This is a genomic window from Bradyrhizobium sp. 147 (assembly GCF_023073935.1).
Taxonomy (GTDB): domain Bacteria; phylum Pseudomonadota; class Alphaproteobacteria; order Rhizobiales; family Xanthobacteraceae; genus Bradyrhizobium.
The window spans coordinates 57,485-114,019 of sequence record NZ_JADPKL010000078.1; the positions used below are offsets into that span (position 1 = coordinate 57,485).

Genomic DNA, 56,535 nt, shown 5'->3' on the forward strand with positions numbered 1-56,535 from the left:
GACAAGGCCCATTGCAGGGCAGAGGACGCTTTTTGCGTCCTTTGGGCGGCTCGCCCCGCAACGCTTCCTTCATCAAGCAGGCCTAGATTCCCCGATTGTGGGGCGGCTTGAGCTATGGCGCGCCCACGGCGTGCCAGATCCCCGAGTTGCGTTTCATGATCGTTGCTACCTCGCTGATTCCTGGATTGGACGATATCGTCAAACGCGGCGATCCCCGACGTCGCGGCGAGATCGCGCGGGCCATCTCCGCATTATTTTTCCGGGATGCCGAAAAACTCCGTCCCGAGCTGATCGATCTGTTCGACAATCTCCTGATCGATCTCGTCCCGCATGCCGAACTCGCTTCGCGCGCCGATCTCGCCGAGCGCTTCTCGCGCCTCGGCAACGCGCCGCCGCATCTGGTGAACCAGCTCGCGCGCGAAAACGAGATCACGGTGGCCGGCCCCGTGCTGCGCCGCTCGCCCGTGCTCGATGAGGCAGCCCTGGTCGAGATCGCGCGGCTGAAGGGCCAGGGCCATCTGCTGGCGATAACGGAGCGCCCCACCTTGCCGGCGGTCGTCACCGACGTGCTGGTGGAGCGGGGTGATCGCGACGTGGTGCGTCGCGCAGCCGGCAATGCAGGTGCTGTCTTCTCGCCCGGCAGCTATTCCGAGCTGATCAAGCGTGCCGCGCAGGACGGCGTGCTGACGCTCAAGATCGGTCAGCGCAACGATCTCTCCGGCGAGCACCTGAAGGAGCTTCTCAACGGCACGCTCGACGTCATCCGCCGCCGCCTCTCCAGCGTGGTCAATCCCGCGCGCCAGGTCGAGATCAAGCGCGCGATGGAGGCCATCGAGGAGGCGGCGCGGCCGCCGGGGCCGCGCCGTGACTTCTCGGCGGCACAGCGAACGGTGACGGCCCTGCATCGCGAGGGCCATCTCGGTGAGAGCGCGCTGCTCGGTTTCGCCAAGGCGCTCAAATATGAGGAATCGATCGCCTCGCTCTCGGCGATGACCGGCGTCCGCCTCGCGATTCTCGACCGCCTGATCGCGGGCGATCGCTACGATCCGATTCTGATCCTGGGGCGCGTGCTCAATCTCGGCTGGCCCACGGTACGCGCGCTCATCCTGCTGTGGTACGGGCCGCATCGCACCCCGGCCGATGCCGACATCGAGGCCGCGCGCATGAACTTCACGCGCCTGATGCCGACGACCGCCGAGCGCGTCGTGAATTTCTGGCGCAACCGGCGGACGATTTGAAGTTCTCTCTCTTGTCATTCCGGGGCGGGCGAGGCCCGAACCCGGAAGCTCGAGCTTCCGGGTTCGATGCTGCGCATCGCCCCGGAATGACGACTAGACCCGCTTGAACCGCAGATAGGCCGCCTTGCGTCCTTCGCGCGCGGCCTTCCGGCCGTAGCGCGTCATTGTGTAGCCCACCCATGGCTGCCGAAAATCGTCGGCGCGTTCGGCAAGCCAAACGAAATCCGAAGAGCGGGCAAGATGCGACAGCGTCCAGGCGCAGTAATCGTCGACGTCGCAGACGAAACGGAATTCGCCGCCAGGCTTCAGCACGCGCGCCATTGCGGCAATGGTCCTGTCCTGGACGAAGCGCCGCTTCCAGTGCCGCCGTTTCGGCCAGGGATCGGGATGGATCAGGTCGATCCGCGACAGCGAGGCTTGCGGAAGCCAGGCCAAGAGCTCGGCGGCATCGCCGGCGAACAGGCGGATGTTGCTGATGTTGGCGGCGTCGATCTGCGCGAGGATTTTGGCCATGCCGTTGACATAGGGCTCGCAGCCGATGAAGCCGGTGGCGGGAAAGCTTTGCGCCTCGGCCGCCAGATGCTCGCCGCCGCCGAAACCGATCTCGAGCCGCACCTCGCTTGCCGCGGGGTCGAAGATCTCGCCGGCATTCGCCGGTGCCTCGCTCGCGATGTCGAGCGCAAGATGCGGCAGCAGCTGATCGATCAGCCCGGCCTGGTGCTGCCTGAGCTTGTGACCCTTGCGGCGTCCGAAGAAGGCGCGCTCGCTGTCATCGCGCGCGGAATCTGATTTGCGCTCGCTCATCGCAGCGTCTGGTACAGGCGATGGAGCAGCCGCGCGCGCGGCGCGAGCGAGGAGACGTAGAGCTGCTCATAATGCGTGTGTGCGCCCTTGCCGTCGACGCCGAGCCCGTCGAGCGTCGCGGTGTGCGCGGCGGTAAAGTTACCGTCCGAGCCGCCGCCGGTGTGGGTGTCGATCAGCTCGAAGCCGATCTCGGCGGCAAGCGTCTTCGCATGCTCGTAGAGCGCCGCGCCGGCATTGCTCTTCTCGTAAGGCGGGCGATTAAGCTCGCCGGCGACCGCAACGGTGACGCCGTCGGTCTTCGACGTGAGCGCGAGGATCTTGCCGACGAACTCGTCCGCATCCTTGAGGCTCAACACACGCAGATCGACTTCGGCATAGGCCTCTTCCGGCGTCACGTTGGGGCGCGTGCCGCCGCGCACCACGCCGACATTGACGGTGACGCCACGCTTGACGTCGTTCATCCCTTCCAGCGCCAGGATCACGTTGGCGAGCTCGCGGACGGCGCTGCGGCCGTCCTCCGGTCGGGAGCCCGCATGCGCGGGCACGCCTTTGATGAAGACGCGGAAGCGTCCGACGCCCTTGCGTCCGGTGACGATCCTGCCGCCGTCGCGCGCCGGCTCCGTCACCAGCACGTATTTGGCCTTGCGACCTTCCTGCTCGATCAGCGCACGTGAGGTCGGGCTGCCGATCTCCTCGTCGGAGGTGAACATGTGGGTGATGCCGAGCGGCGAACGGTCGCCGGCGGCGCAGAGCGCGCGAAAGGCATGGTAGGCGATGTAGGCGCCGCCTTTCATGTCGTAGATGCCGGGGCCGAACGCGCTGTCGCCTTCGATCTTGAACGGCAGGCGCTCGATGAAGCCCATGGGATGAACGGTATCGAGGTGGCTCAGCACCAGGATGCCCGGTCGGTCCTGGCCCCAGGTCGAGCGCGCCACAAGATGATCGCCGCAGCCATTGACCCCAGCGACGCGCTCGAGCGTGGCGGGCAGCTCGCGGTATTGCTCCGCGACCACGGAGATCAGCTTGTTGACCTGCTCGGGCGCTTCCGTCGGCGTCTCGATCTCAACCCAGCGGCGGATGCCATCGAGAATGGTTTGGGAATCGAACCAATTGGAGCTGGCCATGAACGCATCTATGCCCTTGAACTGCATCATCGGAGTGGACGCGCATCGAGGGCGCGGTCGCAAATGACGACATAGGCCAGATTTGGCGCAGTCTCAAATCGCCAATTGCGATGGGCGCGTCAGCGCTTGTCGGGGCCTTCGCGCGCGGCGATCTGCTCGACGAGATCGACGATGGAGCGGCGCATCTTGGAATCGGTGATTCGGGTGAACGCCTTGGTCAAGGCGAGTCCCTCTGATGTCGCAAGGAAATCTGAGACGTAAGAGGGCGAGGCGCCTTCGCTGAAGCCATCCGGGCCCGGCACACCGCTCGGCCCGCCCTCGAACAGGAACGACACAGGTACCTGGAGAATCTCGGCGATCTGCTGAATGCGGCTCGCGCCGACCCGGTTGGTGCCCTTCTCGTATTTCTGGATCTGCTGAAAGGTCAGGCCCAAAGCTTCACCGAGCTTTTCCTGGCTCATGCCCAACATGATGCGGCGCATACGCACGCGACTGCCGACATATTTGTCAACAGGGTTGGGCGCTTTCGACATTTCCTCAGCCCTCCAAACATCACCCTCGGCGCAATCATCAGGCCTGCCTCGGGTGCCAGCACCGTCAAATCGAACCCTCTTATTGGGAAACATTGCGGAGAAATTTAGCAATGTACCGCTGTCTTTCGCAGCCGGTGCAGAATGAGGAGCCCGCCTGCAGTCTGTCAACCGTGGGACTACGGTTGTCAAGGATTCCAGCCACGTCCGCTGCGAGGCGATCAGGGGTGCCGTTTGGCGACACGCCGGCGGACCGCCACAATCACCGCGAGCGCGACGAGCATGGCTGCGGGCACGTCGCCGACGCGCGCATAGACAGTCGATGGGATCGCGGCGGGCAGGTTTGCATCCAAAATGCCCTCGATTCCGAGACCGAGGCTGGCGATGGTGCGTCCCATCGGATCGATCACTGCGGAGATGCCGGTGTTGGCGGAGCGGACCAGCGGCAGGCCGAGTTCGATCGCGCGCATCCGCGCCTGCTCGAGATGCTGATAGGGGCCGGTCGAGATGCCGAACCAGCCGTCATTGGTGAGGTTAACGATCCAGCCCGGACGTTCGCTGCGTGCAGCCACCTCACCGGGAAAAATGGCTTCATAACAGATCAGCGGCAGCGCGGGCGGCGCGCTGGCGACCGGCAGCGCATGCCGCACGGTGCCGGCAATGAAGCCACCGCGCACGCGCGTCAGCTGCTCGAAACCGAGCTTCTCCATCAGCTCCTGATAAGGAAGAAATTCGCCGAACGGCACCAAATGCAGCTTATCGTACACTGCGAGCACGCTGCCATCGTGGTCGATCACGTAGATCGAATTATAGGCGCGCGTGATCGGTGTGCCCCGCGGCAGGTCCGGCGCGCGGACCGACCCCGTGATCAGCACAGTGCCCTTCGGCAGCAGATCGGCGATTTGCGCCATCGCGTCGGCTTCGCGGGTCAGGAAGAACGGAAAGGCGGATTCCGGCCAGATCAGGATGGTGGCATCGCGAACGCCGGTCGATTGCGGACCAGAGGCGCGGTCGGACAGCGCCAAATATCTCTTCATCACCTCCGCTTTGGCGGCGTAGTTGAATTTCGCGTCCTGCTGCAGGTTCGGCTGCATCAGGCGCAGCTTGGCGCCAGCAACCATCGTGGTCGGAGGCAGCGACAGGCGGATCGCGCCGAAAATGCTCATGACGATCAGAAGCGCGATTGCGGCGGCCGGTGCGCGCCATTGCAGGCGGCCATCGGGCGCGCGATCGATCAGCGTCGCAGGGCTCGCGAAGATCGCGACGGTCAGGAACGTCATGCCCCACAGGCCGATCAGCGATGCCGTCTGCGCCAGCGGCAGCGGCTCGGACAGCGCGTAGCCGAACGCGTTCCAGGGAAACCCGGTCAGCGCGTGGCCGCGCAGCCATTCGCTAATGGTGAGACTTGCTGCGAGCGCCAGCACGCGCGTGGCGTTCTTGGTCCAGAGCAGGCGCGCCAGCGCAAAGCCCATTGCCGTGAAGATCGAGAGATAGGCCGGCAGGCCCAGCACGGCGAACGGTGTGAGCCAGGCGAACACGTCGGCGTCGACGAAGAATGCGTAGCCGATCCAGTAGAGACCGGGGACGAAATAGCCGAGCCCGAACCAGTAGCCAGTCAGCGCCGCGGCAGGAACGCCGCCATATCGTCCGGCGCCGGCGCCGTCGATCAGCCAGACCAGCACCGGGAAGGTGAGGAACAGCACCGGAAACAGGTTGAACGGCGCCAGCGCCAGCACCGACAGCGCCCCGGCCGCCATGGCGATGACGGCGCGCTTCCATCCCCAGGTGAGGATGACGGCAAGCGCAATCTGCCGGAGTCGTTGCAATGGGCTCACTGCGGACCGGTCCCGTCGCTTGGCGGCGGGGTAGGCGTGTCACTGGCCGGTGGTTGGCCGCTCTCCGGCGCAGCCTCGCGGCGTCGGCTCTCGCGCTGGGTGCGGGGCGCGGGACGTTCCTTCCGCGTCGAGATGCGCAGCCGCTTGACGCGGCGCGGATCGGCATCGAGCACCTCGACCTCGTACGTGCCGGGGCCCGAGATCACTTCGCCGCGCACCGGCAGGCGCCCGACGAAGCTGACGAGATAGCCGCCCAGCGTCTCCACTTCCTCGCCGGCCTCGCCGGTGACGAAATCCTCGCCGATCACCGCGCGGACGTCGTCGAGGCTGGCACGGGCATCGGCGATGAAGGCGTTGTCGGGCAGGCGCACGATCGAGGGCGGCTCGTCGCTGTCGTGCTCGTCGTCGATCTCGCCGACGATCTGCTCGACGATGTCCTCGAGCGAGACCAGCCCGTCGCTGCCGCCATATTCGTCGACCACCAGCGCGAGGTGGATGCGCGTGGCCTGCATCTGCGCGAGCAGGTCGATCGCCCGCATCGAGGGCGGCACGTACAGCAGCTTGCGGATGATGCGCGCATCGTGAAGCGGCAGCGCGAGATCGACGGCGCGCAAATCGAGCCCGGCCGGCAGCGGTTTCTTGCGCTTGGTCTTGGTGGCCTCCGACACGCGCGCACGGGCGGTCATGAAGGCGAGCAGGTCGCGGATGTGGACGATGCCGACGGGATCGTCCAGCGTCTCGTTGTAGACGACGAGACGCGAATGGCCGGCGCTCTCGAAGCGGTCCATCAATTCGCCAAGCGGGATGTCGCGCTTCACCGCGACGATGTCGGCCCGATGGACCATGACGTCGGCGATGCGGCGCTCGTGCAGGCCGAGGATGTTGCGCAGCATGGTGCGCTCGACCGCGGAGAAGCCGGTGTCGTCGGGGGTGGCCGCGTTGAGCACGACCTGGAGATCGTCGCGCACCGATCCCGCCTTCCAGCCGAACAGCGTCCGGATGGCGCGCAGCAGCCAGCCTTCCGCGGTCGGCCGCATCACCTCACCTTGGGTCACGACGGCGGGTAAATTGCGCGTGTTGCGCGGGTTGTCCTGGATTGGATCGGAATCCGGCATCTCAGTTCGTCCCCGGGCGGTCAGCATAGGGGTCGGGGATGCCGAGATGCGCCAGGATCTGCGTCTCCAGCGCTTCCATCTCCTCCGCGTCGTCGTCGTTCTCGTGATCGTAGCCGATCAGATGCAGGAAACCGTGGACGGCGAGATGGCTCAAATGATGACCGAACGGCTTGTGTTCCTCGTCCGCCTCGCGCCGCATGGTCTCGTAGGCGATCGCGATGTCGCCGAGCATGCGCGGCGCATCGCCCGGCTTCCATTCGCCTTCGGGCTGGAGCGCGGGGAATGACAGCACATTAGTTGGCTTGTCGATGCCGCGCCAGTTGCCGTTGAGGGTGCGGATGCCGGCGTCATCGGTCAGCATCACAGCCACTTCCGCGTCGGCGAGGTCTTCGTCGACGCTCTCGGCGGCTGCCGCAAGCGCGCGCTGGATCACGGTCTCGGAATCGGGCTCGCTCTGCCAGCAATCGGCGACGACGAGGACCTCGGTGATGGGAAGGTTGGGATGGGACATTGTGCTGTCTGGGACGAAAAGGCGCCGTCCGCGCCCGCTTGGTCCGGCTGTTGTCTCGTCAGGATTGACCGCTGGCCGGCCGCTGCGGCGACCCTTCGTAGGCGGCGACGATCCGCGCCACGAGCTCGTGGCGGATCACGTCCTCGGCTTTGAAATGCACTTGCGCAATCCCCTCGACCCCGTTCAGGAGCCGGGTTGCTTCCGCCAGTCCCGAGGTCTGGCCGTTCGGCAGGTCGATCTGAGAGGGATCACCCGTCACGATCATGCGGCTGTTCTCGCCAAGGCGGGTCAGGAACATCTTCATCTGCATCGACGTGGTGTTCTGCGCCTCGTCCAGGATGATGGCGGCGTTGGTGAGCGTGCGGCCGCGCATGAAGGCGAGCGGCGCGATCTCGATCTCGCCGGTCTGGAGCGCCCGCTCGACGATGCGCGCATCCATGAGATCGTAGAGCGCGTCGTAGATCGGGCGCAGATAGGGATCGACCTTCTCGCGAAGATCGCCTGGCAAAAAGCCGAGCCGCTCGCCGGCTTCCACCGCCGGGCGTGACAGGATGATCTTGTCGACCTCCTTGCGCTCGAACAGCTGCGCGGCATGCGCGACCGCGAGCCAGGTCTTGCCGGTGCCGGCGGGACCGATGCCAAACACCAGCTCGTGGCGCTTCAGCGCGCGGATGTAGGAATCCTGCGCGGCGGTGCGCGCGCGCACCGGGCGCTTGCGCAAATTGATGCTGTCGAAGGTCGATTTGGCCGATTTGGCGTCGAACTCGAACAGCGAGCCCTGGGCGATCACGGCCCGGATCGCGCCCTCGACCTCGCCCTGGTCGAGATCCTGTCCCTTCACGGCTTGCGCGTAGAGCGCCTCCAGCACGCGGCGTGCGGCATCGCAGCCGTCGCGCGTGCCGCCGATGGTGATGTGGTTGCCCTTGGAGTCCACGACCACGCCGAGGCGCCGCTCGATCTGCGCGAGATGCTGGCCGTAGGGGCCGACCAGCGCGGAAGCGGCACGGTTGTCATCGAAACCGATGACGACCTGGGTCTCGGGCGGAACTTGCATGTCGCGGTCAAATTTGCGGCTGGGAGCGAACGAAGGCGAATCCGATGCGCTTTTTGGCAAGGGTTCAGGCTCCAGTGGCTTGCGATGAAGCGGGCTCGCGCGCGTTGCGCGGCGTCGCGAGGTCGCCGAGAAAGCTGTAGCGTTCGAGGCTGTCGATCCGGACCGGCAGGATCTGCCCGATGATTTCGGCCGAGGCCATCACATGCGCGGGCTGGAGGTAAGCGGTGCGGCCGACGATCTGGCCTTCCTTGCGGGCCGGACGCTCGAACAGCACGTCCACCGTTGAGCCAATCGCAGCCTTGTTGAAGGCCGATTGCTGGCTGTCGATCAGTTCCTGGAGCCGCTCCAATCGCTGGTCCATCTCGGCGGGGGACACCGTCTCCTGCATATCCGCGGCCGGCGTTCCCGGCCGGGCGGAGTATTTAAACGAATAAGCCGCAGCGTAGCCGATTTGCGTGACGAGCGCGAGAGTGGCGAGAAAATCTTGCTCGCTCTCGCCGGGGAAGCCGACGATAAAATCTGATGAAAAAGCAATGTCTTGGCGTGCGGTGCGGAAACGGTCGATGACCCGCCGGTAATCATCGGCGGTATGTTTGCGGTTCATGGCGGCCAGAATCCGGTCCGAGCCCGACTGCACCGGCAGGTGCACGAACGGCATCAGCGGGCCGAGATCGCGATGGGCCGCAATCAAACTGTCATCGACGTCGCGGGGATGGCTGGTCGAATAGCGCAGCCGCGCGATGCCCGGGATTTGCGCCAGATGCTCGAGCAATCGGCCGAGCGGCCAGGTTTTTCCGTCCGGCCCCTCGCCGTGATAGGCGTTGACGTTCTGCCCGATCAGCGTCAGCTCGCGCACGCCGTTGTCGGCGAGCCGCTTCACGTCCTCCACGATCTTCGCCACCCGACGGGAGACCTCGGCACCGCGCGTATACGGCACGACGCAGAACGTGCAGAACTTGTCGCAGCCTTCCTGCACCGTGACGAAGGCGGAGATGCCGCGCGCGCGAATCGCGTCGGACTTCGGCTGGGCCAAGAAGCCGAACTTGTCCTGAGCGGGAAATTCGGTCTCGATCGCGCGACCTTCGTCGCCCGCGCGCTTCAACAGCTCGGGCAGATGATGATAGCTCTGTGGTCCGACCACGACGTCGACGACGGGCGCGCGGCGCACGATTTCTTCGCCCTCGGCCTGCGCCACGCAGCCCGCGACCGCAATCTGCATCGCGCGGCCGCCCCGCGCCGCCTCGTCCTTGGCCACGCGCAGCCGGCCGAGTTCGGAATAGACCTTTTCCGAGGCCTTCTCGCGGATATGGCAGGTGTTGAGGATGACGAGGTCGGCGTCATCAGCGCTGGCCGTCTCCACGAATCCTTCGGGGGCCAGCGTGTCCACCATGCGCTGGGCATCGTAGACGTTCATCTGGCAGCCATATGATTTGATGTGCAGCTTGCGCGGCGGCGTCATGGAACCCGGAATTGAGGTGGAGGACGGCCCTCAGATATAGGTTGGAGCGGCGAAAATCCAGCGAATGGCGCCCCCTTGGGCCGTCATTCCGGCGCGACGCAGTCGCAAAGTCCGGAATCCAGAGGTTTTGGCGCGATTCCGGGTTCACGCGCCTCGCGCCGACCCGGATGGCGGTCAGAGACCGAAAATCAGCCTGCCAGGGCCTTCGCCTCGGCCGGCCGGATCAGCTCCGGCAGCCGATGCATGTCGGCAAAGAGCAGGTCGGCGCCGGCTTGGCGCAGCGTTTCGGCATAGCCCTCGCGGCAATGGCTGCCACCATAAAAGCCGAACACAGTCATTCCGGCCGCCCGGGCGCCGGCAATCCCGGCCAGGCTGTCCTCGATCACGACACAGCGCCCCGGCGGCACGCCCATCTGCTTTGCCGCGAACAGGAACAGATCGGGCGCCGGTTTGCCGTTCTTCACCTGCGAGGCCGAGAAGATGTTCGGCGCGAGGCGTTCGTAGAGGCCCGTGCTCCCCAGGCTCACGCGCATGCGCTGGTGCGAGCCGCTCGAGGCGACGCAGACGCGTTGAGCGACGATATCGAGCACATCATGGATGCCGCGGATCGCTTCGAGGTCGGCCTCGAAGGAGCGGAATAGCTCGTCCTGCAGATCGCCGTGATAGGCCTCGGGCAGCTTGCGACCGAGCTCGGTCTCAATCTCGAGATTGGCCTGCCGCGTCGAGCGGCCAAGGAAGCGCTCGAACACCTGCTCGGACGTGATCGGATAGCCGTGCCTGGTCAGCACATCCGCATGCGCACGACAGGAGATCACCTCGCTGTCCACGAGCACGCCGTCGCAGTCGAAGATGATGAGCTCGATGGGCACTAAACTAAGACGTCGGCTTGTCGTCGTCGAGCGGGACGCAATAGAGCTCGAGCCGGTGATCGACCAGCTTGTAGCCGAGCTTGCGGGCGATCTCGGCCTGGAGCTTCTCGATCTCCTCCGAGGTGAACTCGATCACCTTGCCGTCGCGCAGGTTGATCAGGTGGTCGTGATGGCTGTCGCGCATCGTCTCATAGCGCGCGCGGCCTTCGCGGAAATCGTGGCGTTCTATGATGCCCGCATCCTCGAACAGCTTCACCGTTCGGTAGACCGTTGAGATCGAGATCTTGTCGTCGACGGCGACGCAGCGCCGGTACAGTTCCTCGACGTCAGGATGATCGACCGATTCCGCGAGCACGCGGGCGATGACGCGGCGCTGCTCGGTCATGCGCATGCCGGTGGCGGCGCACCGTGCCTCGATGCCGGACGCCTTGGATGCGGAAGAAGTTTTCAGTGCGGTCATGATTGTCTGCCTGACGGGGCGCTTTCTGCCATCAATGTTACGCCAAGTCACGTCGCATCAGAAGGGCGTTCAGCTGTTCCCCGGTCGGCTGCTTATAGTAGCGTTCGCGGCGTCCGACCACCGTGAATCCGGCCCGATCGTAGAGTCGACGCGCCGCTTGGTTATTTTCCTCGACTTCGAGAAATATTGTGCGCACGCCGCGTCCCGCGAGATGGCCGAGATGGGTCATCAGCAGCGTGCGGGAGAGACCGCGGCCGCGATGGGCCTGATCGAGCGCGATCGAGAGGATTTCCGCTTCGTCCGCGCCGATCCGCGACACCGCAAAGCCGATCGTCTTGCGGCCGAGGCGCAAGCGATGCACCAGCGTGTTGCGCTCGCTGATCATGCTCTCAAACTCGCCTTCGCCCCAGCCGCGTGCGAAACAGGCGCCGTGAAGCTGCGCCAGCCGTGCGGCATCGCGCGCGGACGCGGGCTCAACGGCGGCGGTGCCGCCGCGCCACCATTGCGAAAACCATCTCATCATGAGGTTGCGGCTTTTGCTGCGAGCTGTGGCTGCGCGGCCGGCTTGGCATCGGGTGCGCGCAGATAGAACGGCCGCGCTGGGGTCGCGTCGGGATTGGCCGCGGCGCCAAGCCAGGCGACCCAGGCGATATCAGGCGCAGCCTGTGCGTCGACCGCGACGGGTTGCGGTGCATCCTTCGGCCAGCGCTCGGCGAGAATGTTTGCGGCATTGCCGACCAGATGCGGCGCGCCGAATTGCGAGGCCGCGATCGCCTCATCGATGCCGGCGACCCTCGGTCGCACCAGCTGGCTGCCGTCGCCGGCGACGATCTGGAAATAGACGTGGGCGTGCCGCGCGTCGATCGCGGAGATCACGGGCGCCGATCTGTTCTGGCCGACGACGGCGGCGGCATAGGCCGACAAGGTGGTCAGGCCGATGGCCGGCCGCTTCGCCGCCAGCGCAAAGCCGCGCGCCGCCGAAATACCGACGCGCAGGCCGGTGAAGCTGCCGGGACCGACCGTGACCGCGATGCGGTCGAGCGCGGTGAAGCTGAGCTCTGCCGATTTCATCACCCGCGCGATCAGCGGCATCAGCGCTTCGGCATGCCCGCGCTTCATCGGCACCGATTCCTGCGCGCGAAGCTCGGCCGTTTCGGTGTCGAGCACCGCGGCCGCGCAGGCGTCGAGCGCAGTATCGATGGCGAGGATCAGCATAACGCGATCATAGCATTGGCAATTGGATGATGCCTAAAGTTCTGGCGGCCATGGCCGGGCTTGACCTGGCCATCCACGACTTTGCGGCCCCAAAAACGTGGATGCCCGGGACAAGCCCGGGCATGACGGAGCGAAATCGGTGCGCAGACCGTGCAACTCACATCGGCCGGACTTCGACGACGTCGGGCACGAAATGCTTCAAGAGGTTCTGGATACCGTGCTGGAGCGTTGCGGTCGACGACGGGCAGCCCGAGCAGGCGCCCTTCATGTTGAGATAGACGATGCCGTCCTTAAAGCCGCGGAAGGTGATGTCGCCGCCGTCATTGGCGACCGCCGGCCGCACCCGGGTCTCGATCAGGTCCTTGATCATATCGACCGTCTCGGCATCGGCCTCGTCGAAGAACTCGTCCTCGTCCTCGATCTCGGCATCGCTTTGCGCTGTGCCGTCGGCGAGCAGCGGCGCGCCGGACATATAGTGCTCCATGATGGCGCCGAGGATCGCGGGCTTGAGCTGCTGCCACTCACCGCTCGCCTTGGTCACCGTGATGAAGTCCGATCCGTAGAACACGCCGGTGATGCCGGGCACGTCGAACAGCTTTTCGGCGAGGGGCGAGCGGCTTGCGGCTTCGCGGCTCGAAAATTCCATTGGGCTGCCGTCGACCACGACGCGGCCGGGAATGAACTTCAGCGTGGCGGGATTGGGGGTGGCTTCGGTTTGAATGAACATGGTTCTCTCCAGACGTCGCCGGTTCAAGGCCGGCGCGTGCTCTCTTCCCTAGCAGATGGCGATGGCGAACGCACGATCAAGGGGAGAAGAGACATTAGTCAATGAAAATCAGAGGCTTGGGCCATTTACCCTGCCCTGGAGGGGGAGGCACCGCGCTACGATAGCGAATCCACGCTCTGGTCACTCAGCGCGCCGGAGATGATCGTCACCGGAACGGGAAACGTTCCAAGCGCATGCGCAAGCAGCGAGACCAATGGCCCCGGTCCCTCCGCACCAGGACTTGCGGCCAGCACCAGCATGGCGATGTCGGGGTCCTCGTCGATCACTGCGAGCAGCTGTTCCATCGCGGCGCCTTCCCGGATCACCCGTTCCGGCGTGATCGCGGCGATCCCGTTGGCGCGGCCGGCGGCGCGGTCGAGCGCGGCTTCCGCCGCTTCATGCGCCTCGGCGCGCATGATGTCGGCGACACCCAGCCATTCCTGGCTCTGCTGGTCGGGCTCGATGATGCGAAGCATCACCACGCCGCCGCCGCCGCGGATCGCCCAGCGGCTGGCGTAATAAACCGCCCGATCCCATTCGGCGGTGTCATCGACGATGACGAGGCATTTGGGCTTGTGACCCGGCTCGAAGCAAAGTCGCTTGCTGGTCATGCATGTCCCGCGTGCACGGCTGGCATGCTGGTCATGCATGTCCCGCGTGTGCACGGCTGGCATGCTGCCACACTCCCGCAATGTTTGGGAGAGGGGAGTGGCCGGCGCTATGACGCCGGCCAGACGCGTTGATCAGCGCCGGCGGATGAAGCCGACGATGTCTTTCGAAAGCTTCATCGTTTCGTCGGCGATGGCGCGGGCCCGGTCCGAGCCTTCGTTCAGGATTGCGTCGATATGGCCGGGGTCGGCCACGAGGCGCTTCATCTCGCCCGCGATCGGCGCGAGCTTGGTGACGCACAGCTCGGCCAGCGCGTTCTTGAAGCTGGAGAATTGGCCGCCGCCGAAATCGCGCAGCACGTCGGCCTTGGAGCGGCCGGAGAGCGCGGCGAAGATGCCGACGAGATTGTCGGCTTCGGGGCGTGCCTCCAGGCCCTTCTCCTCGGTCGGCAGCGGCTCCGGATCGGTCTTCGCCTTGCGGATCTTCTGCGCGATGGTGTCGGCATCGTCGGTCAAATTGATGCGCGAATTGTCCGACGCATCGGACTTCGACATCTTCTTGGTGCCGTCGCGCAGGCTCATCACGCGCGTTGCCGGACCCGTGATCAGGGGTTCCGGCAGCGGGAAAAACAGGCCGTCATTGCCGCCCTGGCTGCGGATCGAGTCGCCGAAATCGTTGTTGAACTTCTGCGCGATGTCGCGCGACAGCTCGAGATGCTGCTTCTGGTCCTCGCCGACGGGCACGTGGGTGGCGCGGTAGAGCAGGATGTCGGCCGCCATCAGCACGGGATAATCGAACAGCCCGACCGAGGCGTTCTCGCGGTCCTTGCCGGCCTTCTCCTTGAACTGGGTCATGCGGCCGAGCCAGCCCATGCGCGCGACGCAATTGAAGATCCAGGCGAGCTCGGCGTGTCCCGAGACCTGGCTCTGGTTGAACACGATGTGCTTCTTGGGATCGATGCCGGCAGCGATGAACGCCGCGGTGACCTCGCGGGTGTTGCGCGTGAGCTCGGCCGGCCCGCCCCAGACGTCGACCCCTTGCGTGATCGCGTGCATGTCGACGACGCAATAGATGCAGTTGTGGGTCTCCTGCATCTTCACGAAGTTGACGATCGCGCCGAGGTAATTGCCGAGATGCAGATTGCCCGTCGGCTGGACGCCCGAAAAGACCCGTTCAACGAATGGCATGGTTAGTTTTCCTGGCAAGCCTTCCTGAAGCTATTCGGCCGTCGTTTCCAACAGCGGCGCAGCCCCGTCAAGGGCAATTCGAGGGGCTCGCGATTTAGGTCGGTCGTTTCAACGCGTTCACCGCCTCGCGCCAGGAGGCTGCGCCGAGAATTTGCAGGAGCAGGCCGTAGACGACGATCCCGGCCGCGATCTGCACACCCAGCGCGACGAATTTGATGAAGCCATAGGTCTCGGCAGGTACGAGACCCATGGTCAGCCAGAGCAGGGCGCCCATCGCCGAGGCGGCCAGCACGATCCGCGGCAATCGCGTGCGGGCGCTCGCGTCGACCGAGAAGCCGAACTCGCTCGTGCCTTTCCGGAGCAGCGAGAGCGCGCTGCTCCAGGCACCGGCCGCGATACTCGCCGCGATCCCACTCGCGCCGAAGATATGACCGAGCAGGAGCGCGAGCACGACCGTCACCACTACGCCTTTGGCGGTTGCGCGCAGCGGCGTCATCGTGTCGCTGCGGGCATAGAAGGCCGGTGACAGCGCCTTGATCAGCACATGCGCCGGCAGGCCCAGCGCCAGCCACACCAGTGCGTGCGCGGTGGCCGCGCTGTCATCGGCGCTGAAGGCACCGTGCTCGAACAATAGCCGTACGATCGGGTCAGCCAGCACGATCAGACCGAGCGTGGCCGGCACGGCGAGGCCAGTCGCCAGCTCCAGCGCACGCGATTCCGCGTGCGCCACCGCGACGCGGTCGCCGCTACCGACCGCGCGGGTCAGTTCCGGCACCAGCACCGTACCCATGGCGACGCCGACGATGCCAAGCGGTAGCTCGATCAGGCGGTTGGCGAAATAGAGCCAGGATACGGCCGACGGTGTTGCGGAGGCGATGATCGCACTCGCGACGATCAGCCATTGCGGGCCCGAGCTTGCGATCATGCCGGGGATAGCCTTGGCGAAGAAGGCCCGCATCTCCTTGTCAAAACTCACGCGCAGTGGCGTCGCAAGGCGCGCGCTTCGCTGCGATAGCAGCATCAGCAATTGCAGCAGACCGGCAATACCGACGGTGGCGGCGAGCATCCACGCCGCGAGGGCCGCATCGGCGTGCCACAGCAGCAGCGCCGCGATCGCGGCGATCAGCGCGATGTTGAACAGCAGCGGCGAGAACGCCGTCAGCGCAAAGCGCCCTTGCGCGTTGAGCAGTCCCATCAGCACGGTCACGGGTCCGGCGAAGGCGAGATAAGGCAGCATCAGCCGCGCGTTCTGCACAGCGAGATCGAGCGTGCCGCTTCCGAGAAATCCCGGCGCGATCACTGTGATGATCAGCGGCATCAACACTGCAATGCCGATCGAGATCGCAACCAGGGCCGCGCAGACCGTGCCGAGCACCCGTCCCGCGAATGCCGCCGCAGCCGTCTCGTCATCGCGGTCGCGGACCCGCAACCAGGCCGGGACCAACGCCGCATTCAGCGCCCCCTCGCTGAGCAGCCGGCGCACCACGTTGACGAGCTGAAACGCCGCCAGGAACGCGTCCACCACGGCGCCGGTGCCGAGCAGCGCCGCAATCAGGGAATCGCGGGCAAAGCCCAGCAGCCGCGAGGCCAGCGTTCCCGTCGAGACGGTCAGGAAGGAGCGGATCATCGGGCGCAATATTACCGTTGCTTGCCCGCGAAGGGCTGGTCGTGATAGGCCGCGAGCCGGATTTCGGGCCGACAGGAAGCGGATTTCCCCGGTAATCGCAATCGGGCAACAGGATCAAGGTGAATGGCTGACGTGAAATATGACGTTCTCGGCATCGGCAACGCGCTGTTCGACGTGCTGGTCAGGACCGACGAGGCCTTTTTGGCCAAGCATGGCATGACCAAGGGCAGCATGTCCCTGATCGACGAGGCACGGGCGGCCGCCATCTACAAGGACATGGGCCCGGCGACGGAAGTCTCGGGCGGCTCGGCCGCTAACACCATCGTCGGCATCGGCAGTCTCGGCGCACGCGCCGCTTATGTCGGCAAGGTTAAGGACGACCAGATCGGCAAGCTCTATGTCCACGACATCCGTGCCGCCGGCGTCGCGTTCAACACGCCAGCCGCAACGGACGGCCCCGCCACCGGCTGCTCCTACATTCTGGTCACCGGCGACGGCGAGCGCACCATGAACACCTATCTCGGCGCGGCGCAGGACCTGTCGCCCGCCGATATCGATCCGGCCGATGTCGCTGGCGCTGGCATCGTCTACCTCGAAGGCTATCTCTGGGACCCCAAGAACGCCAAGGACGCCTTCGTCAAGGCGGCCAAGATCGCCCATGACGCCAAGCGCAAGGTGGCGCTGACGCTGTCGGATTCCTTCTGCGTCGATCGCTATCGCGACGAGTTCCTGTCCTTGATGCGCAACGGCACCGTCGACATCGTGTTCGCCAACGAGGCCGAGCTGCATTCGCTCTACACGACCTCCGACTTCGATACCGCGCTGAAGCAGCTGCGCAACGACGTCAATCTCGGCGTCGTCACCCGCAGCGAGAAGGGCTGCATGGTGGTGTCAGCGGAAGATTCCGTTGCCGCGCCGGCATTCCCGGTCGAGAAGGTGGTCGACACCACCGGCGCCGGCGACCTCTTCGCCGCCGGTTTCCTCTATGGCCTGGCGCGCAACCTGCCCTACAAGCAGTGCGGCCAGCTCGGCGCGCTCGCGGCCGCCGAAGTGATCCAGCACATCGGCGCCCGCCCGCAGGTATCGCTGAAGGAGCTGGCCGGCCAGCGCGGGCTGACGGACTAGCTTTTACCCTCCCCTGGGGGAGGTCGATCGCGCGCAGCGCGAGCGGGGTGGGGTGACGGTCTTTCAGCACGTTCGGTGCTGCGTTCTGGCCCGCGTGCATTCGCGGCTGTTACGTTGGCCTTCTATATGAGATCTTCGCCGCGGCCTCACCCCACCTCGGTTCGCATGCAGCTTTGCTACATGCGAACCTATCCTCCCCCTCCAGGGGAGTATGGGAGGAGGTTCACGTCTCTGCCGCCGTCTCACTTCGACACGGCCGATCCGCCGCGAATGGCGAGAGCATCAGCTCCTCACGCCGCCTTCTGCCCGCTACCAGCAGCATCGAACCCGGCGTAAACCCCGCGCTCGAAGCCCGCGAACGCCTCCAAACACTTCGCGTCGGCGAACGGCAACAGCTGCATCAGGATCACGCCGGTGACGTCGCGCGAAGGGTCGATCCAGTAATAGGTGTTGGCGAGGCCCGCCCAGGCCAGGCTACCTGCGCTGCGCCCTTCAGCGGTCTTGGCGGTGTTGATCATGAAGCTGAGACCCCACTTCTTGATTTGCTCAGGGTAGAGATCGACGTCATTGGTGTACATCGGCGCCGCCGTGGTCATCTTGCCCATGGCAAGATCGCCGATGTGGTTCTGTCCCATCGTCGCGACCGTCTCCGCCTTCAGCACCTGGTTGCCGTTGCCGCGGCCCTTGTTGAGAATCATCTGGGTGAATTTGATATAATCGCCGGCGGTCGAATAGAGGCCGCCGCCACCCATGTGGAATTCCGGCTCCTGTTCGAGCTCGAATGGGATCGATGCGAGCTGGCCGTCCTCGCCGCGCGCATGCATGCCGACCAGGCGCTTGCGCATGCTATCGGTGATCTTGAAAGCGGTGTCGCTCATGCCGAGCGGCGCGAACATATTATCACGCAAATAGGCATCGAGCCGCTTGCCGCTGACGGCCTCCACCGCCTTGCCGACGAAATCGATATTGGTGCCGTATTCCCAGCGCGTGCCGGGATCGGTCATGATCGGCGTCTTCAGCGCCGCGTTCTGGCAGGTGGTAATGGCGGGAATGCCGGTCTTGTCCAGATAGACGGCGAGATCGCCGTTCCACATGTTGTAGCAGAAGCCGGCGGTGTGGGTCATGAGCTGGCGCAGCGTGATCGGCCCCTTGGCCGGCCGCAACTTCGGCTCGCCCTTGGCGTCGAAACCTTCGAGCACTTGCGGCTCGGCAAGATCGGGCAGCACTTCACCGATCGGCGCATCCAGCGACAGCTTGCCCTGTTCGACGAGTTGCATCGCGCCGGCGGTCGTCACCGCCTTCGTCATCGATGCGATCCAGAACACGCTGTCCGCAGTCATCGCATCGGGCTTCGACAGGTCGCGCTTGCCGAACGCACCCTGATACAGCACGTCGTTGCCGCTGGCGGCGATGGCGACGACGCCGGGAATCTCCTTGGCGTCGCTCTTCTGACGCAGAACTTCGTCGATCTGGGCTTGGCTTTGCATGCGGGTTTCCTCCGGTTTGATTATTGTTGGAAGTGATCGATTGTCCTCCCGGAGGTCGCGTGCAGCAAGCATCTCGGCTGCCGCGGCGGTCGCGATGTCGTGACTTGACGGCCCGCGACCAGCGCAGCACGAGAGCGGCTGAACGGTGACGCAATCTGCGGTGGACGACCGCACCTCGCGCTCACCTTGGATGGCTTGAGGCAATATGTTTCGTGAGTTTTCGAACGCTTGAAACATTTCGTGAGCTGTCGCGTTCAGAACCCGGCCCGATCGATGGACCGATTAAGACTTGATGCAAATGTTGCCGACCGGCGAGGGGGACCTCAGATGATTTCGACCTGGAGTGAATGGAAGCGCTATCCCCGTCCCGGGCGGGGCGAGAATCTGGAGGCGCCTATTTCGCCAGGGATCTACGAAGTCCGCATCGCCGGTACCGGCGCGCTGTATTCCTTCGGCGCGGTCGACAACCTGGCGCAAGCGCTCGCACTGCTGCCGGTCGGTTCAAAATCCTGGTTCGGTCGCCGCGACACCTCTCATGTCCCCGAGCTTGAATACCGCACCTGTGCGACATCCTCGAAGGCGGACGCCAAGGCAGCAGCCGAGCGCATGATCGGCCGCCGCGAGACTTACCTGAGCGGCGCGGCCTAGCTAGTGCGGTGATCGCGATGCCTTACCTCTCCCCGCTGGAGAGAGGTAAGGGACCTGCGGCTCTCAGTTTAACTCCCAGCAGATGTGCGTTGCGGGGCGGTGCATTGCGCGCCGTCTGCCCCTATATTCCGGGCCAATCCGATCGCGCCCTGAGGAGTAACGCCATGACCCCGACCGCCGCCGCCCGCGCCCCGCAAGCCTCGTCCAATCTGCGCGACCGGTTGAAGGACCCGTCGCTGCTGAAGGAAGCCTGCTACATCGATGGCGTCTGGGTCGGCTCGCCGGTTTTCGCCGTCAACAATCCCGCCACCGGCGTCGAGCTTGCAAAAGTCCCGCAACTTGGCGCGGACGATACCACCAAGGCGGTCGAAGCCGCCGAGCGCGCGTTCCCGGCCTGGGCCAAGCTCACCGCCAAGCAGCGCTCCAACATCTTGCGCAAATGGTTCGAGCTGATCGTCGCCAACCGGGAGGACCTTGCGCTGATCCTCACCTCCGAGCAGGGCAAGCCGCTCGCCGAGGCGCTCGGCGAGGTCGACATCGGCGGCGCCTATGTCGAGTTCTTCGCGGAGGAAGCTCGCCGCGTCTATGGCGAGACCATTCCGACGCAGCGGAGCGATGCGCGGCTGCTCGCGATCAAGCAGCCGATCGGCGTCTGCGGCGCGATCACGCCGTGGAATTTCCCGAACTCGATGATTACGCGAAAGGTCTCGCCGGCGCTCGCAGCCGGCTGCACCGTGGTGCTGAAGCCCGCGAACGAAACGCCGCTGTCGGCGCTGGCGCTCGCGGCGCTTGCCGAGAAGGCTGGTGTGCCCAAAGGCGTGTTCAACATCATCACGGGCGACGCGCCGCCGATCGGCAAGGTGCTGTGCGAGCATCCGGCGGTGCGCTTCGTCGGTTTCACCGGCTCGACCGCCGTCGGCAAGATTCTCTACCAGCAGGCCTCCGTCGGCGTGAAGCGGCTCGGCCTCGAGCTGGGCGGCAACGCGCCGTTCGTGGTGTTCGACGATGCCGACATCGACGCCGCAGTCGAAGGCGCCATCGTGTCGAAATACCGCAACATGGGCCAGACCTGCGTCTGCGCCAACCGACTCTATGCCCAGGACGGGATCTACGACGAGTTCGTGCAGAAACTGTCGAAGAAGGTCGCGGCGATGAAGATCGGCGACGGGACCGAGAGCGGCGTCACGCAGGGTCCGCTGATCAACATGAAGGCGGTCGACAAGGTCGAGCGTCACATCGCCGACGCCGTCAAGCGCGGCGCCAAGGTCGTCACCGGCGGCAAGCGCAGCGATCTCGGACGCTCGTTCTTCGAGCCGACGGTGCTTGCCGACGTCAAGCCGGACTCGCTGGTGTCGCAGGAGGAAACCTTCGGTCCGCTCGCGCCCGTCATCCGCTTCAAGGACGAAGCGGATGTCATCGCGATGTGCAACGCCTCGCCGTTCGGCCTCGCCTCTTACTTTTACTCCCGCGATCTCGGCCGCGTCTGGCGCGTCGCCGAAGCGCTGGAATCAGGCATGGTCGGCGTCAACACCGGCCTCATCACCACGGAAGTCGCACCCTTCGGCGGCGTCAAGGAGAGCGGCCTCGGGCGCGAAGGCTCACATCACGGCATGGACGAATATGTCGAGATCAAATACGTGATGATGGCGGGGGTGTAGGCCGCCGCCGGTGTTGTCTTGAATATGAAGCAGGCGAGCGCCACGCCAGAGAGGCAGCCTCGCCCCTCAAAGTCGTTGCGAAATCGCTCCGCGGAGGCAGTCTGGATTTGCTTTGTCGCAAGAGCTCCTCGCAATGGCGGAGCGAGGTGCAAGAGCAGAGGCTAAATCTTCAGCTCTTTCCCAGTCACGCGGCGATACGCCTCAAGATAGCGCTTGCTGGTCGCCTCCACCACGCTCGCCGGCAGCGGGGGCGGGGGGGCGTCGCCGTTCCAGCGGCCGGCGCGGCGCTCAACGTCGAGATAGTCGCGCAAGGGTTGCTTGTCGAAGCTCGCCTGCGGCTGGCCGGGCTTGTAGGTATCGACCGCCCAGAAGCGCGAGGAATCCGGCGTCATGACTTCGTCGATCAGGATGATGCGGCCGTCCTTGTCGCGGCCGAACTCGAACTTGGTGTCGGCGATGATGATGCCCTGCTCGCGGGCCAGCTCCTCGCCAAGCGTGTAGATCGCGCGCGTCATGCTCTCCAGCGTGTAGGCAACCTCGTCGCCGACCACGGCGCGCATCTTCGCGATGGTGATGTTCTCGTCATGGCCGCTCTCGGCCTTGGTTGCCGGGCTGAAGATGGCAGGCTCCAGCTTCTCGCTCTCGACGAGCCCTGCCTTCAGCTTCTCGCCGGCCAGCGTGCCGCTCGTGGCATATTCCTTCCACGCCGAGCCCGAGAGATAACCGCGGATCACGCATTCGATCGGGAACACGGTGGTGCGCTTGCACAGCATGGCGCGACCGAGAATCTCGGCGCGGTGGGGCATCAAGGCCGGCACGGCCGAGATGATCGCGTCGGTGTCGGCGCTGATCATGTGATGCGGCACCACGCCTTCCAATTCGTTGAACCAGAACGCGCTGATTTGAGTCAGCACCGCGCCCTTCATCGGGATGGTCTCGGCCATCACAACGTCGAAGGCGCTGATGCGGTCGGTCGTGACGAGCAGCAGACGGTCGTCGTCGACGGCGTAGATGTCGCGCACCTTGCCGCGTCCGATCTTGGAGAGCGGCAGGTCGCTGGAGAGCATGTTGGTCATCGGCACAGCCTTCGCACAAGGAATCCGGCCGCGGCTGACAGCGCGGCCGAAAACCGGGATAGCCTATTCCGGCAGCGGAATGAACTCATGTTCCTGCGGAACTGCGGCGAAGCGGCCGGTTTTCCAGTCCTGCTTGGCCTGCTCGATCCGCTCCTTGCTGGAGGAGACGAAATTCCACCAGATGTGGCGCGGGCCCTCCAGTGCATCGCCGCCGAGAAACATCATCCGCGTGGCCTTCAGTGCCTTCACCGTGATGCGGTCGCCGGGGCGGAAGATCAAGAGCCGCGGCCCCTCGTAGCGCTCGTTCGCGATCTCGATCTCGCCGTCCACCACGTAGATCGCGCGTTCCTCGTGATCGGGATCGAGCGGCACGCTCGCGCCCGCTACCGCCGTGACCTCGGTGTAGAACCAGGGCGACACCATCGTAACAGGCGAGGCGATGCCGAACGAGGAGCCCGCGATCACCCGCGCGGTGAAGTCGCGCTCGGACACCATCGGCAGGTCGCCGGCGGCATAGTGCTGAAATGACGGCGCGATCTCTTCAGATCCGGCCGGCAGTGCGATCCAGCTTTGCAGGCCGAGCATCTTCTGACCCGCGGCGCGCTGCGCGTCGGGCGTGCGCTCGGAATGGGCGATGCCGCGCCCTGCGGTCATGAGGTTCATCGCGCCGGGCGCGATCTCCTGGACATTGCCTTCGCTGTCGCGATGCATGATCGCGCCGTCGAACAGATAGGTGACGGTGGCAAGCCCGATGTGCGGATGCGGCCGCACGTCCATGCCCTTGCCGGAGACGAACTGCACCGGGCCAAAATGATCGAAGAAGATGAAGGGCCCGACCATCTGCCGCTTGCCATGCGGCAATGCGCGCCGCACCACGAATCCGTCGCCGAGATCGCGCGTGCGCGGCACGATGACGAGATCGAGCGCATCGCAGGACATGGGATCGCCGAGCACGGGATCATTGGAGGGTTGCCAGCTCATGGATGGACTCCTTTTTGTCTTTATTCGGCGCGATCGTAGCACGATTTCGCATCGCCGTCGCGTCAGAGCCTGCTGCCATGCCCCGCGAAGGCGGGGCATCCAGTGCGCTGCAGCCTTTCGGTTGAATCGCAACCGTCTCGGAGTACTGGATCGGCCGGTCCCGTCTCCGCAACGCTGCGCCGGGCCCACAGCAATGCTCGGCCGGCGAAGCTTGAGCGAAGACGGCAAGCCGGACGAGCTGGAGCGCGAGAAGAACGTCATCGTGCAGGCCTGGCATCTGCCGCTGATCGCATTGTCGACGGGCAACATCGTGGTGTTTTGGCTGTTCACGCGCGCGCTGTTCGACGACGAGTTTCGCCTGCGCTGGTGGCACGGATTGATCTGGGGACTGGTGACCGCGTTCAGCCTCGTCAACTGTCTCTGGATCGCGCGGAGCGGAAACGTCCGGCCTGCTGTGACCATCGTCAATCTGATCGTGCTCGGTTTCATTGCGCTCGCGGTGGTGCAGACGATCAAGTCGTGGTCGGCCGATCTGGTCGAGCGTCGTCGCCGCGTTCGCGTCTTCATCGTCTGCGCGGCCGCGCTCTGTGGCGGGGTGCACGCGCTGCTCCAGATTGGCGTGGCCGGCACCGAGATTGGCGATATCGCCAAGATGATCAATGCGGGCGTGCTCGCCTGCATCGTTGCGGCCATCGCCTGTGCGATGATGCGCGTCGATGGCGCCGACCTGTTTCCGATTGCCGCTGAAACAGCGCGGCCTATTGTTTTGAGCCAACCCCCAGCGGCAGAGGACGCCGCCGACCAGAAGCTCACCGACGCCCTGATGCGGCTAATGGCGGACGAGCGGATCTATCGCCAGGAGAACATCACTATCGGCGCGCTGGCGAACCGGCTGAAGATTCCCGAATACCGGCTGCGCCGGCTGATCAACCAGCGGCTCGGCTACCGCAACTTCAATGTGTTCCTGAATAATCACCGGATCGAGGGTGCCAAGGCCGCGCTCGCCGATCCCGCCCAGGCCGAGGTCCCCGTCATCACCATCGCCATGGATGCCGGCTTCCAGTCACTCGGTCCCTTCAACCGCGCCTTCAAGGCGGTGACCGGCATGACCCCGACGGAATATCGGCGGCTCAAGGCCAGCCCGGCGTGATGGGCTCTTCGCTTCTCCCCGCAAGCAGCGCGAGGGGACTGAGCGCCGTTGCCGCGGCATTCCCTATAGTTCTGAAATAGCTCACTTATTTCAAAATCGGCCAGGCCATGCGCAATTCCGGCGAGGCCGTTTTCCAAATCCGGCGAGCAGTCCTCCCACGCCTCCTGCTTCGTCTCCGGCACACGCCCCAAAGCCGGAGACAGCCCGTGACCCGTCGCCGCAAGATCGTCCTCCTCACCGCCATCGCCTGTGCCGGCCTCGCGCTCGGTGTCGCGCGCGCCGGCGACGTGCCGAAGGTTGCCACCGGCTTTGTCGCCGGCATCCTGTGTTCGGAGACCTTCGTCTCCGGTCTCGATCCGCGGCGCACCTTCACCGAAACCAACGATGCGATGCCCGGGACCGGCCTGATCAGCTGGGCGATGGACTACCGGATCGATCGCGTGCGCAAGGACGTTACGGTGACACTGTTTGGCCTCGGCCGCAGCCATGCCGTCTATCGCGAGCGGCTCGGCTGCACGCTCGCGCATGGCGAGCCGCTTGCCGAAGTCATACCGCCGCCGGACGACAGGCAGCCCGCGCTGCTTTCAGAGATCGCCGGCCCCGCGATCGTGCCGCCGCAAAGTCCCGAGCTTGCTGCCGCGCTCGACCGCGCCTTTGCCGAGCCGGTGCAGCCGCCCTATCGCCGCACCCGCGCAGTCGTCGTGGTGAAGGCGGGCCGCGTCATCGCCGAGCGTTACGCCGACGGTATCGGACCGGAGACGCCGCTGCTCGGCTTCTCCATGACCAAATCGGTGATATCGGCGCTCACGGGCGTACTGGTGCGCCAGGGCAAGCTGAAGCTCGACGTGCCTGCGCCGGTCGTCGCCTGGAACGATCCGGATGATCCGCGCCATGCCATCAGCGTCGATCAATTGCTGCGCCACACCGCAGGGCTCGCGCTCGGCAGTTCGTTGCAGACCTCGCTCGGCTCCGCGTTCGAGCCGGTCAACCGCATGAAGTTCGTCGAAGCCGACATGGCGGCCTATGCCGCCAGCATGCCGCTGGCAACCACGCCGGGCGCGGCGTGGAATTATCACGACGGCAACACCATCATGCTCTCGCATCTGATCCGCAATGCGGCCGGTGGAACTCCCGCAGATGCACTGCGCTTCGCGCGCCGCGAATTGTTCGCCCCGCTCGGCATGCGCCATGTCACGCTCCAGCTCGACGGTGCCGGCACGATCGAGGGCTCGAGCGAGATGCTGGCATCGGCGCGGGATTGGGCGCACTTCGGCCAGCTCTATCTCAATGACGGCATCGCCGGCGGCAAGCGCATCCTGCCCGAGGGCTGGGTGAGCTATTCGTCCTCGCCCACGCCGAAGGCCTGGGTCGGCATCGGCGCCGGCTTCTGGACCAACCTGGGCGACAGTTTTGGCGCGAAGTTTCGCATCGCGCGCGGCTGGCCGCGCGATGCCTTCTTCGCCAAGGGTACGATGGGACAGTACACCATCGTGATCCCCTCGGAGCGGCTGGTGATCGTGCGGCTGGGACGTTCGCCGAACTGGCCGCCTGAAGCGGACGGCGTGTTCGATCTCGTGCGCGACGTCGTGGAAGCAACGCGCGAGAAGGGGAAGGTAACCGGGATGAATTGATGAAAGCAGAGCGAAGTGCCGCCTTTTCTTCCTTCTCCCCTTGTGGGAGAAGGTGGCGCGAAGCGCCGGATGAGGGGTCTGCATCGGCGAGTTCAACTGCTGAAGAGTTTGCGGAAGCAGACCCCTCACCCGTCTCGCCGCTATCGCGGCGAGCCACCCTCTCCCGTAAGGGAAGTAGGGTGCAGCGTTCGTGTGCGAGAGCTTACGACCTTCCCAGCTCCGTGGCCTTCGCCACGCGGTCGAACCGCTCCAGCGTCATGATCGCATCCGCAAACTTCTGCGCCCGCGCGTTCAGCACGGGCCGCGCCAGCGTCAAAAACTTCTGCTGCATCGCCTGCGTGTCCGGAAACGAATTCGGTTCGCCCGACGGGTCGGCATAGAGCCGCTCATGCACGCCATCGTCCGTCGTGATGCTGACGCGGGCGCCGAACGGATGGGTGCGGCCGATTTCGAGCCGGTCGTCCTGCACGACGTCGAACTTGTCGGCGAGCGCGTCGATGGCGGCATCGCCCAGGCGGCTGTAATCGTCCCAACCAAATGAGCCCTGGTCCAGCGCGAGCGCGCCGGTGAAGAACATCGAGAACTGACCGCCGACGATCGAGGTCGGATGCCGCTTGGTTGCGGCATCGCCGGTCAGCGTGATGCCGTTGCGATGCAGGCCGATCTCGACGCGCTTGACCTGGTCCGGCGTCAGATTGTGCTCGCGCCGCATCGCGATCAGCGCGTCGATCGCGGCATGGGTGTAGCGGCAGCTCGGATAGGGTTTGACGCCGATCTTCATGGTCTCGTAGCTCTTGCCGAGCGCGGCGACCGCCTTGTCCGGATGCGCGTCGTCAGTGTAGCCGGCGAGCAGGCCGTGCTTGCCCTCGACCGATTCCGTCGCGCCGACGAAATCGTTGCGCGCCAGTGTCGCGGCGATAACCCCGTTCATTGCGGCAGCGCCGACCTGGTAGCGCTTGTTCCAGGCGCCGTTGACCAGGAATTGCAGCGATCCGGCGGCCTGGCTGCCGGAGACGCCGAAGGCGGCGATGATCTGTTGCTCGGAGAGGCCGAACAGTTTTGCGGCGGCCGCGGCCGCACCATAGGTGCCGGCGGTCGCAGTCGGATGAAAGCCGCGCGCATAATGCGAGGTCGGATCGAGCGCATTGCCGAGCCGGCAGCAGACCTCATAGCCCGCGACGATCGCCGTCAGCACGTCGCGGCCCGACGCGCCAACCATCTCGCCGACCGCGAAGGCGGCCGGCACCACCGGAGCGCTCGGATGCAGCGAGGAATCGGCGTGGGTGTCGTCGAAATCGAGCGAATGTCCTAACGCGCCGTTGAGCAGGGCCGCCACCGCCGGCGTCCAGGTCTTGCTGTCGCCGAATACGGTGGCCTCGCCCTTGGTGTCGAGCGCGAGGGCTTCTAGCGTCTTCAGCATCGACGGGGTCGATTCCGCCTCGCTGCGGGCGCGGATGGCGCTGCCGAGGAAGTCCAGCGTCAGCACTTTGGCGCGATCCAGCACCTCCGCCGGAATATCCTGGTATTTCAGATTGAAGATATAGGCGGCGAGCGTTGCGGTTTCGTGGGCCATCGTGTTTCCTCGTTTTGGCCGGCAAGTTAGGCGGGCTGATTTCGCCTTTCAAGCGGCCATGCGGGGGCGGGCATCAGCCATGCTTTTGCCTGGCTCAAGAGGATTGGACCGGGACGTTGACGATGACACGCGCAAGAGAGCTGTTCGACCGGATCCGGTCACGACGGACGCAATTGGGGCTGGCGATCCGGGTCACCGTGGCGGCGGTCGCGGCCTATGCCATCGCCACCGCGCTGCATCTGCTCTTGCCGCTCTGGGCAGTGCTAACCTCACTGATCGTGACGCAGATGAGCGTCGGCCGCTCGCTGAAGGCGACGCGCGACTACATGCTCGGTACCATCGGCGGCGCCATCTATGGCGGCGCCATCGCGATCCTGATCCCGTACTCCAGCGAAGCGGGCCTGTTGGGGCTTCTGGTGCTCTCGGTCGCCCCGCTCGCCTTCATCGCCGCGATCAATCCGAGCCTCAGCGCCGCGACGGTCACGGCCGTGATCGTGCTTCTGGTTCCGACCATGCATCACTCCGATCCCATGACCTCGGCGATCGATCGCGTCAGCGAGGTCGCGGTCGGCGCCATCACGGGGCTGCTCGTTTCGTTCCTGGTGCTGCCGTCGCGCGCGGTGCGGCAGATCCGCGCCAGCGCAGCAAAACTGCTCGAGCTGATCGCCGATGCCTTTACCGAGCTGCTCGCGGGCCTCACGCGCGGGCGCGACAACGATGCCCTGCACCGGATCCAGGACGGCATCGGCGCTGCCATGGTCAGCCTCAACGCCATTGGCGCCGAAGCCGAGCGCGAGCGCGCCGCGCGTCTGTCGAGCGGGCCGGACACCGGTCCCTTGCTGCGAACCATCCTGCGGTTACGGCATGACGTCGTGATGATCGGCCGCGCCACCGTGGTGCCGCTGCCGGCCGAAGTGCAGATGCGGCTCGCCGCCCCGCTGATGGAGGTCTCGACGGTGATCGCGCGTTTCCTGCGCTCGGCCGCCGCCGCCTTGCGCGAGGGCGCCGGTGCGCCGCCGATCCATCCCGTCCACGTCGCGCTCCAGCACTACGCGGAGGCCGTCGCCGCCGTTCGCCACGACGGCCTGATCCGCGGCCAGCCCAGCGATACCGCCGAGCGCTTCTTCGCGCTCGGGTTCTCGCTGGAGCAGATGCACCAGAACCTTTGCGATCTCGACCGCGTTGTCGGCGAATGGTCGGAGGCTGCGGCCGACAAGCCGGCGCGGTTGGCGGAATGAGTTAGGGTATGTCCTCGTAGCGTGGGCCTCCGGCAGCAAAAGCGAATACGTTCAGCTACGAACCATGCTTGCAGGACAGGAAGAAAAAGGAAGGAGAGAGCATGTTAGGGAACGCAAAGGTAGCAACCCGGCTTCCGGCCAAAGACCTAAACCGCGCGCGGGCGTTCTACTCCGAGAAACTCGGGCTCGAGCCGGTTGAAGAGCGTGTGGGCGGGCTGCGCTATGTCTGCGCGGGAGGCGAGTTTGCGATATTCATCTCAGCCGGAATGCAATCCGGCACACACACACAGATGGGCTGGGAAGTCGAGAACATCGAGGCAACGGTACGCGAGCTTCGCACGCGCGGGGTCGAATTCGAGGAGTACGATCTGCCCGGCCTGAAGACGGTTGATGGGATCGCGGAGATTGCCGGGAATTATCCCAGCAAAGGAATAGGAGAGCGGGGTGCGTGGTTTCGCGACAGCGAAGGTAACCTCCTGGGTATCGGTCAGCCGACGTGAACTCGACGGACGATTGCATCGCATAACGACGCGCTCAAGTCTTTCCAACAAGCGACGTCGTGACATCTCGTGCGCAGCGTACAAATGCGCTGACGGCCGGGCTGAGCGTCCGGCCTTTCAAGACCACGATTTCCGCCGAAATTCGCGGCCCCGTGTCTTTCATCGGCAAAATTCTCAGGGCAGCTCGATGTGCACTTAGTGCCGCGACGGATTTCGGAAGAATTCCAACAAAGTCACCGCTGGCGATTAGCGACACCGTCAGCTGAATGGCTATCGTCATCACCAGCGGCTTCGGCGGTGCAAGCCCATTCGCCTGAAAGACCGCTGCGACGAGCGCGCCCGGCGCGCTGTCATAGGAGGGCAGAACCCAATTCGATGTCATGATGTCCTTGAGGGTCGTCCGCCGGTTTTGCGCGAATCCGCTGTTTGCGCCCACGACAAAGACAAAAGGCTCTTCGAAAAGAGCCTCGGAATGGAAGCCTTCCCGCACTCCTGTCGCCCTCGTAATCAGCAGATCTATCCTACGCTCGCGCAACTGTTGGATCTGATGCTCTCCGGGATTTGCGAGGTTCACCTCCAATTGCACGCCGGGATATTGCTTCGAAAATCTCCGGACGATCGGCGGCACCAGGCTGTTCAGGATGATGTCGGTGCACCCCAATCTGACCTGGCCGATAGTCGGATCGGATAGATATTCCAGGGAACGGAGACCCTGCTGCATCTCATCGAATATATTGATGCCGCATCGAAGCAGAACTTCGCCATGCGGTGTCAGCTCGGTCCCTTGCGATCCGCGGTCCAGCAATCGGACGCCGAGGGTACCTTCGAGATCCGATACCGTCTTTGAGATCGCCGGGTGCGAGATCCCGAGTTTGGCCGCTGCTTTTGCCATGCTGCCGCTGTCGGCGATCGCCATCAAGATGCGGAGGTCACGCAATTTGATCAGGCTGGCGACGCGGTCGGGCCGGTGGTGCATGCGAGGCAAGGCCTTAACCGAGAGGTTACAGGGATGTCGTGAGATTTAGCCTACCAGATAAGGGGCTCATCGACCAGAGTGGGCGGGTACACGACACGAGGTCGACGGAGGTCCCGATGACGACGCGACGGACGGCCATATCGCTGGCCTGCGGTAGTGCTCTTGCTTCGGTGTTTGCGGGCTTACCGTTTTCAGCGCGGGCGCAAACCAGCCACAATGTGGCACGTTTGCTGGTCGGATTTGGCGCGGGCGGCGCCATCGACGTGATCGCGCGTATGCTTGCCGGCGGAATGAAGGATTATCCAGCTTCATTCATCGTCGACAATCGCAACGGCGCGGGCGGTCGTGTCGCGCTTGGCGCTCTCAAGACCGGTCCGGCCGACGGCACGTCGATGATCCTGACACCGGCGTCCGCCATCACAGTATTTCCCCATGTCTACAAGAAGCTCTCCTACGACGCCTTCAAGGACTTCGCTCCGGTCAGTACGGTTTGCTCATTTCCCTTCTTGATCACCGCAGGACCATTGGTGCCCTCCGACGTGAGGTCGCTTGCGGATTTCGTCCGGTGGTGCAGGACCAATCCGAATTTGGCGACTTATGGCACGGCTGCAGCGGGTTCGATGCTGCATTTTACCGGCGTGAGCCTGGCCAAGGCAGGCGATTTTCAATTTGTGCATCTGCCTTATGCCGGACCAGCCGGTATTCAGGACCTCATAGGAGGCCGCATTGCCGCGACGATCTATCCTATCGGTACGGCGTTGCCGCACGTGCAATCCGGCGCTATTCGGGCGCTAGCCACAACGGGGCTTCAGCGATCACCCCTGCTTCCCGATCTGCCGACGGTTCGGGAAGCCGGATATCCTGGTCTGGAAGCGACCGAATGGTTCGGCGTATTTGTCCCGGCGAGCACTCCGCCCGAGACCGTGAGCCGCCTCAACGGCGCTATCCGCATGGCAGTCAATACTGAGGCGTTTCGGACGGGCCTGGCTAAACTCGCCGTCGATGCGATGGCCCTCACGCCGGAGGATTTTGCGCAGCTGATCAGGTTGGATTTCGAGCGCTGGGGACCCATTGTCCAGACTTCCGGGTTTTCACCGGAGGATTGAAGCTCATGACCACGCCGCCGGACTTGCCCGCCAATCGCATCGCGAGGCACCGAACGCCGGACCAGATATTAGGTCCATACTTCCCGCTTGGACGCCGTCATGTCGAACGCTGCGACCTGACCGCAATCGAAGGAGCGAACGGGATCGCGCAAGGGGAAATCATCGAAGTGGCCGGCCGCATCCTCAATCGCGAGGGTGAGCCTGTCTCCGGCGCGAGCGTGACGATCTGGCAAGCCAACACCTTTGGCCGCTATACCCATCCTGACGACACCAACCCAGCCCCGCTGGATCCGAATTTCGTCGGCAATGCCGACGTTCGGTCGGGCGCGGATGGAAGCTATCGCATCAAGACAGTGAAACCGGGTGCCTATCCCGCAGGTCCGGACTGGAAGCGTCCGCCGCACATTCATTTTGAAGTTCACGGGCAATTTGAACGGCTCATCACTCAAATGTATTTCCCCGACGAGCTCTTGAACGCGAGTGACCGGCTGCTCAATGCCGCACTCCGTCCTGATCTGCTGATCGCGTCCGTTTCTTCGCAGGATCAAAGTCGTCATCGCGTGTTCAGGTTCGATATCGTGCTTTCGCGAGGGTAAACCCTTATCCCCTCATCGAGCCGGCTCCACGATGCATCCCATCATGCTGCGCGCCACGAGCTTGTGGAATGGCTTGATGAGGGTGAGATAGGTCCGGCCGAATCGATTGTGCGTCTGCACCAGTGTGGTCAATGTTACGTGCCGGCTTGCGGCATCGCCGCTGACGTCGACGACGATGCGGAAGTTCAAGTGAGAATCGTCAAAGCCCGCGATCAGCCGCTCCGGTGTTTCGCTCCGCACTGGAAACAGGCCGATCATCCCGCCCGGCGCCGGAGCGCCTTCGCCCGATGTTTTCAGCACGAACGGCGTCACCAGGATGTTGCGCAGGCGAATCAGCACACCGATCCAGCGCGGCCCGTGCAGCACCATCCGGATGCAGGCCTCACGGGCATTCACGGTCGCAGCGCCGATCTCGACGCGAAACGCGTCGACGAACTGCGCGCCTGACAGCAGCGTGCCGGCATCGACATTGGGGGTGACTTCGCGGACTGTCCCGATCATCCCGCCAATCTGCGCGTCAGCGTGCGGAAGCGCAAGATCAGGAGACCGGCATAGACGAAGGTCCCGACCGAGAACCCGATCCAGACGCCGACTGCGCCAAGGGCGGCGTTGAAAGCCAGCAGCCAGGCGATCGGGAAGGCGACGCACCAATAGCCGATCACCGCGAACAGCAGCGTCATCCGGGTGTCGTTGATGCCGCGCAGCGCGCCGCCCATGATGGTCTGGAGGCCGTCGGCGATGAAGAAGGTCGCGCCGACCACCAGCAGTGTCGCCGTCAGCTCGACGGTTGCCGCGCTTGTCTCGCTGCTGCCGAAGAACAGCCGTCCGAGCTGGTAGCGGCCGAGGATGATGGCGACCGTCAGCGCGGAGATCAGGACGATTCCGAGCACGGCCGCGACCAGCCCTGCGCGGTTCACCGCGAGCGGGTCGTGGCGACCGAAGGCGTGGCCGACCCGCACGGTGGCGGCCATGCCGATGCCGAGCGGCACCATGAACAGCACGGCGGTGACCTGGAGCGCGATCTGATGCGCGGCGAGCGCGGTGGTCGAGATCAGTCCCATCAGCAGCGCCGCCGAGGAGAACAGGCCGTATTCCATCAGCAGCGCGAACGAGATCGGCGCGCCGATCGCGATGAGCTGGCGCATCAAGGGCCAGTCGATCCGCCACAGTCGGGCGAGCGGGTGATAGTCTGCGAACGGTTTTCGCCATGCGGCAATGGCGAGCGCGGCGAGGAAGGTGCCGAGATTGACCAGCGTGGTCGCAAGCCCCGCGCCGAACAGCCCGAGCTTTGGCAGGCCGAACAGACCGTGGATCAGGACGTAGACCAGCGCGGCATTGGCGGGAATCGCGGCGAGCGTGATCCACAGCGGCGCCTGCGGCCGGTTCACCGCGCTCATCATGCTGCGCAGCGCGATGAAGCCGAGCGCCGGCGCAATGCCCCAGGCCAATCCGTTGAGGTAGCGCTGCGCCAGCGCGGCCGAATCCGGCGCTTGCCCGAGCGCGAGCAGGATGTGCTCGCCATAAAGCGGCGAGGCCATCATCGGCAGCGAGATCAGCAGCGCGACCCACAGCCCAACGCGCAAGGAGCGGCGTATCAGCCTGACGTCGCCGGCGCCAAACGCCTGCGCGGCGAGCGGCGACACCGCCGACATCAATCCGAGCCCGAAGGTGAAGCTGACGAAATAGACCGTATGCGCCAGCGCCGCCGCGGCCACCGCGTCCTCGCCGAGCCGGCCGATCATCGCCAGATCGGTCGTGATCATCGCGATCTGCCCGAGCTGGGTCAGCATCAGCGGAACAGCCAACCGCAACGTCTCGGCGAATTCCACGGCGAGATGATTTGACGGCACGCCGGCTTGCGGCTGCGAATGATGGACGGTGTCGAGCATGGCCGTCCTTAGCACAGCCACACGTCGAAAACATGGCCTGCGTTTTTCCCCTCTCCACTTGTGGGAGAGGGTGGCTCGCCGCGATAGCGGCGAGACGGGTGAGGGGTCTCTCTCCGCGAATTCAAATCAGAGTTTAGTTCACCGATAGAACCCCTCATCCGGCGCTTCGCGCCACCTTCTCCGACAAGGGGAGAAGGGAAGAAAAAATCACCCCTTCCTCTCCGGCACGCGCTTGATCTTGGCGCCGAGCGCGTTCAGGCGTTCCTCGATGCGCTCGTAGCCGCGCTCGATCTGGTCGGCGTTGTTGATGGTGGAGGTGCCCTCTGCGCAGACGGCCGCGAGCAGCATGGCCATGCCGGCGCGGATGTCGGGCGAGATCATCGATGCGCCGCGCAGACGGCTAGGACCGGCGATGATGGCGCGGTGCGGATCGCACAGAACGATGCGCGCGCCCATCGCGATCAGCTTGTCGACGAAGAACATCCGCGATTCGAACATCTTCTCGAACATCAGGATCACGCCCTCGCATTGCGTGGCGGTGACGATCGCGATCGACATTAGATCGGCCGGGAAGGCCGGCCAGGGCTGGTCCTCCAGCTTGGGCACGTGGCCGCCGAAATCGTCCTGGATCTTCAGCGTCTGGTTCGAGGGCACGATGAGGTCGTCGCCCTCGACGCGGCAGAGGATGCCGAGCCGCTCAAACCCCATGCGGATCGAGCGCAGATGCTCGACGCCGGCACGGGTGATGCGTAAGGATGAACGCGTCACCGCCGCAAGCCCGATGAGCGAGCCGACCTCGATATGGTCGGGCTGGATCCTGTAGGTCGCACCGCCCAGCGTGGCCTGACCGTGCACGATCATGGTATTGGTGCCAATGCCCTCGATCTTCGCGCCGAGCGCGACCAGGAAGTTGGCGAGGTCCTGCACATGCGGCTCGGACGCGGCATTACGCAAATAGGTGACGCCGTCGGCGGAGACCGCCGCGACCAGCGCGTTCTCGGTCGCGGTGACGCTCGGCTCATCCAAAAATACGTCCGCACCGGCGAGCTTTGGCGCGCGGAATTCGAGCCGGTCGGTTGCGGTCACCTTGGCACCGAGCTGTTGCAGCGCCAGCACATGGGTGTCGAGCCGGCGCCGGCCGATGACGTCGCCGCCGGGCGGCGGCAGCATCACTTCGCCGCAGCGGGCGAGCAGAGGACCTGCGAGCAGGATCGAGGCGCGGATGCGCACGCACAGCTCCGGGTCGAGATCGGCGGCACGGATGCTCTTGGCGTGGATGTGCAGCGTATTCCGCTCGGTCCACTCCGCCGCGGCACCGACCGAGCGGACCAGCTCGACCAGTGTCTCGGTGTCGCGGATCCGCGGCACGTTCTGAAGCGTCACCGGTTGCTCGGTGAGCAGCGCGGCCGCGATGATCGGCAGCGCCGAGTTCTTGTTCCCGGACGGCTCGATCGAGCCCGAGAGCCGGTGACCGCCCTCGACGATGTATTGGATGGGCGCCAAATGGGGTCTCGCTGTCTTGTTGGTGGGGGGCGGTTTTCGAGCCGGAAACTACAGCGAATTGAGTGCGGGAGCAATTGCGCTTGCTGCCGCTGACGTCCGTCCGTCAGCCCCCGAAAGGCTCAAAGCAGGCCGATGATATTGCCGACCAGATAGAGAATTGCGATCAGGATCAGCGCACCGATCATGACGAAGGAGATCTCGATCGCAATGGCGCCGGTGCCGAGAATGGCCGCACCGGCCAACGGTTCATGCCACTTCGTCGCGATGGCAGGTGGGCAGGTTCACCTTTCCGCCGGGGAGAGGTGTGCCCGCACCGAGCGCCAAGGAGAGGTGTGCCCGCACCGAGCGCCAAAGCGCAGCACGCCTCAGATATCGATCGTCGCGCTGAGCGAATGTTCCTGGATAAAGTCGCGGCGCGGCTCGACCACGTCGCCCATCAGCTTGGTGAAGATGTCGTCGGCCTCGTCGACCTCCTTGACCTTCACCTGGAGCAGCGAGCGCCCGTCGGTGTTCAGCGTCGTTTCCCAGAGCTGTTCCGGGTTCATCTCGCCGAGGCCTTTGTAGCGCTGGAGCGTGATGCCCTTGCGGCCGGCGTCGGTGACGGCCTCGAACAGATCGACCGGACCGTAGACCATGTGCTCGACATCTCTGCGCCGCAGCTTGCCTGGGCGGGCATAAACATCTTGAAGCTTTACCGTGTACTCGTCGAGCTTGCGGGCCTCGGCGGACCCCAGGAAGGCGTCGTCGATCACAGCGGCTTCCTTGACGCCGCGCACCGTGCGCTCGAACTGAAAGCCCTGGCCCTCGACATATTGCCCGACCCAGCCGCGCTCGACCTCCTCGGCCTGGTTGTCCAGCCGGCCCGCAATGTATTGCGCCGCAGCCGCGGCCTTCTCGGGATCGCCGTAGATCGCCTTGTTCAGCACGCCGGTAATGGCGGCCTGCTCGATGACCTTGCGGTTGTAGCGGCTGTGCAGGTTGCGCAAAATGCTGCGGACCACGCGGGCGTCGTCGACCAGCGAGCGCAGGTCGCGGCCCGTACGGTCGCCGCCGGTTCCGGGAACGAAGACGCAATCATCGAGGCCGGTGTCGATCAGATAATCCTCCAGCGCGCGTTCGTCCTTCAGATATTGCTCGGACTTGCCTCTGGAGACCTTATAGAGCGGCGGCTGGGCGATGTAGAGATAGCCGCCGTCAATGATGTCGCGCATCTGGCGATAGAAAAAGGTGAGCAGCAGCGTGCGGATGTGGGCGCCGTCGACGTCGGCGTCCGTCATCACGATGATCTTGTGATAGCGCAGCTTCTCGATCGAGAACTCGTCGCTGACGCCGGTGCCCAGCGCGGTGATCAGCGTGCCGATCTGCTCCGACGACAGCATCTTATCGGGACGGACGCGCTCGACGTTGAGGATCTTGCCGCGCAGCGGCAGCACCGCCTGGAATTCGCGGTTGCGGCCCTGCTTGGCGCTGCCGCCTGCCGAGTCACCCTCGACGATGAAGAGTTCGGATTTGGCCGGGTCCTTTTCCTGGCAGTCGGCGAGCTTGCCGGGCAGCGAGGAGACCGACAGCGGGCTCTTGCGGGTCAGCTCGCGCGCCTTTCGCGCAGCCTCGCGGGCCGCGGCCGCCTGGATCACCTTGCCGACGATCACCTTGGCTTCGCTCGGGTGCTCCTCGAACCAGGCCTGGAGCGCCTCGTTGAGGATGTTCTCGACCACGGGACGCACCTCCGAGGACACCAGCTTGTCCTTGGTCTGCGACGAGAATTTCGGGTCGGGCACCTTCACCGATAGCACGGCGGTGAGGCCTTCGCGGCAATCGTCCCCGGTCAGCGCGATCTTTTCCTTCTTGGCGTTGGCCTCGGCATAGCCGTTGACCTGGCGCGTCAGCGCGCCGCGGAAACCGGCCAGATGGGTGCCGCCGTCACGCTGCGGGATGTTGTTGGTGAAGCACAGCACATTCTCGTGGTAGCTGTCGTTCCACCACAGCGCGGCCTCGACGCCGATGCCGTTGGCTTCCGCGCGCACCATGATCGGCGCCGGCACGATCGCCTTCTTGTTGCGGTCGAGATATTTGACGAACTCCTCGACGCCGCCGGAATAGTGCATCTCCTCGCGCTTCTCGACCGCGTGGCGCATGTCGGAGAGGGCGATGTTGACGCCGGAATTGAGGAAGGCGAGCTCGCGCAGCCGGTGCTCGAGCGTGGCGAAATCATATTCGATGTTCTTGAACGTCTCGGTCGAGGCGAGGAACGTCACCTCGGTGCCGCGCTTGCCTGGGGCATCGCCGACGACCTTGAGCGGTGCGACGGCATCGCCATGGGCGAACTCGATGTAGTGCTCCTTGTTGTCGCGCCAGATCCGCAAGCCCAGCTTGCTGGACAGCGCGTTGACGACGGAGACGCCGACGCCGTGCAGGCCGCCGGAGACCTTGTAGGAATTCTGGTCGAACTTTCCGCCGGCATGGAGCTGGGTCATGATGACCTCGGCCGCCGAGATGCCTTCGCCCTTGTGGATGTCAACCGGAATGCCGCGGCCGTCGTCGCGCACCGTGACGGAATTATCGGCATTGAGGATGACGTCGACGCGCGTCGCGTGGCCCGCGAGTGCCTCGTCGATCGCGTTGTCGACGACCTCGTAGACCATGTGGTGCAGGCCCGAGCCGTCGTCGGTGTCGCCGATATACATGCCCGGGCGCTTGCGGACGGCGTCGAGACCCTTGAGCACGCGGATCGATTCCGCGCCGTAATCGCTCGCGTTGGAGAGCTCGTTTTCGGCAGCGGACTGCCGAGCAGGTTCTGTCATGAGAGGCCTTCGAGATGTCGCCCGAATCAGCGGCGCAAAAGGCGCTGATTTGCGGGCTATTTGTGCCATGAAAGAGGGTTTGCGCCTAGCGCAAAGTATGCTGTCGCAACCCTTTGAGCAGATAGGGTTTTTCGACCGATTTTCAAGGCTCGTGAGAGCCGATTCCAAGCCTCAAAAAAAGCGCGATTCGGGGAGGCGTTTACGGGCCCGGAAGGGCGTTCAATGCCGCTTTTGGCTTCGGGCAGAGACTCGTCCGTTTTCGACGTCAAAGACTTCGCCGCTGGCGCCGATCTCGGCGAAGGCAGCGGGGTCCGCGCCGGTCAGCCAGACCTGCGCGCCGAGCTTTTTCAGCTCCTCGAACAGCGCCGCGCGCCGGTTCGGATCGAGATGCGCGACGACTTCGTCGAGCAGCAGCAGCGGCGCGATGCCAGTCATCTCGGCAACCAGACTCGCATGCGCCAGCACGAGACCGATCAGCAGTGCTTTCTGCTCGCCGGTCGAGGCGTCGCGCGCCGGCATGCTCTTGGGCGCATAGACCACCTGGAGGTCGGTGAGATGCGGGCCGTCGGTGGTGCGGCCGGCGATGGCATCGCGCGGACGGTTATCGCGCAGGATCTGGCGGTAGCGGTCCTCGACCGACGTCGCGGTCTCGCTAAGCAGCGCGTTCTCCATCCAGCCGTCGAGCGCGATGTGCGCCGACGGGAAGGCGGAGGCCTGCGCGCGCGCATTGAGCATGCCGGTCAGCCGTGCCGCGGTCTGTCCGCGCATTGCGGCGACCGCGACCGCAAGCTCGGCGGTCTCGCGCTCGATCGCGTCACACCAATGGTCGTCGTAATTGCGCGTCTCGAGCAGGCGGTTGCGCGAACGCAAGGAACGCTCCAGCGCCGCGATACGGCTGGAATGGTCGCGGTCGATGGCGAGCACCAGGCGGTCGAAGAAGCGCCGTCGCTCGGAGGCCGCGCCCATGAACAGGCTGTCCATCGCCGGCGTCAGCCACACCATGCGGATGTGGTCGCCGAACGAAGCGGCGGAATTGACCGGCTCGCGGTCGATACGGCAGCGCCGGCTCACGGAGCTGTCGGGCCGCGGCGCATCGATGCCGGTGCCGAGCGTGGCGAGCCCGAGCGCGCCCTCGACCTGCGCCGACACCGCCCAGGAGCCGTCGCCCTGGTTGTCGGCGACATCTTCCAGCCTCGCCCGGCGCAGGCCGCGCCCCGGCGACAGGAACGAGATCGCCTCGATGCAATTGGTCTTGCCCGCCCCGTTCGGCCCGACCAGCGCCACCATGTCAGCCGCCGTCTCGAGCCCCGCCGCCCGGTAATTGCGAAAATGCGTCAGCGTCAGGCGATGAATGCGGGAGGGGGTCATCAGTTCTTCGTCGTGAACGGGATTCTTCCCCTCTCCCCTTGTGGGAGAGGGTGGCGCCTCACGTAGTGAGGCGACGGGTGAGGGGTATGTTACCGCCCGGCAAGCTTTGCAAGGATGTCCTCCAATACAGAGGCGGGCTGCTGTAGCACGTCATTATTCCAATAGCGCGCTATAGAGAAACCTTCCGCGGAGAGCGCGGCTTCACGAGCTGCATCGCGTTGCGATTCAACGTGCTGGCTTCCGTCGATCTCGATCACAAGACGCTTCTCGAAGCAGACGAAGTCGAGAATGTAATTCTTGAACGGGACTTGCCGGCGAAACTTGAAGTCCGACAGGCGTCGCTCCCTGAGCAGCCGCCACATCGCGCCTTCCGCATCGGTCGGCTCGCGCCGCATATTCTTCGCAAACGCGCGGAGATGTTTGGGGACCGGCCGATGGGACGGCTCTTGCGGCACTAACCCCTCACCCGACCGAATGTATATCTGCCAGCGGAGCTGCCCTCTCCCACAAGGGGAGAGGGCGCAATAATGCGCGTCGCGCCTGGCTCACGAAGGATTTCGGGGCCGAGAGCCACCTCCCTCACACCCGCATCGGCATCAGCACGTACAGCGCGCTCTTGTCGTCGCGGTCTTGCACCAGGGTGGGCGAGCCGGGGTCGGCGAGCCGGAGCGTTGCGACGTCGCCTTCGATCTGGGCGGCGATATCGAGCAGGTAGCGGGAGTTGAAGCCGATATCGAGGGCATCGGAGGCGTATTCGACCTCCAGCTCCTCGGTCGCGCTGCCGGAATCCGGATTGGTCACCGACAGCACCAGCTTGCCCGCCGACAGCGAAAGTTTTACCGCTCGCCCGCGCTCGCTCGAAATCGTCGAGACACGGTCGACCGCGTTCTCAAAATCCTTCTTGTCGACGACGAGCTCCTTGTCGTTGCCTTGCGGGATGACGCGGCCGTAGTCGGGGAAGGTGCCGTCGATCAGCTTCGAGGTCAGCACCACGTTGCCGATGGTGAAGCGGATCTTGGCCTGTGACAGCTCGATCGTCATCTCCGCCTCGGTGTCCTCGATCAGGCGCTGCACCTCGCCGACGGTCTTGCGCGGCACGATCACGCCGGGCATGCCCTCGGCACCCTTGGGCTGAACCAGGTCGAGCTGGGCGAGGCGATGGCCGTCGGTGGCGACGCCGCGCAGGGTCGCGGCCTTAGGCGTGCCGGCCGCATGCAGATAGATGCCGTTGAGATAGTAGCGCGTCTCTTCCGTCGAGATCGCGAACTGGGTGCGGTCGATCAGCCGCTTGACGTCCTTGGCGGCGAGCGAGAACGAGTGCGACATGTCGCCGGCGGCGAGATCCGGAAAGTCGTTCTCCGGCAGGGTCTGCAGCGTGAAGCGCGAGCGGCCGGCGCGGATCGCCAGCACCGCACGGTCGCCGTCGGCCTCCAGCACGATCTGCGAGCCGTCCGGCAGCTTGCGCACGATGTCGTAGAACATGTGCGCCGGCACGGTGGTGGAGCCCGCGGTTGCGGTCTCCGCCGGCAGCGTCTCGGTCACCTCGAGGTCGAGGTCGGTCGCCTTCAGCGACAATTTCGCGCTCTCGGCGCGAACCAGCACGTTGCCGAGGATCGGGATCGTGTTGCGGCGCTCGACCACGCGATGGACATGGCCCAGCGACTTCAGGAGTTGCGCGCGTTCAACCGTAACCTTCATTGCACTACTCGCCCGATCCCCAAGATGAGAAGGCCGGGCGGCGGGACGCGCGCCACGGCACCGAAGACCCCAAAAAGCCGGATCATCCTGCCGATATGACCAAAGCTGTCAGGGTCGCGCAAGGTGGCGCGGATGGCCTCCGGATTCAAGGGATCGGAGGCAGTTCCCCCACGATTTACCGCCCAGAACGAAGGCCGCCGCCCAGGCCTGGCCGGGGCGGCGGGAGCATGGCGGGAGCTCTAGGCGTTTATTCCTGAAGCTGGCGCTTCAGCGATTCCACTTCCTCGGACAGCGCGGTGTCCTTGGAAACCAGCGCCTCGATCTTGCGCACCGCATGCAGCACCGTGGTGTGATCGCGTCCGCCGAAGCGGCGGCCGATCTCGGGCAGCGAGCGCAGGGTGAGCGTCTTGGCGAGATACATCGCCACCTGGCGCGGGCGGACCACGTTGGCGGTGCGACGCGAGGACAAGAGATCGGAGCGGCTCACGTTATACTGCCGCGCCACCACGCGCTGGATGTCCTCGATCTTGATGCGCTTGGGCTCCTGCGGCCGGACCAGGTCGCGCACCTCGTGCTCGGCCATTTCCAACGTCACCGGCCGGTTGTTGAGTTTCGAATGCGCCAGCAGACGGTTGATCGCGCCTTCGAGGTCGCGGCCGTTGTGTGTGATGGTGCGCGCCAGATAGTGCAGCACCTCCTCGGGCACCTCGAAAGTTGCATGGTGGGCGCGGGCCGCCGCGACACGCGACTTGAGAATGCCGTGCCGCAGCTCCTCGCCGAGCGAGCCCATCTCGACCACGAGGCCGCCGGCGAGCCGCGAGCGGACGCGATCGTCCAGGCTCTCGAGGTCGGACGGCGGACGGTCGGCCGCGATCACGACTTGGCGGCCGGCGTCGATCAGCGCGTTCAGCGTGTGGCAGAACTCGGCCTGGGTCGACTTGCCTTGCAGGAACTGGAGATCGTCGATGACGAGCACGTCGATGCCGCGCAGCGCTTCCTTGAAGGCCAGCGCCGTCTGCGTCTTCAGCGCGGCGACGAAGCCGTACATGAATTTCTCCGCAGTGAGATACAGCACCTTACGCTCGTTGCCGGAATTGCCGGCCCAGGTCACCGCCTGCAGGAGATGCGTCTTGCCGAGGCCGACGCCGGCATGGATGTAGAGTGGGTTGAACATAACGGGGTCGCCGCGGCGTCCTTCGGCGACCTGGCGAGCGGCTGCATGCGCCAGCGTGTTGGAGCGGCCGACGACGAAGCTCGCGAAGGTCAGGCGCGGATCGAGCGGCGAGCCGCCGAGCGCGTCATGATTGGCCGAGACCGGCGCGGTCGCGGTCGAGCGCAGCTCCGGCGCCGGCGTGCGGCGCGCCTCGACCGGGGCGGGCGCCTCCTTCGGCTGCGCCAGCGGGCGCACCGCCGAGCGGACCGTGAGATCGATGCGATGCACTTCCGGCATCTCGGCCTGCCAGCACGACAGCACGCGCTCGGCGTAATGGGCCTGAATCCAGCTCTTCAGGAAGCGAGTCGGGACCGAGAGCCGCACGCTCTCGTCCTGCACGCCTTCCAGATCCATGCGTGCAAACCAGCTCGTGTAAACGTCTTCGCCAACGCTCGAGCGCAGCCGACCCTTCACGCGTGACCAGCGATCCTGTTCCATTGTCATCGTCTGAAAAACTTCTCTTGAGAGATAAGGTTGCGTTGTGAGCGCCATGCAGGGTTCCTGCCGGAATCCCTGGAATGGCACGACCTCAAGCGAGTCCATCGTCAGGCATGGCTCGACCGTCCGGCGAGAACGCCGCGTCCGATCAGCGATGTCAGAGATGAAGGGGGTCGCGAGGTCAGCGCGTACTCTGCGCGCTCTCACACGTGGGAGGCTGGCCGTATGACGGATCGGAGACGGCATCGCCGCAAGATGGACACTGTGTCAATACCGCGTTGAATCCGTAGGACATGATACCTCCCCGTCCCGCCGTGATTGCTCACGACAAGGTCCTGCGTGTGAAAGACAGCCGCACCTGAAAGCCCCAGTCGCGGATGCCCTGCCCGTCTATACTCGTCGTCCGCTCGACGTCGCCGCCTTGCGAGCCGGGGTAGCCTTGCGATGTCTCTCGTGAGCGCTTGGCGCGAGGCGGGAAGATCCCGCTTGGAGACATTCAGACAAAAAACTACCATTCCCATATTGCTATGGGTTTTGCACCGACATCGCTTGTTGAAGCGTCGCCTACGTGCCCATCGCCGCCGATTTGCACGCTCGCCCCGTTTCCTAAACCGCGCTGGTCTCAAGATCGTGGGCGCCGCTGACGACTTAAGGAATACACTAAGCGGAAAGACTCGCAATCGAATTGATTCACACTTGAGGCATCAAAAAACTTGATCTGCGTTAATGGCGCGCCCGAGTTGTTCACAGGCTCCGAAGCAAGTTTTTGGATTCGTGCACAGAATCGAGAACGCCGCGCCTCATGTGACAAATTCTCCGCCACTGCCAATTTTTTTTAACAAATTCGTCACGCCCCTGACGTGCCGGCGATTTTTCCAAACGCTTGCGATCACTATGTCGATAAGTGATTAGCGAGACATCGTTTTTTGAGTCTCGTTTTGCAGGGTAACTCCACGCCGACGTGCGTTCCTGTGAATCTACGGTGTGTAGAACTTTCGTCGCTCGCGGATTCAATTCGGGCCGGCAGCGCAGGGGTTTTTGCAACGCGGTGAAAGTTTCCGCTGTTGCAGAACATCTGCAGGTAGAATTACGGGACGAAGAATAGCGCAGACGATCCAGATCTTCCAATGCGAAGATCGAGCAATGGCGTCACTGCTTGCGTGAATATGAAGCCAACGAAAAAGCCCGGCGCGAGGCCGGGCTTTGTTTGACGTGCTGATCGGGTCGGCCGATCAGATTACGCCGCGCGATTACTTGGCGAGCTTGGCGATCTGCGCGGTGAGGCGCGAGACTTTGCGGCTGGCGTTGTTCTTGTGAATGATGTTGCGCTGGGCGGCACGCATCAAGGCCGGCTCGGCATTCGCCAGCGCCTTCACGGCAGCGGCGCGATCGCCGGTGTTGATGGCTTCCTCAACGGTGCGCACGGCGCCGCGCATCTGAGTGCGGCGCGACTTGTTGACGGCGGTGCGGCGGGCGATCTTGCGCGTCGCTTTCTTGGCGGAAGTGGTATTGGCCATGGTCTCAATGTCCTTTGCGGTACCGGTCGCGTCTTGGTCGGGTAGCGCCGGCTGCTTGACCGCTTAATCGACGCTCGGATTTAGGGTGTTCGGTTGCTGGGCCGTTCCCGGAACATGAGCGACGGCCTTGCGGCCGTCTCTGAGGCTCCAAAGAGTCTTAAGCTCAAGGTGCCTGCAACTGCTCAAAGAACAGCGGCGGCAGGATTGCGCCCACCGCCAGTTAGCGCCCTTATAGAGAGGGTCTTCGGCACCGTCAACGCTTTCGGAGTTGGAAAAGCGGCCGCGAACGGGCTGGAGGCCGGCCGTAAGGCCCTGAACAGGTTGAATTTCTGCCGTCGCCCGGCTATTGGCTGGCGACGTTCTGCAACGCCGTCCGCTCGGACGAGCATCGTAGGTGAGGCATGATCCGCGGCTTTTTTCGACTTATTGGGCTGTTGCTGCTCGCCGGCGGGTTCATTTTCATGGTCTATGACGGCGCCCGCTGGGTGGCCGACCAGACCCTCAAGTTCACCCGGTTCGGGCAGTTCTGGAACGACATCAATCAGGCCAGCCAGACCGCGTTCCGGACCTGGGTCGAGGCCAAGGCGCCCTGGCTCTGGACCTCGGTGATCCGCCTGGTGCTGGATCAGCCGGTGTTCGCCGTCCTCGGCGTTCTCGGCATCCTGCTGATGATCCTGTTCCGCCCCCGGAAACCGCTGATCGGCTATTCCCGGGATTGAGCGCGCGCGGGGGGCGTAACAGAGCTACCTCTCGCTGCGTAGATGCTTATATTCCCCACTGATCGCGAGCTCGCCGCCTGAGCGCCTGTCTCATGGACCGGTCGGCTCGTTGCGGAGACCCAACCATGCTGTTCATGCGCAAGACCACCGCATTGCCGAGCGCAACTGAGGCGCTGCCGGGCCGTGCGCAAGCCATCCCGACTGCGACCACCCATTTCGTCAACGGTGCGAAGCTGCAGCCGCCTTATCCCGCCGGTCTCGAGCAGGCGGTATTCGGCCTCGGCTGCTTCTGGGGCGCCGAGCGCAAGTTCTGGGAGCTCGGCGATGGCGTCCATGTGACTGCCGTCGGCTATGCCGGCGGTCACACGCCGAACCCGACTTATGAAGAGGTCTGTTCGGGCCGCACCGCCCACACTGAAGTGGTGCTGGTCGTGTTCGATCCCAACAAGATCTCCTACGACAGGCTCTTGAAGACGTTCTGGGAGAGCCACAATCCCACGCAGGGCATGCGCCAAGGCAACGATGTCGGCACGCAGTACCGCAGCGCGATCTACACCTTCAGTGACGCGCAGAAGAAGGCCGCCGATGAATCGAGAGCGCTCTATCAGAAGGCGCTTACCGCAAAGGGTCTCGGCGACATCACCACCGAGATCGCGCCCGCCGGCGCATTCTATTTCGCCGAGGACTACCATCAGCAATATCTGGCGAAGAACCCCGCCGGCTATTGCGGCTTAGGGGGCACCGGCGTGTCCTGCCCGATTGGAGTCGGTGTGGGCGCGTAATTGTAAGTGGTCGAACCGTGCTGCGCTTATCCTCCCTTGGAGGGTAGAGCAATCGCGTATACTTCCGGCAATGCCGGAGCGCACGCCTCGTCCTTCGAGACGACCGCTTCGCGGTCTCCTCTGGATGAGGCTAAGCAGCACCGTGCTGGTTGACGCTACTGCCACGCATTCCGTCCCTTATCCTGAGACGCCCGCCTAAAGCGGGCGTCTTGAAGGACGGTCACAGGAACCCGCTCTCAACCTCCAGGCGAGGGTACGAAACGCTTTATTAACCATAATCAGTGCAAGACGGGAGCTGTCTCGTTTCGAGGGATGGGTCCGGTGCCGGTTGCACGCGCGTTTCGATGGTCGAGTTTGGCAGCGTCCCTGGCAGCGTCCGCCGCGCTTGCCCTTGGCGGCTGCATGCAGGCCGCCGGCCCTGTCGCGGTGATGCAGCCGCGCCCCGACCTCGACTCCATGGCCTATGGCCAGCCCTATAGCGCGCCGCAGCCCGTTGTCGTCGCCGACGGTGGCGGCGCCATCGGCGCGCTGCGCAATTCCTTCGCCTCGTCGCCCGCCCCCATGCCGGTCGGCTACGCCGCGCCCAGGGCGGCGCCGGTGCGCTATGACTCTTCCTACCATCTCGATGCTGGCGACAAGCTGCGCGTCGTGGTCTACGGCCAGGAAGGTCTCACCAACAGCTATGCGATCGATGCCGGCGGCTCCATCACTATGCCGCTGATCGGCGCGGTGCCGGCGCGCGGACGCACCACGGCGGGCCTTGCCGGCGAAATCGCCGCACGCCTGCGCAACGGCTATATCCGCGAGCCCTCGGTCGCCGTGGAGATCGAGGCCTATCGCCCGTTCTTCATTCTCGGCGAGGTCCTCGCGCCCGGCCAATATCCTTACGTGCCGAACATGACGGTCGAAAGCGCGGTCGCCATCGCCGGCGGCTTCTCGCCCCGCGCCAAGCGCGATGTGGTCACGGTCACGCACACCGAAGCTGGCGGCGCTCTGCGCGCCATCGTCCCGCTCGGCACGCCCTTGGCGCCGGGTGACACCGTGTTCGTCGGCGAGCGCTGGTTTTAGGTTTCAGCCGAACCATCTCTGTCATCATTCCGGGGGCGCGCGTGAGCGCGAGTCCGGGATCCATTCCTCCACCAACTCCGTGGCACGATGGATTTTTCGGGTCTGCGCCTGTCGGCGCATCCCAGAATTGACGATGGTGAGAGTGGGGGCGCTACGTCCGCATTTCACCTTCGAAAATCCAGCCGCCCGTTCGGAAAACACCCGTCGATCCGCGTATCGTCGATCACGCGCCCGACCCATGGCCGTGTGATCGCGGGCGTGGTCAGGTTGATGTACTTGCCAACCAGGCGATCCGCGCCCTCCCGCGCCGCATCGATCAGCCCGTGCCGGCGGCCGTTGTCCCAGTCGAAGCGCAGGTAGATGCGGCCTCCCGTGATGCGGATTTCCGCGTGCCCTTCTTTCCATCTGTCCGATGTATCGCCGGCAATGGTCGGATCGGCGCCGCCATTCCAGCGGCTCTGCCAGCAGCCCTCGAGCGGATCAGAAGGCGAAGCGGCTATTGCCCACGCCGCCGCGTTGACGTCCGCGGCATCGCCGGACAGCGTGGCCGTCGCAGCATAGTTCCTCACTTCGGAATCATCGGGTTCTGGCACGTCCATGGTTCCGAACGGATTGCGGCGGACGAGGTGCGTGATGGGTTGCTGCATGGCGAAGCTCCGGAGCGAGTTGGCTTGATCGGCCAGCTCTATCGCCGCGCGGCCTGATGCAGCCACCCGATTTCCGCTCTCTCCGTCATGTCCGGGGCGCGACAACGTCGCGAGCGCGGAATCCATATCTTCCACGAACTCTGACGCACAACGGATTCCGGGCTCGCGCTCCGCGCGCCCCGGAATGACGGATGCTGCGCTCTACTTCAAATGCTTCGCGAAAAACTCCATGCTGCGCGGCCAGGCGATGTCGGCGCTGGCCTTGTCGTAGCTTGCCCGCTCGTCGCAATGGAAGCCATGCTGCGCGCCCGGATAGACGAAGACTTCGATATCGGGCCGCTTCGCCTTGATGGCGTCGACGTCGGTCAGGGGAATGCCGGCATCCTTCTCGCCGAAATGCAGCTGCGTCGGCACCTTCGGCGTCTCGTCCGCGAAGCGCACCACTGCGCCGCCGTAATAGCCGATCGCGGCCTTGAGACCCGACAGCCGCGTCGCCGCGAGGAAGGCGATGCTGCCGCCAAGACAAAAGCCGATGATGCCGACCGGGCCTACGCTTCTGGCTGCATCGATCGCCGCCTGGGTGTCGCGCAGCATCGCGGCCCAGTCCGGATTGGCGACGAATTTGCGCGCCTCCGCGATCTCGTCGGGCGAATAGCCCGATTGGAAATTCGGCGCGGTCCGATCGAAGATCGACGGCGCGATCGCGACATAGCCTTCTCCTGCAAGACGGTCGCAGACCGAGCGGATGTGGTGATTGACCCCAAAGATCTCCTGGATCACCACCACCGCGCCTTTCGGCGTGCCTGCGGGATCGGCGCGATAGGCGCCCAGCTGGAAATTGTCCGAAGCCGTCAGCTTGATGTCTTGTCCCACGCGGGTTGTCCTTCTTGGTTGGTCTTCGATTCGAAAGTTGTCTCCCCTCATACTGAGGAGCGCGTCAGCGCGTCTCGAAGGATGCCAGGCCGAGATGTAGCCGCGGGGCCTTTCATGGTTCGAGACGCGGCTTCGCCGCTCCTCACCATGAGGAGGTCCACCTCACTCCCACATCCAGTTCTCGCCGTAATCCTCCTTCCATCCTGCCAGCCGGCCGTGACGGAATTGCAGGAACAGGCGGTGGCGGTTGGGGATCAAGCGGCTGCCGCCGATGTTGCGCAAAGCAAGATAGATTTCGTCGCCGGGACGCCCGCGCACATATTGCAGCGGTTGGCCGAGGGCACGGGCGGTCTGTTCGGCATCCATGCCGAACGCGAGCGGCGTGTTGTTCGACAAGGTTGCGACGAAGGGCTGGCGCGGCGGCACCGCGCCGAACGGCTCGGCCTGCGCAGATATCGATAGCAACATCGTTCCAGCAGCCAGCATCGCCCGCTTCATTGCCTACGTCCTTGCTTGATCGGTCTATCCCGGCAAGTTCTTCAGGAAAGGCGCGATCGCGTCAACAAAAGCCTCGGGCTGATCGATGTTGACGGCGTGTCCGGCGGCGGGGATCACGACCTTTTGTGCGCCGGGGATCTTTGCCGCCATATAGTCGGACGCCGCCAGGAACGGCGTGTCGTCGGCGCCGACCACGATCAGCGACGGCACCGTGATGTCGGGCAATAGCTCGATCACGCGCGCGTCGCGCTGGGTCAGCATGCCGCGTGCGGCGAGCGCTAGCCCGTCGGCGTTGCGATGGCTGGCGGTGGCGCGCTCGCGCGTCGCCGATTGGAGGACGTCGAGGCCTTCGCGGTCGAGCCTGTCGGCGGTGGCAAGCGCGCGCGCGTTCCAGGCCTCGCGCGCATCGTCCTTCTTGAAGCCCGGGCCAGTGTCGATGATCAGCAGCGCGCGGGCGCGTTGTGGGTAGGCGCGATAGAACGCGAGCGACATGTAGCCGCCGAGCGAGAGACCCCCGATGATGGCGCGCTCAGTGCCGATATCGTCGAGGATCGCCGCCATGTCGCCGACCGTGAGTGCTTCACTGTAGGCATCGGGATCATCGGGGTAATCGGACTGGCCGTGGCCGCGCATGTCCCACAGCACGAGCTTGTGGTTCTTCGCGAGCGCATCGATTTGCCCATGCCACATCGCCGATGTCGATGAATAGCCGTGAGTGAGCAGCAACGGCGGCCCGTTGCCGTGAACCTCATAGTAGATCCCGACGCCGTCTCGATCGATCCTTGGCATTGCTTCCCGCCCTGTTGTTTCTGGTCTCGTCGCCGCGATAACGGTGCACCCTCTCCCCTTGTGGGGCCCCTTGTGGGAGAGGGTGGCTTCGCGGAGCGAAGCCGGGTGAGGGGTTCTCTCCTCACAAACGGTCTCGCGAGCCGAGAGATACCCCTCATCCGACGCTTCGCGCCACCTTCTCCCACAAGGGGAGAAGGGACACTGCGCCGCCATTTCGTTTCATCACTCTAGCGCGCCAAGTTACCTGGAAGAAACTGCCTGAATGCGATGGCACGCATGTCGGATGCGCTTGCTGTTGTGTCCAGTGGCTACACCGCGTTCTTGGCGCGGCGCACAACGAGCAAGTGCAGAGCTGGTTTTTTCGACCCATTCCAAATTGCATTTGCCTCCGCGCGTGAACGCGATCATGCTCGCCGTCTAGGCCGACGCCAGCCCGGTGGGCGTCCGCCGCACAAGTTGCCGCCGTAAGCGGCTTCATGCACCGGCAGGGGAAGACGCCTATGCCAACACTCACCATCAACGGGCGGAGTCTGTCCGTGGATGCGGCGAACGACACGCCGCTCCTCTGGGCGATCCGCGAGCAATTGCAGATGACCGGCACCAAGTTCGGCTGCGGCGCCGGGCTGTGCGGTGCCTGCACCGTGCACGTCAACGGCGAAGCCGTGCGTTCGTGCCAGACCATGGTCGGAGACGTCGCTGGCAAGAAGATCACCACCATCGAAGGCCTCTCCGCCAAGGGCGATCATCCCTTGCAGAAGGCCTGGATCGCCGAGCAGGTGCCGCAATGCGGCTATTGCCAGTCCGGGCAGATCATGCAGGCAGCCTCGCTGCTGTCGAAAAATCCCAATCCGACCAAGGAAGAGGTCGTCGCTCACATGGATGGCAATCTCTGCCGCTGCATGACCTATTCGAGGATCCAGAAGGCGATTATGCGGGCCGCGTCCGAGATGCGCACCGCATCCACGGCCACCGAACGGAGGCCCACATGAATAAGCACGTGAACAACGTCGCCCCAGAGGCGACCGATCTCAGCCGCCGCTCCTTCCTCGTCGGCACCGCCGCGACGGGTCTCGTGCTCGGCTACGCCGGCGTGCCCGGCATCAGCGACGCGCTTGCGGCGCCTTCGAACTTCGAGCCGAGCGTCTGGTATGCGATCTCGCCGGACGGTCTCGTCACCGTGACCTGCGGCAAGGCCGATATGGGCCAGCACATCGCCTCCACCATGGCGCAGATCGTCTGCGAGGAGCTGGGCGCGAAATGGAGCGACATGCGCGTGTCGCTTGCCTCCAACGACCCGAAGTTCAACGATCCCGTGCTGGGCGCGCAGATCACCGGCGGCAGCTGGTCGACCATGATGAACTTCGACGCCATGAGCCGCGCGGGCGCTGCGGGCCGCATGGCACTAACGGAAGCCGCGGCCGCCGCCATGGGTGTGCCGGCCTCGGAGCTCGTGGTGCGCGATTCCATGATCGTGCATCCGAAGTCGAAGAAGCAGATGTCGTTCGCCGATGTGGTGAAGAGCGGCAAGGCGACCAAAACCTTCACGCCGGATGAGCTGAAGGCGATCAAGCTGAAGACGCCGGATCAATACACCATGATCGGCGTGTCGGTGCCGCAGCTCGACATCCCCTCGAAGACCAATGGCACGGCAAAGTACGGCATCGACGTGATGTTGCCGGGCATGGTCTATGGCGCGGTGGTCACGCCGCCGGTGCGCTTCGGCGCCACGGTGAAATCGGTCGACGACAGCGGCGCCAAGAAGGTGCCGGGCTTCATCAAGGCCGTCACGCTCGACGACAAGACCGGAACGACATCGGGCTGGGTCGTCGCGGTGGCCAGCACCTACGCCAACGCCAAGAAGGCGGCGCAAGCGCTGAAGATCGCCTATGACAATGGCCCGAACGCCAAGCTGTCGAGCCAGTCGCTGCTCGATGAAGCCAAGCGGCTTCAGATGTTAGAGGATTCCGGCCAGTTCTTCGTCAAGGACGGCGATCCCAATGCAGCCCTCGGTTCGGCCGCCAAGGTGTTGGAGGCCGAGTACACCACCAGCATCAACATCCACGCGCCGCTGGAGCCGATGAACGCCACAGCGGAGTTCAAGGGCGACATCCTGCACATCTATTCCGGCAACCAGTTCGCGACACGCTCCGGCGCGATCGCCGCAGGTGCAGCCGGGATCGATCCGAAATTCGTGGTCATGCACCAGATGTGGCTGGGCGGCGGATTCGGCCGGCGTCTCGATGCCGACATGATGATTCCGGCGGTGCAGGCGGCAAAGGCGGTCGGCAAGCCGGTGAAGGTGATCTATTCGCGCGAGAACGACATGACGATGGATTTCTCGCGCCCGCTTACCTATCAAAAGGTCAAGGCCGGCGTGGACGGCGATGGCAAGCTCATTGCGATCAGCCACGACGTGGTCTCGGCCTGGCCGACCGCGCGCTGGGGAATCCCGGACTTCCTGACGCCGTCGGTCGATAAGAAAGGCCCGCTCGATTCCTTCACGGTGAACGGGGCCGACTTCTTCTACACCGTGCCCAACCATTATGTGCGCGCGATCAAGAACGAGCTCGCGCACAACGCCACGCCGTCCGGCCAGCTCCGTTCGGTAGCGCCGGGCTGGACCTTCTGGGCGGTCGAAAGCATGATCGACGAGATCGCGGCGGCGACGGGCAAAGACCCCGCGCAGTTCCGCATCTCGCTGCTCGATGGTGCCGGCAAGAACGACGGCGGCGGGCAGCGGCTGCGCAACACGCTGCTCGCCGCGATGGGATTGTCCGGCTATGGTACCAAGCAGCTGCCGAAAGGCGAGGGCATGGGTGTGGCCTGTGTGTCGTCGCAGGAGCGTGCGACTGCGAGCTGGACGGCTTGCGTCGCCCATGTCGCGGTGGCGCCATCGGGTGAGGTGACGGTGAAGAAGCTCACGGTCGCAACCGACGTCGGCACCCAGGTGCATCCCGACAACATCCGCGCCCAGGTCGAGGGTGCGGCGCTGTGGGGCCTGTCGCTGGCGATGTACGAGAAGGCGACACTCAAGGACGGTGGCATCGAGCAGACCAATTTCGACAGCTATACGCCCTTGCGCATGAGCCAGACGCCCGAAGTCGCCGTCGCCGTGATCGCCAATGGCGAGAAGGCAACCGGCGTCGGCGAGCCCGCGGTGACGGTGGTGGCTCCCGCCATCGGCAACGCCATCTTCAACGCCTCCGGCGCCCGCGTCCGGGCGCTGCCGATCACGGCCGAAGCCGTGAAGGCGAGCATGAAGGCGTAAGGCTGGCCAAGGCTGCTTGAGACGATCCGCCGGAGGGCAACCTCCGGCGGATTTGTTTTGGCGCCGCCTCCACACGCTCACTGTCATGCCCGGTCAAGGCGGGCGATGACAGCGGAGGGTGTGGCGATGGCGCCCAAAATACTCCTTACGCCTCAATGACATGGCTACTGTGCATGGGGTTGTTTTTCGACTTTTTTGTTTGGCGCCGCCCCACAGCGGAAATTCCTCAAATTGCCTCCAATTGCGCAGGGTTCCATTGAGCACGCCTCTTAAGGGCCAGAGAACCTGATCCGGCTTAGGCTTAAGGCCAATACGCCCGTGCTCTCGGTGCCCTTTTGGGGAAGTCATGAACGCCTCAGCCAAACCCGCCGCCAAACGCCGGCTTCTGCTCGCTTCCGACCGGAGCGACGAGAGCAGCGAGCTCGTCAGCATCCTGAAAGCGGTCGGCGAGGTCTCGACGGTGACGACCCAGGACATCCCCGACAAGCCGTCGCGGGAGCTCTCCGGCCTCGTCGTCGATATCAATCTGCGCTCGCCCGAGAGCGTGCAGCGGGTGCGCAACAAGCTGCGCGGCGATGCTTATCGGTCGATGCCGCGCCTGTTCGTACTCGCCGATGCCCTCCACCACGGCACCATGCAGGCCTGGGCGCTAGGCGCCACCGACACCATCTCGCGCCCGCTGCAGGCGGACGCCATCCTTCAGCGCATCCACTCCGCCTTTCCGGACACCGCCCTCTATGACGCGACCGACCGCGGCAAGACGCTCAACCGCGGCGTCGAGGCGGCGCATGCCGTTTTGGCAAAGATGTTCGAGAAGCTTCCGCTCGGCGTGCCCCTGACCTTCGACGACGTCATTGCCGCCGAGAGCAAGATTCTGAAAGCGATCAAGCACTCCTCACTGCGCGAATGGCTCACCACGGTCGGCTGCCACCATGTCGGCAGCTATCGGCACTGCCTGTTCGTCACCGGCTTTGCCGTCGCTTTCTCGCAGCATCTCGGCATGCGCGAGGACGACCAGCGCCGCCTGACTCGCGCCGCGCTGCTGCACGACGTTGGCAAGGCCTTCGTTCCCTCCGCACTGCTCGACAAACCCGGCAAGCTCACCGACGAGGAGATGGCCGAGGTGCGCCAGCATCCCCGCCGTGGCTATGACGCGCTCGCCGCGCAAGGCGGCTTCCCGCCGGAGATGCTCGACGTGGTGCTGCATCACCACGAGTTCCTCGATGGCTCCGGCTATCCGAATGGGCTGTCGTCGAACCAGATCAGCGACATCGTGCGGCTGACGACGATCGTCGACATCTACGCCGCTCTCGTGGAGAAGCGCGCCTACCGCATGCCCTTCACCCACTCGCGTGCGTTCACGATGATGGAAGGCATGGGCGGCAAGCTCGACCAGCAGCTGTTGCAGGCGTTCCGCCCGGTGGCGCTGGGATCGTTCTGAGCGAGACGTTGCAATTGCAGAGGCGCGCGGCCTGCTTACCCTCCCCCTCAAGGCCCCCTCAGGGGAGGGTGAAGTCACCCCACCATCTTGCGCAGCTCCGCCTTCGCCACCTTCTCCAGCGTCGAGCGCGGCATGTCGTCGACGAGCCTGATCTCGCGTGGCACCTTGAAGTCGGCGAGGCCGGCGCGGCAGGCTGCCATCACGCGATCATGCAGGTCGGGCGCCGCATCGGCGACGCCGCCCTGCGGAATGATGAAGACGACCGGCACCTCGTCCAGCATCGGATGCGTCTTCGCCACCACCGCGGCCTCGCGCACGCCGGGAACGAGCGCGATCACCTGCTCGATCTCGGAGGCCGCGACGTTCTCGCCGCCGACCTTCAGCATGTCCTTGGCGCGGTCGCCGAACTTGATGTAGCCGTTCGCCAGCCGTTCGACACGGTCGCCGGTGAGGAAGAAGCCGTGCTCATCAAAACTCTCGCGCGTCGCCTTCTCGTTGTGCAGATATTCGGCGAACAGCGATAGGCCGGGGATGCCCTTGATCGAGAGATTGCCGGTGCCGCCGACTTCCGTCGGCCGGCCGTCGTCATCGGTGATGCGGATCTGGTACTCCGGCGCGGCGCGGCCGATCGACATGGGTATGTTGGGCTGGTCGACCTCGCCGACGATGCCGTGGGTGATCGTCTCGGTCATGCCCCACCAGCCGATGATCTTGACGCCGAACGCGGCGAACGCCGGCGGCTCGTTGATCGCGCTACCCCACAGGCGGAATTTGTGATCATGGGGGATCTCCTGCTCGAGCAGCGCTTTCATGCAGAACGGAATCGTCGAGGTCCAGGTCGCGCCGTGCTCGCGCGCGACGCGCCAGAACCGGCTGGCGGAGAAGCGCGGCTGGATCACGCAGGTGGCGCCGACCCACAGCGTCGCCAGCATGGAATAGGCCAGCGCATTGGTGTGGAACAGCGGCAGGTAGGTCTGGTGCACGTCGCCGGCATGAAGGTCTTCATGCGCGGCGTTGATCTTGGCGCCCCACAGCGCGTTGGCGTGGGTCCACAGCACCGCCTTGGGGCGCGACGTCGTGCCCGATGTGTACTGCACGCTGCACGGCGCGAGCGGATCGGTGGCGCGCCTGGGACGGTCGGCACTGTCGGCGAACAGGGATTCAAAACTGTCGCCGCGTGCGACCGCTTGCGCGGGCGCTGTGCCCGCATCGTGCGAGGTCACCGCCATCCAGCGGATGTTGCGGCAGTTCTGCGCGACGACTTCCGCATAGGACGGCTGCGTGATCGCGGCGACCGCGCCGCAATGATCGGCGAAGTACGCGATCTCGGCTGGCGCCGAGCGGGTGTTGGTGGTCACCGCGATTGCGCCCAATTCGACGCAGGCGAACCAGGCCAGCATCGCCTCGATGCAATTGTCGAGATGGATGAGCACATATTCGCCGGGCTTGACGCCGCGCTTGGCGAGGCCCGCCGCGAGCGCGCCGACCCGCTCGTGAAACTCGCCATAGCTCCAGCGCCGCGCCGGCGCATCGAACGGCGCCCAGATCAGGAACGGATGTGAGTTGCGCACCTCGGCGCGCAGCTTCAGCAGCCAGGACACGTCGAGCCCGTCGAAAGGGCCTATGATCCCGGCGGTCTGTGGATTGGTCATGTGTCCTCCCGTGCAGCCTGCATCTTGATGGCGGCTGTCTTTGGATGATTGCGTCTTCCTGCCATTGGATCGCGCGGGGAGCAACTCGGCGGGGCGGCATGGATTAACCAGCGCTCGCTCTCTCACCGTCATGGCCGGGCTTGACCCGGCCATCCACGTCTTGCCGCACAAAGAACGTGGATGCCTGGGACAAGCCCGGACCTGATGACGTAGGACAAGCGCG

The 56,535-nt window shown here is 64.7% G+C and carries 52 protein-coding genes; 16 read left to right on the forward strand and 36 right to left on the reverse strand.

Annotated elements, in window-relative coordinates:
• The first annotated feature begins 155 nt into the window (after positions 1–155).
• Complete coding sequence (locus tag IVA87_RS18660) at positions 156–1,238, forward strand: DUF2336 domain-containing protein (protein ID WP_247303849.1); 1,083 nt, start codon at positions 156–158, stop codon at positions 1,236–1,238.
• Between the two features lie 93 nt (positions 1,239–1,331).
• Here IVA87_RS18660 and trmB read toward each other — a convergent pair whose 3' ends face one another.
• The 16 genes from trmB to murJ all read right to left on the reverse strand — a co-directional run bounded on the left by trmB (position 1,332) and on the right by murJ (position 16,403).
• Positions 1,332–2,042, reverse strand: coding sequence for a tRNA (guanosine(46)-N7)-methyltransferase TrmB (gene trmB / locus IVA87_RS18665; protein WP_247303846.1), 711 nt, complete (start codon positions 2,040–2,042; stop codon positions 1,332–1,334).
• Positions 2,039–3,196, reverse strand: a complete 1,158-nt coding sequence (locus IVA87_RS18670; RefSeq protein WP_247303844.1) for a M20 family metallopeptidase — start codon at positions 3,194–3,196, stop codon at positions 2,039–2,041. The genes trmB and IVA87_RS18670 overlap by 4 nt, the downstream gene beginning before the upstream one ends.
• 89 nt (positions 3,197–3,285) lie before the next feature.
• Positions 3,286–3,699 carry a helix-turn-helix transcriptional regulator gene (locus IVA87_RS18675; RefSeq protein WP_018319423.1) on the reverse strand — a complete coding sequence of 138 codons (414 nt, stop codon included), beginning with the start codon at positions 3,697–3,699 and terminating at the stop codon, positions 3,286–3,288.
• Positions 3,700–3,917: 218 nt separating this feature from the next.
• Positions 3,918–5,531 carry an apolipoprotein N-acyltransferase gene (gene lnt / locus IVA87_RS18680; RefSeq protein ID WP_247303842.1) on the reverse strand — a complete coding sequence of 538 codons (1,614 nt, stop codon included), beginning with the start codon at positions 5,529–5,531 and terminating at the stop codon, positions 3,918–3,920.
• Complete coding sequence (locus IVA87_RS18685; protein WP_247303839.1) at positions 5,528–6,646, reverse strand: hemolysin family protein; 1,119 nt, start codon at positions 6,644–6,646, stop codon at positions 5,528–5,530. The genes lnt and IVA87_RS18685 overlap by 4 nt, the downstream gene beginning before the upstream one ends.
• A 1-nt stretch (position 6,647) precedes the next feature.
• Complete coding sequence (gene ybeY, locus IVA87_RS18690) at positions 6,648–7,157, reverse strand: rRNA maturation RNase YbeY (RefSeq protein ID WP_247303837.1); 510 nt, start codon at positions 7,155–7,157, stop codon at positions 6,648–6,650.
• A gap of 58 nt (positions 7,158–7,215) precedes the next feature.
• Positions 7,216–8,211, reverse strand: coding sequence for a PhoH family protein (locus tag IVA87_RS18695; protein WP_247334533.1), 996 nt, complete (start codon positions 8,209–8,211; stop codon positions 7,216–7,218).
• 64 nt (positions 8,212–8,275) lie between these two features.
• Complete coding sequence (miaB, locus tag IVA87_RS18700; RefSeq protein WP_247303833.1) at positions 8,276–9,670, reverse strand: tRNA (N6-isopentenyl adenosine(37)-C2)-methylthiotransferase MiaB; 1,395 nt, start codon at positions 9,668–9,670, stop codon at positions 8,276–8,278.
• A 188-nt stretch (positions 9,671–9,858) separates the two neighbouring features.
• Positions 9,859–10,539, reverse strand: a complete 681-nt coding sequence (locus tag IVA87_RS18705; protein ID WP_247303831.1) for an HAD family hydrolase — start codon at positions 10,537–10,539, stop codon at positions 9,859–9,861.
• Positions 10,540–10,543: 4 nt separating this feature from the next.
• Positions 10,544–10,999 carry a Fur family transcriptional regulator gene (locus IVA87_RS18710; RefSeq protein ID WP_247276470.1) on the reverse strand — a complete coding sequence of 152 codons (456 nt, stop codon included), beginning with the start codon at positions 10,997–10,999 and terminating at the stop codon, positions 10,544–10,546.
• Positions 11,000–11,036: 37 nt separating this feature from the next.
• Positions 11,037–11,522 carry a ribosomal protein S18-alanine N-acetyltransferase gene (rimI, locus tag IVA87_RS18715; RefSeq protein WP_247303829.1) on the reverse strand — a complete coding sequence of 162 codons (486 nt, stop codon included), beginning with the start codon at positions 11,520–11,522 and terminating at the stop codon, positions 11,037–11,039.
• Positions 11,519–12,214, reverse strand: a complete 696-nt coding sequence (gene tsaB, locus IVA87_RS18720) for a tRNA (adenosine(37)-N6)-threonylcarbamoyltransferase complex dimerization subunit type 1 TsaB (RefSeq protein WP_247303826.1) — start codon at positions 12,212–12,214, stop codon at positions 11,519–11,521. The genes rimI and tsaB overlap by 4 nt, the downstream gene beginning before the upstream one ends.
• 157 nt (positions 12,215–12,371) lie before the next feature.
• Positions 12,372–12,941 carry a NifU family protein gene (locus IVA87_RS18725; RefSeq protein WP_247303824.1) on the reverse strand — a complete coding sequence of 190 codons (570 nt, stop codon included), beginning with the start codon at positions 12,939–12,941 and terminating at the stop codon, positions 12,372–12,374.
• 155 nt (positions 12,942–13,096) lie between these two features.
• On the reverse strand, positions 13,097–13,591 hold the full coding sequence (locus IVA87_RS18730) for a universal stress protein (protein ID WP_247303822.1): 495 nt from the start codon (positions 13,589–13,591) through the stop codon (positions 13,097–13,099).
• Positions 13,592–13,723: 132 nt separating this feature from the next.
• Entirely contained in the window at positions 13,724–14,776 is a 1,053-nt protein-coding gene (trpS, locus tag IVA87_RS18735; RefSeq protein WP_247303820.1) for a tryptophan--tRNA ligase, read from the reverse strand.
• Positions 14,777–14,870: 94 nt separating this feature from the next.
• Positions 14,871–16,403, reverse strand: a complete 1,533-nt coding sequence (gene murJ, locus IVA87_RS18740; RefSeq protein WP_247334534.1) for a murein biosynthesis integral membrane protein MurJ — start codon at positions 16,401–16,403, stop codon at positions 14,871–14,873.
• Between the two features lie 123 nt (positions 16,404–16,526).
• Between murJ and IVA87_RS18745 the strand changes: the two genes are divergently transcribed.
• The gene (locus tag IVA87_RS18745; RefSeq protein WP_247334536.1) at positions 16,527–17,528 is read left to right on the forward strand and encodes an adenosine kinase; all 1,002 of its coding nucleotides are present in this window, start codon (positions 16,527–16,529) and stop codon (positions 17,526–17,528) included.
• 290 nt (positions 17,529–17,818) lie between these two features.
• Here IVA87_RS18745 and IVA87_RS18750 read toward each other — a convergent pair whose 3' ends face one another.
• Positions 17,819–19,015, reverse strand: coding sequence for a serine hydrolase domain-containing protein (locus IVA87_RS18750; protein ID WP_247334537.1), 1,197 nt, complete (start codon positions 19,013–19,015; stop codon positions 17,819–17,821).
• A gap of 327 nt (positions 19,016–19,342) precedes the next feature.
• Here IVA87_RS18750 and IVA87_RS18755 point away from each other — a divergent pair, with 327 nt between their 5' ends.
• Both IVA87_RS18755 and IVA87_RS18760 read left to right on the forward strand, forming a co-directional pair.
• Positions 19,343–19,663, forward strand: a complete 321-nt coding sequence (locus IVA87_RS18755; RefSeq protein WP_247303812.1) for a hypothetical protein — start codon at positions 19,343–19,345, stop codon at positions 19,661–19,663.
• A 164-nt stretch (positions 19,664–19,827) separates the two neighbouring features.
• Entirely contained in the window at positions 19,828–21,321 is a 1,494-nt protein-coding gene (locus IVA87_RS18760) for an NAD-dependent succinate-semialdehyde dehydrogenase (RefSeq protein WP_247303810.1), read from the forward strand.
• Positions 21,322–21,482: 161 nt separating this feature from the next.
• Here the strand turns inward: IVA87_RS18760 and IVA87_RS18765 are convergent, their stop codons facing one another.
• Together IVA87_RS18765 and IVA87_RS18770 are read right to left on the reverse strand one after the other, a co-directional pair.
• Positions 21,483–22,397, reverse strand: coding sequence for a phosphoribosylaminoimidazolesuccinocarboxamide synthase (locus tag IVA87_RS18765; protein WP_247334538.1), 915 nt, complete (start codon positions 22,395–22,397; stop codon positions 21,483–21,485).
• Positions 22,398–22,460: 63 nt separating this feature from the next.
• Positions 22,461–23,378: a pirin family protein gene (locus IVA87_RS18770; protein ID WP_247303806.1), complete on the reverse strand. Its 918-nt coding sequence runs from the start codon at positions 23,376–23,378 to the stop codon at positions 22,461–22,463.
• A gap of 211 nt (positions 23,379–23,589) precedes the next feature.
• On the opposite strand from IVA87_RS18770, the gene IVA87_RS18775 reads away from it, so the two are divergent.
• Positions 23,590–24,528: a helix-turn-helix domain-containing protein gene (locus IVA87_RS18775; RefSeq protein ID WP_247334539.1), complete on the forward strand. Its 939-nt coding sequence runs from the start codon at positions 23,590–23,592 to the stop codon at positions 24,526–24,528.
• Between the two features lie 206 nt (positions 24,529–24,734).
• On the forward strand, positions 24,735–26,159 hold the full coding sequence (locus IVA87_RS18780; protein ID WP_247334540.1) for a serine hydrolase: 1,425 nt from the start codon (positions 24,735–24,737) through the stop codon (positions 26,157–26,159).
• 202 nt (positions 26,160–26,361) lie between these two features.
• Here the strand turns inward: IVA87_RS18780 and IVA87_RS18785 are convergent, their stop codons facing one another.
• Positions 26,362–27,732: an MmgE/PrpD family protein gene (locus IVA87_RS18785; protein WP_247303803.1), complete on the reverse strand. Its 1,371-nt coding sequence runs from the start codon at positions 27,730–27,732 to the stop codon at positions 26,362–26,364.
• Positions 27,733–27,854: 122 nt separating this feature from the next.
• On the opposite strand from IVA87_RS18785, the gene IVA87_RS18790 reads away from it, so the two are divergent.
• Together IVA87_RS18790 and IVA87_RS18795 are read left to right on the forward strand one after the other, a co-directional pair.
• Positions 27,855–28,970 carry an FUSC family protein gene (locus tag IVA87_RS18790; RefSeq protein ID WP_247303801.1) on the forward strand — a complete coding sequence of 372 codons (1,116 nt, stop codon included), beginning with the start codon at positions 27,855–27,857 and terminating at the stop codon, positions 28,968–28,970.
• A gap of 68 nt (positions 28,971–29,038) precedes the next feature.
• Positions 29,039–29,470 carry a VOC family protein gene (locus IVA87_RS18795; RefSeq protein WP_247334541.1) on the forward strand — a complete coding sequence of 144 codons (432 nt, stop codon included), beginning with the start codon at positions 29,039–29,041 and terminating at the stop codon, positions 29,468–29,470.
• A 34-nt stretch (positions 29,471–29,504) separates the two neighbouring features.
• On the opposite strand, the gene IVA87_RS18800 is transcribed toward IVA87_RS18795, so the two are convergent.
• Positions 29,505–30,446 carry a LysR family transcriptional regulator gene (locus tag IVA87_RS18800; RefSeq protein WP_247303797.1) on the reverse strand — a complete coding sequence of 314 codons (942 nt, stop codon included), beginning with the start codon at positions 30,444–30,446 and terminating at the stop codon, positions 29,505–29,507.
• 116 nt (positions 30,447–30,562) lie between these two features.
• Between IVA87_RS18800 and IVA87_RS18805 the strand changes: the two genes are divergently transcribed.
• On the forward strand, positions 30,563–31,552 hold the full coding sequence (locus tag IVA87_RS18805; protein WP_247303794.1) for a tripartite tricarboxylate transporter substrate-binding protein: 990 nt from the start codon (positions 30,563–30,565) through the stop codon (positions 31,550–31,552).
• Between the two features lie 5 nt (positions 31,553–31,557).
• A complete protein-coding gene (locus IVA87_RS18810; RefSeq protein ID WP_247303792.1) occupies positions 31,558–32,148 on the forward strand; it encodes a protocatechuate 3,4-dioxygenase in 591 nt (196 codons plus the stop codon).
• 12 nt (positions 32,149–32,160) lie between these two features.
• On the opposite strand, the gene IVA87_RS18815 is transcribed toward IVA87_RS18810, so the two are convergent.
• From IVA87_RS18815 to rpsT, 10 genes are all read right to left on the reverse strand, one after another.
• A complete protein-coding gene (locus IVA87_RS18815; protein ID WP_247334542.1) occupies positions 32,161–32,649 on the reverse strand; it encodes a DUF2867 domain-containing protein in 489 nt (162 codons plus the stop codon).
• Positions 32,646–34,037, reverse strand: a complete 1,392-nt coding sequence (locus IVA87_RS18820) for an MATE family efflux transporter (RefSeq protein WP_247303787.1) — start codon at positions 34,035–34,037, stop codon at positions 32,646–32,648. The genes IVA87_RS18815 and IVA87_RS18820 overlap by 4 nt, the downstream gene beginning before the upstream one ends.
• Positions 34,038–34,244: 207 nt before the next feature.
• Positions 34,245–35,540: a UDP-N-acetylglucosamine 1-carboxyvinyltransferase gene (gene murA / locus IVA87_RS18825; RefSeq protein ID WP_247303785.1), complete on the reverse strand. Its 1,296-nt coding sequence runs from the start codon at positions 35,538–35,540 to the stop codon at positions 34,245–34,247.
• 119 nt (positions 35,541–35,659) lie between these two features.
• Entirely contained in the window at positions 35,660–35,782 is a 123-nt protein-coding gene (locus IVA87_RS35155; RefSeq protein ID WP_256466489.1) for a hypothetical protein, read from the reverse strand.
• A 123-nt stretch (positions 35,783–35,905) separates the two neighbouring features.
• Complete coding sequence (gene gyrB / locus IVA87_RS18830; protein WP_247303784.1) at positions 35,906–38,341, reverse strand: DNA topoisomerase (ATP-hydrolyzing) subunit B; 2,436 nt, start codon at positions 38,339–38,341, stop codon at positions 35,906–35,908.
• Positions 38,342–38,560: 219 nt separating this feature from the next.
• Complete coding sequence (gene recF / locus IVA87_RS18835) at positions 38,561–39,709, reverse strand: DNA replication/repair protein RecF (RefSeq protein ID WP_247303782.1); 1,149 nt, start codon at positions 39,707–39,709, stop codon at positions 38,561–38,563.
• Between the two features lie 89 nt (positions 39,710–39,798).
• Positions 39,799–40,164, reverse strand: coding sequence for a DUF559 domain-containing protein (locus IVA87_RS18840; protein WP_247303781.1), 366 nt, complete (start codon positions 40,162–40,164; stop codon positions 39,799–39,801).
• 124 nt (positions 40,165–40,288) lie between these two features.
• A complete protein-coding gene (dnaN, locus tag IVA87_RS18845; RefSeq protein ID WP_247303780.1) occupies positions 40,289–41,407 on the reverse strand; it encodes a DNA polymerase III subunit beta in 1,119 nt (372 codons plus the stop codon).
• A gap of 247 nt (positions 41,408–41,654) precedes the next feature.
• The gene (dnaA, locus tag IVA87_RS18850) at positions 41,655–43,064 is read right to left on the reverse strand and encodes a chromosomal replication initiator protein DnaA (protein WP_247282031.1); all 1,410 of its coding nucleotides are present in this window, start codon (positions 43,062–43,064) and stop codon (positions 41,655–41,657) included.
• 1,244 nt (positions 43,065–44,308) lie between these two features.
• The gene (gene rpsT, locus IVA87_RS18855) at positions 44,309–44,575 is read right to left on the reverse strand and encodes a 30S ribosomal protein S20 (RefSeq protein WP_247303779.1); all 267 of its coding nucleotides are present in this window, start codon (positions 44,573–44,575) and stop codon (positions 44,309–44,311) included.
• Positions 44,576–44,976: 401 nt separating this feature from the next.
• On the opposite strand from rpsT, the gene IVA87_RS18860 reads away from it, so the two are divergent.
• From IVA87_RS18860 to IVA87_RS18870, 3 genes are all read left to right on the forward strand, one after another.
• The gene (locus IVA87_RS18860; RefSeq protein WP_008540289.1) at positions 44,977–45,294 is read left to right on the forward strand and encodes a hypothetical protein; all 318 of its coding nucleotides are present in this window, start codon (positions 44,977–44,979) and stop codon (positions 45,292–45,294) included.
• A gap of 125 nt (positions 45,295–45,419) precedes the next feature.
• Entirely contained in the window at positions 45,420–46,076 is a 657-nt protein-coding gene (msrA, locus tag IVA87_RS18865; RefSeq protein ID WP_247303778.1) for a peptide-methionine (S)-S-oxide reductase MsrA, read from the forward strand.
• 321 nt (positions 46,077–46,397) lie between these two features.
• Positions 46,398–47,144: a polysaccharide biosynthesis/export family protein gene (locus tag IVA87_RS18870; protein ID WP_247334543.1), complete on the forward strand. Its 747-nt coding sequence runs from the start codon at positions 46,398–46,400 to the stop codon at positions 47,142–47,144.
• Positions 47,145–47,308: 164 nt separating this feature from the next.
• Here the strand turns inward: IVA87_RS18870 and IVA87_RS18875 are convergent, their stop codons facing one another.
• The 4 genes from IVA87_RS18875 to IVA87_RS18890 form a co-directional block, all read right to left on the reverse strand.
• The gene (locus IVA87_RS18875; RefSeq protein ID WP_247303776.1) at positions 47,309–47,917 is read right to left on the reverse strand and encodes a hypothetical protein; all 609 of its coding nucleotides are present in this window, start codon (positions 47,915–47,917) and stop codon (positions 47,309–47,311) included.
• Between the two features lie 75 nt (positions 47,918–47,992).
• Positions 47,993–48,664, reverse strand: a complete 672-nt coding sequence (locus IVA87_RS18880) for a dienelactone hydrolase family protein (protein WP_247303775.1) — start codon at positions 48,662–48,664, stop codon at positions 47,993–47,995.
• A gap of 162 nt (positions 48,665–48,826) precedes the next feature.
• The gene (locus IVA87_RS18885; protein ID WP_247303773.1) at positions 48,827–49,162 is read right to left on the reverse strand and encodes a hypothetical protein; all 336 of its coding nucleotides are present in this window, start codon (positions 49,160–49,162) and stop codon (positions 48,827–48,829) included.
• Positions 49,163–49,186: 24 nt separating this feature from the next.
• Positions 49,187–49,951: an alpha/beta fold hydrolase gene (locus IVA87_RS18890; RefSeq protein WP_247303772.1), complete on the reverse strand. Its 765-nt coding sequence runs from the start codon at positions 49,949–49,951 to the stop codon at positions 49,187–49,189.
• A 500-nt stretch (positions 49,952–50,451) separates the two neighbouring features.
• On the opposite strand from IVA87_RS18890, the gene IVA87_RS18895 reads away from it, so the two are divergent.
• From IVA87_RS18895 to IVA87_RS18905, 3 genes are all read left to right on the forward strand, one after another.
• Positions 50,452–50,940, forward strand: a complete 489-nt coding sequence (locus IVA87_RS18895) for a (2Fe-2S)-binding protein (protein WP_247282023.1) — start codon at positions 50,452–50,454, stop codon at positions 50,938–50,940.
• A complete protein-coding gene (locus IVA87_RS18900) occupies positions 50,937–53,219 on the forward strand; it encodes a molybdopterin cofactor-binding domain-containing protein (protein WP_247334546.1) in 2,283 nt (760 codons plus the stop codon). The genes IVA87_RS18895 and IVA87_RS18900 overlap by 4 nt, the downstream gene beginning before the upstream one ends.
• Before the next feature lie 346 nt (positions 53,220–53,565).
• The gene (locus IVA87_RS18905) at positions 53,566–54,660 is read left to right on the forward strand and encodes an HD domain-containing phosphohydrolase (protein ID WP_247334548.1); all 1,095 of its coding nucleotides are present in this window, start codon (positions 53,566–53,568) and stop codon (positions 54,658–54,660) included.
• Between the two features lie 74 nt (positions 54,661–54,734).
• On the opposite strand, the gene IVA87_RS18910 is transcribed toward IVA87_RS18905, so the two are convergent.
• Entirely contained in the window at positions 54,735–56,312 is a 1,578-nt protein-coding gene (locus IVA87_RS18910) for an ATP-dependent acyl-CoA ligase (RefSeq protein WP_247334550.1), read from the reverse strand.
• Between the last annotated feature and the right edge of the window lie 223 nt (positions 56,313–56,535).

Excerpts from the sequence above, each read along its gene's own strand:
- IVA87_RS18660 (WP_247303849.1), top strand. The coding sequence starts at position 156 with ATGATCGTTGCTACCTCGCTGATTCCTGGATTGGACGATATCGTCAAA.
- trmB (WP_247303846.1), bottom strand. The coding sequence starts at position 2,042 with ATGAGCGAGCGCAAATCAGATTCCGCGCGCGATGACAGCGAGCGCGCC.
- IVA87_RS18670 (WP_247303844.1), bottom strand. The coding sequence starts at position 3,196 with ATGATGCAGTTCAAGGGCATAGATGCGTTCATGGCCAGCTCCAATTGG.
- IVA87_RS18675 (WP_018319423.1), bottom strand. The coding sequence starts at position 3,699 with ATGTCGAAAGCGCCCAACCCTGTTGACAAATATGTCGGCAGTCGCGTG.
- IVA87_RS18685 (WP_247303839.1), bottom strand. The coding sequence starts at position 6,646 with ATGCCGGATTCCGATCCAATCCAGGACAACCCGCGCAACACGCGCAAT.
- ybeY (WP_247303837.1), bottom strand. The coding sequence starts at position 7,157 with ATGTCCCATCCCAACCTTCCCATCACCGAGGTCCTCGTCGTCGCCGAT.
- IVA87_RS18695 (WP_247334533.1), bottom strand. The coding sequence starts at position 8,211 with ATGCAAGTTCCGCCCGAGACCCAGGTCGTCATCGGTTTCGATGACAAC.
- miaB (WP_247303833.1), bottom strand. The coding sequence starts at position 9,670 with ATGACGCCGCCGCGCAAGCTGCACATCAAATCATATGGCTGCCAGATG.
- IVA87_RS18710 (WP_247276470.1), bottom strand. The coding sequence starts at position 10,999 with ATGACCGCACTGAAAACTTCTTCCGCATCCAAGGCGTCCGGCATCGAG.
- rimI (WP_247303829.1), bottom strand. The coding sequence starts at position 11,522 with ATGATGAGATGGTTTTCGCAATGGTGGCGCGGCGGCACCGCCGCCGTT.
- tsaB (WP_247303826.1), bottom strand. The coding sequence starts at position 12,214 with ATGCTGATCCTCGCCATCGATACTGCGCTCGACGCCTGCGCGGCCGCG.
- IVA87_RS18725 (WP_247303824.1), bottom strand. The coding sequence starts at position 12,941 with ATGTTCATTCAAACCGAAGCCACCCCCAATCCCGCCACGCTGAAGTTC.
- IVA87_RS18730 (WP_247303822.1), bottom strand. The coding sequence starts at position 13,591 with ATGACCAGCAAGCGACTTTGCTTCGAGCCGGGTCACAAGCCCAAATGC.
- trpS (WP_247303820.1), bottom strand. The coding sequence starts at position 14,776 with ATGCCATTCGTTGAACGGGTCTTTTCGGGCGTCCAGCCGACGGGCAAT.
- murJ (WP_247334534.1), bottom strand. The coding sequence starts at position 16,403 with ATGATCCGCTCCTTCCTGACCGTCTCGACGGGAACGCTGGCCTCGCGG.
- IVA87_RS18745 (WP_247334536.1), top strand. The coding sequence starts at position 16,527 with ATGGCTGACGTGAAATATGACGTTCTCGGCATCGGCAACGCGCTGTTC.
- IVA87_RS18750 (WP_247334537.1), bottom strand. The coding sequence starts at position 19,015 with ATGCAAAGCCAAGCCCAGATCGACGAAGTTCTGCGTCAGAAGAGCGAC.
- IVA87_RS18755 (WP_247303812.1), top strand. The coding sequence starts at position 19,343 with ATGATTTCGACCTGGAGTGAATGGAAGCGCTATCCCCGTCCCGGGCGG.
- IVA87_RS18760 (WP_247303810.1), top strand. The coding sequence starts at position 19,828 with ATGACCCCGACCGCCGCCGCCCGCGCCCCGCAAGCCTCGTCCAATCTG.
- IVA87_RS18765 (WP_247334538.1), bottom strand. The coding sequence starts at position 22,397 with ATGACCAACATGCTCTCCAGCGACCTGCCGCTCTCCAAGATCGGACGC.
- IVA87_RS18770 (WP_247303806.1), bottom strand. The coding sequence starts at position 23,378 with ATGAGCTGGCAACCCTCCAATGATCCCGTGCTCGGCGATCCCATGTCC.
- IVA87_RS18785 (WP_247303803.1), bottom strand. The coding sequence starts at position 27,732 with ATGGCCCACGAAACCGCAACGCTCGCCGCCTATATCTTCAATCTGAAA.
- IVA87_RS18790 (WP_247303801.1), top strand. The coding sequence starts at position 27,855 with ATGACACGCGCAAGAGAGCTGTTCGACCGGATCCGGTCACGACGGACG.
- IVA87_RS18800 (WP_247303797.1), bottom strand. The coding sequence starts at position 30,446 with ATGCACCACCGGCCCGACCGCGTCGCCAGCCTGATCAAATTGCGTGAC.
- IVA87_RS18805 (WP_247303794.1), top strand. The coding sequence starts at position 30,563 with ATGACGACGCGACGGACGGCCATATCGCTGGCCTGCGGTAGTGCTCTT.
- IVA87_RS18810 (WP_247303792.1), top strand. The coding sequence starts at position 31,558 with ATGACCACGCCGCCGGACTTGCCCGCCAATCGCATCGCGAGGCACCGA.
- IVA87_RS18815 (WP_247334542.1), bottom strand. The coding sequence starts at position 32,649 with ATGATCGGGACAGTCCGCGAAGTCACCCCCAATGTCGATGCCGGCACG.
- IVA87_RS18820 (WP_247303787.1), bottom strand. The coding sequence starts at position 34,037 with ATGCTCGACACCGTCCATCATTCGCAGCCGCAAGCCGGCGTGCCGTCA.
- gyrB (WP_247303784.1), bottom strand. The coding sequence starts at position 38,341 with ATGACAGAACCTGCTCGGCAGTCCGCTGCCGAAAACGAGCTCTCCAAC.
- recF (WP_247303782.1), bottom strand. The coding sequence starts at position 39,709 with ATGACCCCCTCCCGCATTCATCGCCTGACGCTGACGCATTTTCGCAAT.
- dnaN (WP_247303780.1), bottom strand. The coding sequence starts at position 41,407 with ATGAAGGTTACGGTTGAACGCGCGCAACTCCTGAAGTCGCTGGGCCAT.
- dnaA (WP_247282031.1), bottom strand. The coding sequence starts at position 43,064 with ATGACAATGGAACAGGATCGCTGGTCACGCGTGAAGGGTCGGCTGCGC.
- rpsT (WP_247303779.1), bottom strand. The coding sequence starts at position 44,575 with ATGGCCAATACCACTTCCGCCAAGAAAGCGACGCGCAAGATCGCCCGC.
- IVA87_RS18860 (WP_008540289.1), top strand. The coding sequence starts at position 44,977 with ATGATCCGCGGCTTTTTTCGACTTATTGGGCTGTTGCTGCTCGCCGGC.
- msrA (WP_247303778.1), top strand. The coding sequence starts at position 45,420 with ATGCTGTTCATGCGCAAGACCACCGCATTGCCGAGCGCAACTGAGGCG.
- IVA87_RS18875 (WP_247303776.1), bottom strand. The coding sequence starts at position 47,917 with ATGGATTCCGCGCTCGCGACGTTGTCGCGCCCCGGACATGACGGAGAG.
- IVA87_RS18885 (WP_247303773.1), bottom strand. The coding sequence starts at position 49,162 with ATGAAGCGGGCGATGCTGGCTGCTGGAACGATGTTGCTATCGATATCT.
- IVA87_RS18890 (WP_247303772.1), bottom strand. The coding sequence starts at position 49,951 with ATGCCAAGGATCGATCGAGACGGCGTCGGGATCTACTATGAGGTTCAC.
- IVA87_RS18895 (WP_247282023.1), top strand. The coding sequence starts at position 50,452 with ATGCCAACACTCACCATCAACGGGCGGAGTCTGTCCGTGGATGCGGCG.
- IVA87_RS18900 (WP_247334546.1), top strand. The coding sequence starts at position 50,937 with ATGAATAAGCACGTGAACAACGTCGCCCCAGAGGCGACCGATCTCAGC.
- IVA87_RS18905 (WP_247334548.1), top strand. The coding sequence starts at position 53,566 with ATGAACGCCTCAGCCAAACCCGCCGCCAAACGCCGGCTTCTGCTCGCT.
- IVA87_RS18910 (WP_247334550.1), bottom strand. The coding sequence starts at position 56,312 with ATGACCAATCCACAGACCGCCGGGATCATAGGCCCTTTCGACGGGCTC.